Consider the following 57,671-nt stretch of genomic DNA (forward strand, 5'->3'; position numbering starts at 1 on the left):
CCAGCAGGGGTCGTAACCGCTTTCGGGTGTGAAGGTGTGCCCGGGGGGGATAAAGGCGTAGGTGTCGTAATAGATCGCGCTCCGGGGCCTCAGCTGCTGACGGGGTTCGCTGTCGTTGGTATAACCCAGGTTGGTATTTTCTCCTCCTTGGGTGGTTTCCCGGTCTTCCCGTACGGTTATGTCTGAAAACTGGGCTTGCAACTGGCTGTGGCTCATCGTAGTGGTCCATATGCCGGTCTGGCAGGGACGGTCTTTCCGGTCGTATTTGGTATAGCTCCATTCTTTTTTCTGACGCTGGTTACCGGTTTGGGCGAGTACCATACGTCCTAATCTGTCGTAGACGTAATAAACGGGGTCGCATCCGGGTGGCTGAAAGCTGATGCGCCGTTTATGGTCATCGTATTTATAGATATAGGTGTATTTTCCTATAACGGCATCGGTATAGGCTTTGTCTTGTACGCTGCATATCTGGCTGGCTTCGGGAGAGAGTATGTAGCGGAGGTTTCCGGTAGGGTCGTAGACGTAGTAGGTGTCGTGGGGTATGCTGTCTTTCATTTGCCGGTAAAGGATGGGGCGTCCGTTCTTGTCGGTAAACTGGTATTTTTTGTTACCGTTTTCATCGACAGAGCGGGTAACGAATAGTTTTCCTTCGGAATAATTGCCTTTATGGAGGAGATAGCGGTTGATGATATATTTGCGGACGGCTAGTTCTCCTTCGGCGGTATTGGTCAGGTAGGCGGTTTTCTGGCTGTGGTTATTGTTTTTTCCCACGTACCAGGCGCTTCCGGGACCTATGGTCTCGATTTTGCGGTTCAAGGGATTGTCTTCGTAAATAGTTTGGGAGAAGGGGCGGCTGTCGCCGTAATAGTTTAAGGCATTTTCCCTGACCCGGCTGAAAGGGAGATAATATCCCTGGTCGCCGTTGACGGGGGTCGGGAGCCATTCTTCTTCAGGCAACCCCCGGTCGTTGTACCGGACGTGGCTTACTACGTCGTAGACGCCGGGGCTGATGCCGCGCCAGACGGTTTGCTGCACACGGCCCAGGGCATCGCAATATTGTATGGTGACCCGGGCGTCGTATTCGTCTCCTGTGATATCGGTTCCGGGGAAAAGAGGTTCTGTGCTTTTTACATAATTCTGGTCCGCGCTTTGGGCGAATGCACTTGCTATGCCCAGCAATATGATATATATAGAACAAATATATTTCATGGTTTACTGCTGTTATCGTGTTTTATAATGATAGGTATGCTTGCGTATCAAATAGTTGTTATAGTCTTTTATCGTGCTCAGGCGTCCGTAACCGTCATAGTTATAATAGGTGGTTACTCCCCGGGCATCTGTTTCGGAGGCTATGCCTACCAGCCAATGATAGCTCATGCTCCGCATTTCTACATCGGGATGTAGGGTTCTTATGCGGTCCAGCTTCGTTTTGACTTCAGAGGACTCTTTCAGGAAGCTTCCCCGGTCGGTTCCTATTTCCCGCAGAAATGAATCTACTTCTTCCGAATTTCTTTTCTTGAATTCGGCCACCGGATGGCTGCCGTTATAGGCCCACAGGAATGAGGCTACGTGGTCTCCTTTGTAATAGATGTCCCGGAGGTTGTTTTGGCTGTCGTAAAGGTATTCATATTCTCTGATGTTTAAAAGTGTCATTAGCTCGGCAGGGGTTTTCAGGGATGTCCCCAAGGGGTATGAGGCGGCCGGGACTCCTGCCTGCGGCAAAAGTGCCGAATAGGTGGCTGTGATCCTGGCATAGTCGTCATACTGCATACGCACGGCATCGGTAATGTAACCGTTTTCTACCCGGACTTTGGTCTCTACCTTGTCGGTATTCCTGTAATAGGTATAATAGATAACAATTTTTTCTCCTTTTGAGTTTTCGAGTTCTTTCGATAATGGCAGGGTCGCTTGGATGCTTTTGTTATATCCGGTGAAGGGATAGGTGTAGCGAAGGGTTTCTTCTATGGCACCGGATGAGGTCGTGGTTATTTCACGCTGTTCTTTTAGCATCTTATTATACGGGATAATTCTGAACTTTGTCATACCATAGTCATTCTTAGCAAATTCTATAACATCATAACCCTCCGGAGTCAATGGAATCCCAGCCGCATTAAAAGCAGATATAGTATATAATCCTCCGGGGAAATAATGGTCCGACCGGTCTTCATGGATATAATAATCATAAGAGATTTCTTTAGAATCGTTGATTGTTCCCGGTCTTTTCCAATAAACTTTCCGCTTCAGATTTCCTCTCCAATGTGATTTGGAAGTACGCAGCCGGTTTACTGGAGGTTCATAATTGCCATAATTTGACTCGTTTAAATCGGCTGCATCCATGATATTATCACGAACCGTCGTATAATAATAATCGATACCTGGCACATTCCCTATCGTTTCGGGATTATCGGTAGAGATAAACGATTCTCTTACCCAGCCGTATTCTACGCGTGGTTTTCCGAATATGGTATTGTACAATCCTTCTGAAGTCATCACACGTACAAAATTCTGATATCTGGAAGGAAAATGGTCTTTGGGATCTTCGAATGCTACCTGATAACTCATCATCATGGAACCCGAATAATCCGGGAAATCGGTTAACACTCCACTGGAAAGGTCCGGATCTCCGTATGTATAAGTTTTTATGATTGTATCACCAACCCCAGCAAAAGAAGATATACTCCTGATTCTTAGTCCTCCAGCCTGACCTACCGTTTCCCGAATATGCAGGTTTGTCGGGATCTTTAACGTTATGGGAATATGTCCGTACCGGGCGCCCCGGTAATAGAGAGGATCGGTAAACATGGTGTTTATACTGAAGCCCTTCTGGTCCACCATCGTTTCTCGGGGATATCGAAGCTCTATCTGATAATAGCCATCTTCTTCAGGAGTCATCTCCAGTGTAGGATATAACTCCAAATCTTTATTTAAAAGCCTGAACCTGCTCATTTTTTTATTTTGTTCCGATTTATCTTTACCCAAATAATAGACGTAAATCGAAGGAAATTCGGGTTCAGGTTGCCCATGCCACGGATTATTGTCAGGATAATTGTAGTAATATTGCATCCATGTACCTAGGAACTCACCTAAGCCATTGTAATATTCGTTTAATTGTATATGTATTTTATTCGTGGTTGTCGCATAAATCTCTACTTTCAGGTTTTCTCCTTCTGGCAAGCCGCACAATGTATCCCCCACAGTATAATATTCCATTTCGTTTTTTTCTATTAAGAATTTCTCAGCTCCTACATACGAGTAAGCATTCGGTTCCCAGTTAAAATTGGTATATCCTCCCGTAGGATAGGTTATATGGGTCAAAACCCCATATTTTGCACCATCTTTAGTCGGTTTTCGGTCTCCTCTGGTAATTCCGTTAAATACCTGTTCGGAAAAAGGCGGGACTAAACCTCCAACGGTTCCATTATAATACCCCCAATGATCTTGTCCGTGATCCCTAGGTCTGTATCCATCGCCATAATAAGTGAACCTGTGCAGAGAGACGGAATCGGTATTCGATACAGAAAATTCGTCGATACCATCCAGTTTTAATGCATTCGCCTCAGAAGAGTTATATCTAACAGTATTGCAAAAATAAGAATAACGAAACCCCAGCTTTTTTATAAGTCCTCTTTTTTTATCCGATACCTTAATATAATCCAACTTCGTTCTATCCCCTTTTATATCTAACCGTGGGTTTTCATCACTTATAAAAGAAATGTCCACATCCCTGGAACTTATTTTATCCAGACGCTTGGGAAGAAACTGTACCGTATTATAGGTAGCAGTTCCTGCTGAAACAACCTCATTTTTAAAATCGGGGCTATATGTCGCCATGTTCTCTGCATAAATACCAGATTGTATCTTTACCAATGGCATTTGGGAATAATTTAAATAGACCGTATCTTTTCCCGGTGTAACGATCTTGCTCAGATACCATGCCGAAGTATATCGTAATGAATCGGCCGTAAGTAAAGAGGGAACATTGGGATTGGACATTGGATAATAAGGATACAAGGAAGTCTCTTTTTCTTCAAAATAATAACGGATATCTTTCTGATCCCGCATCACAAAATAATCGGGAAAACTCATCTCTACTATTTCTACCGGACTACCGGACTGAATGATAACGGAATCCTTACGTGGCTGGGACATCATAAAAGCTCCTGAATATCCCATGAAATTGAACGTGTACCTGTCCAATGCACTATCCATATAACCTCCTTCAAAATTAAAAAAAAGCCGAATCTGTTTGTATAGATTTAATTGCTGGAAGCTGCTATAATACTCACTCGGATCATAATTCAACACTTTTTGCATATTGTACTGGATTGATTCTTTATCCGGAGGAAGTAAGTGATAAAAACCCCGGAATATTGGAATATCGGACAACATATGCATTAAACCGCTATATGATCCTTCCCGCATTTCATCGGGCAGACCGCAAACTTGACGTGAGATAACTCCTCCGGCATTTAGTGTCCAGCCCAAACCTACCCGGCTGGCTACTTCATCTACTTTTATCCCTCCTCCATGGTAGCTGAGGGAGATCGGAAATGAAAATTCTTTTATATTGAGCTCATACAATGGCAGATCGATCTGTGGCAAGCCGTAAAAATAGCTGACCGGAAATTCGGCATATTTACTTAAAGACGCTGCTTCGGGGGATTTTGGGATGACCGACGTAAAAGGATTTAACGGCAATTTTATCTCAGAAGACGTTTGGCAACGTAATATTCCGGACAACAATAAAAAAAAGATTACAGAAAAAAAACGTGTTTCCATAAGTACGATATACCCTGATTTAGTTTATAAAAATCATATTCTCTTTTTACAAAGAAAAATAATTTTTTATTTATAAACAAATATTTAGCTAAATATTTGTTTATATACCTTTACTAAAGGTAATTTATTTGACTTGTAAACGACGGGTAGACCTGTTTATTCTTTTTAGGATGTTTACACGATGATTTGCGTATCCGTGTCTTGTTCTTCGAGGTCGAGCGGGTGGCTGAATACAAAACGTGCTCCGGAAGTGTAATCTTTATCTATCCAGATATCTCCTCCCATTTTGTTTATTGTGAGTTTACAAATGGCAAGGCCTAATCCTGTTCCCTGAATATATTCGTTCAATTTTTCAAATCGTTCGAATACTTTATGCTGAGATTCTACCGGTATGCCACAGCCGGTATCTGTTACCGAAAATAATATGCGGTTATTATCTTTATCAATAGAAATATCCAATGTGATCGTTCCTTGATTGGTGAACTTAGAAGCGTTGGTGATCAAATTAATAAGGATTTGTTGTAACCTTTGAATATCGGTTACCAATACGAACGTTTTGAAAGGGGGATTGAATACAAATTCCACTCCTTCTTTCTTGAGATGGGATGTTGTGGCTGAAATTGCCTGGCAAAGCGATATCAATTCACAAGGTTTATATGTGAAAGATAATTTACCCGTCTCCAATCTGGATATATCTAAGATGTCATTGATAAGACAAAGTAATAAATTGGAATTTTTCGTAATGATCTCACCGTATTCGTTTCTCTCTTCGGAGGAACAACTCTCATCAACAAGAAGGTTTGAAAATCCAACGATAGCATTTAACGGAGTTCTTATTTCATGGCTCATATTGGCAAGAAATGCTGTTTTTAAACGGTCCGATTCTTCTGCTTTCTCTTTCGCCTGCCATAATTCAATTTCCGCTTCTTTTTGTTTGGTAACGTCTTCGGAGCGGATTACCAAGCCTGATATTTTTTTTTCGTGATTTAAAACCGGATTTACGAGTACGTGTTTGTATTTGTGAGGCTCATACTCCATGTTGAATTCTGATATCTGATGGCTCTGTATGGATTGTGCCACGGTACATCCATTGCATGGTTCTGTAAAACCGTAAAGGACTTCATAACATTTTTTCCCTCTTTCGGGTTTGTTACCATGAGTCGATAAAGAATTATGCCATAAAATAGTATAGTCGGTAGTAATGTATTTTATATTTTCTTTTATATTGTCGAGAATAAGACGGTTGCTGCTTTCCGATTTTTCCAGCTCGTTTTTCAATCTTTTAGTTCTGTAAAACAGGGTCAGTGAAATAAAAAATCCTGCTAATAATACAATGAAAGCTGTAGAGATAAAATTTATCTGATACTTATATTTTTGATAGAATCCAATTTCTTTATTAATTATAGTCGCTTCTGGTGGAAGATTTTTTGAGTCGAGTCCCAGTTCTTTCAGCTTCTCATAATTGAATATGTATTCATTCGGGAATAAATATACATCCGATTCTATTTTTCCTTTATGCGTTGTAACGTATAATACATCTTCGGCTATGTTTTTTCCGCTGGATCCGTATTTGGGCAGATATCCTCCTATGGCCCAATAGTCGATGCCCAATGAGGTCAGGGAGAATGTCGGCAGTTTAGGATTTACCATTAAGGCATAAGTAGCATTACGCATGAAATACGATTCGTTGGCGTCTACTCTCCAGGTTCCTATCAATAAAGCCGTATGATCCGGCAGGTTAGTGATTTGTGTAATGATTGTATTCATGTCGTTCAATCTTCCATCCAGTAAGATCAAATTCAGTTCGGGATAATTTTTTAATTTTTTATTGACAAGAGCTTGTAATGAAACACCTCCATAGCTATTATCCGTAAGGAAAGCAATATGTTTCGTATCCGGATAAAAGTTTAAAATCAAATCTATATTTTTGTCTACATCGTAATCATAAAAACGGCCGTGTAGAGATGTTATTAGTGAAGCTTCTTCTATAGCATCGATACTTTCGGGTTTCCAATTTTTCATATCTACCGATTTATCCGGTAATAATACGGCATTACGACTCACCATTCCACAAACGAGGGGTATATCTTTTTCTATGCCGTCTGCTCCTTGTGATAAATAAGATGTCCAGGCTTCTTGACCCAGTAATACGATAGCAAGCGGCTTTTTAGGGCCTGTGTATTTTTTCAGGATTGCAGTCATTCTTTCTTTCCACTCTTGCATTTCCGAAAAACTCTTGCAGTTCATGTTTTCAATAACCACATTAAAATGCCCTCCCAGTTTTTTGTATTCATCTAAGAATTCGGATATGTTTTTAGCTGTCGTAGGTATTTCAGGATTATAAGAACTTATGAGCAGAATAGGGTGGCCTTCGGTCTCAGAAGCGGCGACACGCACACATAATATGAAGAATACGAGGATAATGTATATTATTTTAAAGAATGATTGTTTCATTGAAATATATTACACCTTAAATAAAATTAATACCACAAATATATTAAATTATGCCTAATGAAAAGAATTTTACCAGTAAAAACATAAACATATTTTGCAATATGAAAAAATATATATAATTATCATCTTTCTTTAATAGAATATATATATCTTAGCAATTATTTTTATATTAACTTTGTTTTATTCGGCTTATTAAAGGTGTATATTGATTTACAAAAATAAATTCATTTATAAATGAAAAAAATCCGTATTATTTTATTTCTATTATTAGGAATATTTGTTTTTGTGCCTGTTTTAAGAGCACAGATAACGACTTGTGCTATTTCCGGAAGGGTAACTGGAAATGATGGTGAGGCATTGCCCGGTGCGGTTATTTTAATTACACACCTACCTTCGGGTTCGGTTTCCCGAACCGTTACCAATACCAATGGCTGGTATCATGTTGAAGGTTTAAGGGCGGGAGGACCGTATACATTAAAAGCTTCTTATTTGGGATATCAACCGACTGTTTATACCCAAATAAATTTACAACTGGGAAACCGGGATGATGTCAACCTAGAAATGAAGGGGGCTGATATAGAACTGAAAGATCTTGTCGTAACGGGAAATAAGAGTTCAGCCCGAACAGGAACCTCCACTCAAATAACCTCCAGGCAATTAACGACGGTCCCGACGTTAAACCGGAGTATATCCGATTTTACTAAGCTTTCTCCGTATGCCGGAAGAAACAATACCTTTGCAGGACGTGACGGCCGGTATAACTATGTATCGATAGACGGTGCGCCGTTGAACGATAACTTCGGGTTGAGTTCTAATTATATGCCCGGTGGAAATGCTCAGCCGATATCTTTGGATGTGCTGGAAAATATACGGATTGACGTAGCTCCTTTCGATGTGAAATATTCTAATTTTACAGGTGCGGCTGTTAATGCTGTAACAAAAAGCGGAACCAATGATTTTTCGGGAACCGCTTACGGGTATTTCCGTCCGAAATCTTTTTCCGGTAAATCGATAGACGGTATAGATATTCCGAATGCTCAGACGAGACACTCCGAATTGTACGGCATAACTTTGGGAGGACCTATAATTAAGAACAAATTGTTTTTCTTTATAAACGGAGAAATAGAAAATGAATCATATCCCGGAGTGCAATGGAGACCTTCGGAAGACGGAGTAGGAGATGTTACGCAAAAGATATCCCGTACCAGTGTGGGAGATATGAAACGTATGAGTGACTTCTTGCAAAGTCAGTATGGATATAGTACCGGAAAATATAATAATTTCGATAATTTTTCAGGATTTAACTGGAAGATAATGGCACGTGTAGACTGGAATATTAATCTGAAAAATAAACTTACATTAAGATATAACGGAGTCCAGTCGAAAAACGATGATCTGGTAAACAGTTCTTCTTTTGGCGGATATAGGGATAGTCGTGTGGGAGATGCTTCCATGGCTTTTGAAAATTCCAATTTCAAATACAAGAATAAGGTAATGTCGGTTGTGGGAGAGTTGAACAGCCAGTTTACTCCGTTCATTTTTAATAAATTCCTGGCAACATATAGTTATGTGAACGATACCCGGGAAATATACGGCTCTCCGTTTCCTTTTGTGGACATAGATAAAAATGGCAAACAATATATGAGCTTCGGTTCCGAAATATTTACTCCCGGAAACGATGTAACTTCCAAGGTTCTCAGTTTTATTGATAATGTTACCTTTAGTTTGGACGACCATTATCTCACTGCCGGAATATCATTTGATAAATATGCTTTCCGGAATGCGTATATGCGTTATGCCTGGGGATACTACCGGTATGCCAGTATGGAAGATTTTATAAATAATGCGAAACCGACCGCATTTGCATTGACGTATGGATACAATGGCCGGGAAGTTCCTTATGCCGATTTGGACTTCGGAATGGGTGCTGTTTATGTACAAGACGAGTGGTCCATAGGTCCCTCGTTTAAATTAAATTATGGATTGCGGTTGGATTTACCTTTCTATATGAATGATTTACCCGATAATCAGGCGGTGTCGGAATTGAGATTTGCAGATAACCGTCAGATAGATGTTTCTAAATGGCCAAAATCAAAGTTGTTGTTTTCTCCCCGTGTTGCATTTACATACGATGTGTTGAAAGATCACTCTCTGATGCTGAAAGGTGGTACCGGTATTTTTACGGGAGTTTTACCATTCGTCTGGTTTACGAATCAACCCGCTAATTCCGGTTATTTGCAAAATAAAGTAGAATTAACGGCGAATCAGTTACCCGATAATTTCAGATTTAATACCGACTATCGTGAAGTCTTGAAACAATATCCCGATTTACTGGCTTCCACTCCGGCTACACAGGCTCCCGGCTCTGTCTGCTTTGTCGATCCTAAATTCAAGATGCCCCAGGTTTGGCGCAGCAGTTTGAGTATAGAATGGCAGCTTCCTTATGATTTTATGCTGTCTGCAAATGCCATGTACACCCGGGATATTTATAATGTCGTACAAAATAATGTGAACGAGAAACCGGCAACCGATAAATTTGCCGGTAATGACAACCGGGATTACTGGCCTGCAAAGGACAACAGGATAAATAAAAACATATCGGATGCCATGATGCTTACGAACGGAAATGAAAAAGGATATCAATATTCTTTTAATGTGGAATTGATTAAAAAATTTGCATCAGGATTCAGCGGATCGGTATCTTATACTTATTCCCAAGCCAAAGATCTTACCGCGAATCCCGGATCGGTAGCCAAGTCTTCCTGGCAATATAATGTGGCGGTAAATAGTCTGAATAATCCCGGATTGAGCTATTCTTCTTTTTCTATTCCGCATCGTATCATTGCGCAGGCTATGTATGAGATCAGTTACCTGAAACATTTCAAGACTACGGTAGCACTGCTTTATCAGGCTTCTCCTATCGGACGCATGTCTTATATTTATCCGGCGGATCTTAACGGAGATGGAGTAGGTTCCGATTTGATGTATGTTCCGTCTGCAAAAGACGAATTATTGTTTAAGGATATTACCGACAATAATAACAATGTCACTTTTTCGGCCGATGAGCAACGCGAGGTATTTTGGAATTATATTAATAATGACAGTTACCTGAAAAGCCGTAAAGGGAAATATACCGAACGTTTCGGGTGTGTTATGCCTTGGGTTCACCGCTTTGATTTCAAGATCATGCAAGATTTTAATCTTAATATAGGTTCCCGCCGTTATGGTTTGCAGGTTAGTTTGGATATATTGAATGTCGGTAATCTTTTCAATTCCGGTTGGGGGGTTGAAAAAGCGAACGGTTTGGCAAGTTTCGGAAATATCCGGTTATTGAAAACGGCCGGTGTTAACGCCGATAAGAAACCTGTATATCAGGTAAATGCTGCTAATAAAACTTTGTTCGAAAAGAATGCACGCTGGAGTTATGATATTTCCAGTGATAATACCTGGGGTATGATGCTGGGAGTTCGTTTATCATTTTAAAAAAAAGATACGGTCCTTGTTGGAAGAGAATGGTTGCAAATATCAATTTGCAGCCATTCTTTTTTGTTTTCTTGTATTGGAAAATTGTGTAAAGATGGCGGAAAAATCTCTTGAAACGGTTTATTCGGTTACTGAAGTATCTGAATATTTCTCCTGTGATAAATATATGTTCTGATTTTCTTATAATAAAAATCCCCGACCATACGATCAGGGATTTTTATAAAAATATTTTTCACCGATATCGGTTCTGTTGCAAAAAACTTCTGTTTAGTCTTCCAGTTTAGCACAAATGAACTCGCGGTTAAGACGGGCGATATTGGTTAGAGAAATACTTTTCGGGCATTCTGCTTCGCATGCCCCGGTATTGGTACAATTTCCAAAACCGAGTTCGTCCATTTTAGAGAGCATGGCCTTAGCGCGTGCTTTAGCCTCTATTTTTCCCTGAGGCAGTAATGCAAACTGGCTTACTTTTGCCGATACGAAAAGCATTGCCGATCCGTTTTTACAAGCAGCTACACAAGCGCCGCAACCTATGCATGAAGCAGAATCCATCGCTTCGTCTGCATCTATTTTAGAAATAGGCAGGGCGTTTGCATCTTGTGCTCCTCCCGCGTTGATAGAAATATAACCACCTGCTTGTTGTATTTTATCGAAAGCAGTACGGTCTACCATGAGGTCGCGAATAACGGGGAAACCGGCCGAACGCCAAGGCTCGATGGTTATCGTATCTCCGTCATTGAATTTGCGCATATGTAACTGACAGGTCGTTACGGCGGTGTCGGGCCCGTGAGGATGCCCGTTGATGTATAGAGAGCACATACCGCAAATACCTTCGCGGCAATCATGGTCGAATACTACGGGTTCCTGATTTTCACTGATCAGTTTTTCGTTAAGTACGTCCAGCATTTCGAGGAACGAACTGTCTGTCGAAACACCATCCAAAGAATATGTCTGAAAAGCACCTTTTTCTTTAGGTCCTCTTTGACGCCAAATTTTGAGCGTTATATTGATTGTTTTTTCCATAACTGTAAATATATTGGCCGTTACCGCTTCAGGTCGTAATCCCGAAAGGTGGGCGGCGCGTAAAAGAATTATTGTTTATAATTACGTGTTTGAACTTTAATAGCTTCGTATTTCAGTTCTTCTTTCAATAATTCGGGCTTTTTATCTTCACCTTCATATTTCCAGCAACTAACGTACATATATTCATCATCACGGCGTTTTGCTTCACCCTCTTCCGTTTGATATTCTTCACGGAAATGACCGCCGCATGATTCGTTACGGTTCAAGGCATCGAGTGCCATTAATTTTCCAATTTCAAAGAAGTCTTCTACACGCAGTGCTTTTTCGAGTTCAACATTGAGAGTATTGGCTTCGCCCGGTATTCGTACATTGGCATAGAATTCTTTTTTCAGTTTTTCTATTTCTTCTAAAGCATGATTCAATCCGGCTTCGTTCCGGGCCATACCTACGTATTCGGTCATGATATGTCCCAGTTCTTTGTGGAAAGAGTCTACAGATCGTTTTCCTTTTACTTTCATCAGTCGTTCGATACGTTTCTCTACATTTTTCTCTGCTTCCGAGAATTCGGGGAAATCGGTACTGAAGTGAGGTACTGTGATCTGATCTGAAAGATAGTTCTGAATTGTGTAAGGGAGCACGAAATAACCGTCTGCCAAACCTTGCATAAGAGCTGATGCGCCCAAACGGTTTGCGCCGTGGTCGGAGAAATTCGCTTCACCTATGGCGAACAGTCCTGGAACAGAAGTCATTAATTCGTAATCTACCCAGATACCTCCCATAGTATAGTGGGAAGCAGGATAAATCATCATCGGGGTTTTGTATGGATTGTCATCCGTGATCTTTTCATACATCTGGAACAAGTTTCCGTAACGGTCGCGTACGGCAGCTTCACCTAAACGTTCGATCGACTCTTTGAAATCCAAATATACGGCACGGCCTGTACCTACACCGAAACCGGCGTCGCAACGTTCTTTAGCAGCACGTGAAGCGACATCGCGGGGTACGAGGTTACCGAATGCCGGGTAACGGCGTTCCAGATAGTAATCGCGGTCTTCTTCTTTTATTTCGGTCGGTTTCAATTTACCGGCACGGATAGCTTCTGCATCTTCTTTTTTCTTTGGAACCCATATACGGCCGTCATTACGCAGAGATTCTGACATTAAAGTCAGTTTTGACTGGAATTCCCCGTGAACCGGAATACAGGTAGGATGTATCTGCGCATAAGCAGGATTTGCGAAATAAGCTCCTTTGTGGTAGCATTGTATGGCGGCAGAGCCATTAGATGCCATGGCATTGGTCGACAAGAAGAATACATTTCCGTATCCGCCTGTAGCGATAACCACGGCATGAGCGGCAAAACGTTCGATCTTACCTGTAATCAGATTACGTGCTATGATACCGCGGGCACGTCCGTCTATAATTACCAGATCTAGCATTTCATAACGGTTGAATTGCTTAACAGTACCTTTTTTTACCTGACGGTTTAAGGAAGAATAGGCACCTAACAATAACTGTTGTCCGGTCTGCCCTTTAGCATAGAAAGTACGTGAAACCTGTGCACCGCCGAATGAACGGTTTGCCAGCAAACCTCCGTATTCGCGTGCAAAAGGAACTCCTTGTGCGACGCACTGGTCTATGATATTGTTGGACACCTCGGCCAGACGATAAACATTTGCTTCGCGTGCCCGGTAGTCACCACCTTTGATGGTATCGTAGAAAAGACGATAAACAGAGTCGCCGTCGTTCTGATAGTTCTTGGCGGCATTTATACCTCCTTGTGCGGCAATAGAGTGTGCACGGCGGGGAGAATCCTGTATGCAGAAATTAAGTACATTGAATCCTAGTTCTCCTAACGTAGCGGCAGCAGAACCTCCGGCCAGACCGGTACCCACAACGATGACATCGAGACGGCGTTTGTTAGCCGGATTCACCAATTTCTGGTGAGCTTTATAATTTGTCCACTTTTCGGCCAAAGGACCTTCGGGGATTTTTGAATTTATTGTTGTCATAACGAATATTTTTCTTTGTAACTGATAATATTTTTAATCTCCTATATATAACAGGTTCAGCATCCCATTAAGCCGTAACGTACGTAGAAATAGATTACGACTACGGCGAAACCTATAAAAATAAGGGTTGCGAAAATGTTAGAGATCGTTTTCCAGCGTTCAAACCAAACCTTGTTGTTGATGCCGATAGTTTGCATGGCACTCCAGAAGCCGTGAGTAAGGTGGAACCAGATAGCAATGAACCAAACCAGATAAAGAACGGCAAAAAGAGGATTGCTGAAAGTTTCGCGGATAAGAGCAGCTCCGTCGTGAGGATTCACGTCAGGAAGGATTCCGGTAATTTCGTTGAATTGCATTTTGAACCAGAATTGGGCCAGATGTAATACAAAGAAAAGCAAAACGATGATACCCAAAACCAGCATGTTTTGTGATGCCCATTCTACATTTTTGGGCCGGGCATTAACTGCATAACGGTCATTACCGCGAGCCTTGCGATTTTGCAGTGTAAGCCAGAATGCATAAATGATGTGTACCACGAAACCGGCAGCAAGAACGAGAGTCCCTACCAATGCATACCAATTGGCTCCCAGAAATTTACATACCGCGTTGTAGGCATCTTCCGAGATCACAGCCACCAGGTTCATCGACATGTGAAATGTTAAAAATAGGATGAGAAAAAGTCCTGAAATGCTCATAACTACTTTCCGTCCTATAGACGAGTTACTTAACCACATAGGATTTAAAATTTAAGTTATTATTGTGTTTATGAAATTCACACGTAATTTACTACGCGCAAAATTAGGGTAATAAAGCGATATTAACAAGTGATTAAGGAATTTTTTCTTTAATTTCAATAGTAAATTGCATGTAAGACTTGGCTACTTTGGATTTCTCTTTTTACCGGATTTTTTTAATATCTTTTTAAATATTGATAAGTAAATATATTATGTTACTTTTGTAAAAATGATATACTATATGGACAATTCTTATAAACGAGCTGTTATTGCCGGAGCTGGTCCTGCAGGCCTTACGGCGGCCAGGGAGTTTTTACGCAAGACCGGGATAAAACCGGTGATATTCGAAGCTGACGATTGTGTGGGAGGTATTTCTCGTACAGTTAATTATAAAGGAAATAGGATTGATATCGGTGGTCATCGCTTTTTTTCGAAAAATACGCTGGTTATGGATATTTGGTCGTCAATGATGCCTTTGCAGTCTGCTCCGTCTCTTGATGAAATTTTGTTGGGAGAGAAACGTTCTACGGACAATGTTCCCGGAAATCCTGAGAATATGCAACAGGTGTGGCTGAACCGCCGGAGGGTATCTCGAATATTTTATTTACGTCATTTTTTTGATTATCCGATATCTCTAAGCTGGTCTACTTTTTCCAATATGGGGCTGTGGAGGACTGTGAATGCAGGAGCTGGGTATATTTGGTCCTGTATGTTTAAAAAGGAAGAAACGTCTTTGGAGAATTTTTATATAAACCGGTTCGGAAAACCGTTATATAAGATGTTCTTCGAGGATTATACGACTAAAGTATGGGGAGTGCATCCGTCTTTGCTGGGAGCTGATTGGGGTAGTCAAAGGGTCAAAGGGCTTTCTCTTTTAGCCGTATTGAAAGATGTTATTTCTAAATCGTTATGCTCTAAAAATAGTCGTCAGAAGAAAGACGTAGAAACCTCTTTGATAGAACAGTTCATATATCCTAAATTAGGGCCCGGACAATTATGGGAGCGTATGGCGGATGAAATTGTATCATTATCGGGAGAGTTATATAAAAAACAACGGGTGACCCGTGTTATCGTGCAGGATAAAAAAGTGATAGCGGTAGAGACGAAGGATGATAAGGGAGATATAAAAAGAACGGATTGCGATTATTTTTTGTCCTCGATGCCGTTGAATGAGCTGCTTCCTTCTTTGCAAGGAATCGATATCCCTGAAGATGTGATGCGTATCGCTACCGAGTTACCGTATCGTGATTTTATTACGGTAGGTCTGTTGGTAAAAGATTTAAAAATTAAAAATAAAACGAAGCTTAAAACTTATCGTAACCAAATTCCCGATACCTGGATATATATACAGGAGCGAGATGTGAAAATAGGTCGTTTGCAGATTTTCAATAACTGGTCTCCGTACATGGTGGAAGATTATGAGAACACAATGTGGATAGGGCTGGAATATTTTTGTGCCGAAGGAGATGAAATGTGGAATATGGATGATGAAGCATTTATTGAAATGGCAAAAGACGAATTGTATAAAATAGGTTTGTTGGCAAAAGAAGATGTTATCGATGCTGTCCGCATTAAAATGCCGAAAGCTTATCCTTCTTATTTTGGCAGTTATTATAGCCTGGATAAGGTAAAGGATTTTCTGGACTCCATTGAGAATCTTTATTGCATAGGTCGTAACGGACAGCACCGGTATAATAATATGGATCATTCCATGCTGACAGCAATCGAAGCGGTTAAAAATATAGAAGAAGGAGGATATGCTTCTAAATCTCACATTTGGAATGTGAACAGTGAAACAGAATATCATGAAGTTAAGAAATAACGTATGGGGAACTGTGAAGGCTTTTCTTCGAAGTGAGAATTATAAGTATAAATTGTTCCTTATCTATTCTTTATCGCTGCTTTTTAATGGTTGGTTTTTCGGGACTGTATTGATGGCTCCCGATAGTTATTCTTATATTTCGGCTATCGATACTTTATTGAATGGGGAGCCTGATGTGTTGCGTACACCAGTTTATCCTCTTTTATTGGGAATGATGAGAATGATCTTTCCTGTGTCATTTGTTAATATTGCCGTTATATTCCAATATGCCGTTTTTTTTCTTTCTATTTTTTATTTCCATAAAATTTGTGTCTTTTTTTTCAGGTCACCTGTTTTTTCGTTCTTTACTACTTTGTTGTATGCGTGTCATCCGTATGTTGCTTTATGGTCGAGCTATATACTTACCGAATCTTTGGCGTCTTCAGGATTGGTTTTCTGGCTGTGGTTCCTCATTGATTATTATCAAAAAAGAAAATACGGAGCATTGTCGGGTTCTTTGGTCGTGACATTCCTACTGATCTTTCATCGTCCTTCTTTTTTGTATCTGATTCCTTTCCTGTTAATCTTTTGGGGGTATCAAATGTATAAGGAAAAGTGTAGTGTAAGGTCGTGGACGGGTTTATTGGGTACGGTGTTGTGTGTCCTGTGCATGGCGGTCTATAGCAGTTGGTTTTCCGGTGTCTATGGTGTGCGCATGATGTCTGAAGTGAGTGTAATAAATGAATATAATATTTTACGGGAGAGAGATTTACTCGAGCTTGACGGGGTTTCCGATGCTTTTCGTAATGATATGGCGAATTTCGATGCCGTTGCTGAGAAAGATTATTTTAAGGAATATTTTTATTTATCGGCGACATATGGTCTTCCTGAGATGAAACGAGTTACTTCCCAATCACTGAAAATGAATTATCCTGAATATTTGACTAAAACCGAAAAACAGATTTCGGTTATTGCCAAAACTCCGCTTCTTATACATTGCCATGAAATTGATACGAATTATTTCCCATATCGTATCGTTAAAATATTGTCTTTTAAAGTAAAGTTCGGTTTCTTGTATGTGGTCTTGTGGCTTTCTTTGCTTGTCTACATCGTAAAGATGGTCACCACGAAGAAATTGCCTTGTGTGTCGCTTTTTGTATGGGGATTGGTTTGGGCTAATTATGTGGTAATTTTGTTGGGAGCACAGGCAGAATGGGCCAGATTAATGATGCCTTCTTATCCATTGATTTTTTTATTGACGGCACAACTGATAAGTTGTGTGAAAATAGATATTTCGAAGGTCATGTTTAGGTAAGGCCAGGTGCTTAAGGTATGGAATAATTTGGAATATGGAAACAAAAAAGACCTTTTCAAATAGAAAAGGTCTTTTTTGAGTTGTCTTACCAGGATTCGAACCTAGACAGGCAGAACCAAAAACTGCAGTGCTACCATTACACCATAAGACAATCCTGTTACTTTGAGTTTATCTCAAAAGCGTGGCAAAGATAGTTGGCTTTACTGAAAAAACCAAATTATTTTATCAAATTATTTTGCAATAATCAAGAAATAGTTCTTTTTCCCTTTCTGTACCAAAATGTATTTATTGTTAAGTAGGAAAGAAGAATCGATGATTGTATCAAAGTTTTCCAGTTTTTCTTTATTTAAAGAAACGCCCCCTCCCTGGGTTAATTTTCTCATTTCTCCTTTTGATGGGAATATCGCCGCATGTTCGGTCGTCAGGTCTACAGCCTTAATGCCGCCCGTAATAATTTCTTTGGATATCTCGAATTGGGGAACTCCTTCGAAAACGGCTAATAGCGTATCTTCATTCAACTTGCGAAGCTGCTCGGATGTTGAATTGCCGAATAAGATGCCGGAGGCTTCCACGGCAGCTTCGTAATCGGCAGCCGAATGTACCATCGTTGTAATTTCTTTTGCCAGTCGTTTTTGCAAAGGACGGAGGTGTGGAGCTTCTGCTTGTTCTGCGATTAATGAATCTATGGTATCTTTATCAAGATCGGTGAATATCTTGATATATTTTGCAGCATCTTCATCGCTTACGTTCAACCAGAACTGATAGAATTTATAAGGGGACGTGTAACGGGGATCCAGCCATACATTACCCGATTCCGTTTTTCCGAATTTACCCCCGTCTGCTTTAGTGATGAGAGGACAGGTAAGAGCATAAGCTTCGGCGCCTGTCGTGCGGCGTATCAGTTCGGTTCCGGTCGTGATATTTCCCCATTGGTCCGAACCGCCCATTTGTAACTTACAATTTTTAGTCCGATTAAGATAGGCAAAATCATATCCTTGAACGAGCTGGTATGAGAATTCCGTAAAAGAAAGCCCGTTGTTATTATCTCCGGCGAGTCGTTTCTTTACCGAATCTTTGGCCATCATATAATTTACCGTTATATATTTGCCCACATCCCGGATAAAATCCAGGAATGAGAAATTTTTCATCCAGTCGTAGTTATTCACTAATTCGGCAGCATTAGGCGCATCTGAATCAAAATCCAGGAATTTGGATAATTGTTTTTTTATGGCGTTTTGGTTGTGACGTAGCGTTTCTTCATCCAGCAATTTGCGTTCCTGCGATTTCATAGACGGGTCGCCTATCATACCGGTAGCACCTCCTACAAGAGCGATGGGTTTATGCCCGGCTCTTTGCAGATGCTTGAGCATCATTATACTTACCAGATGGCCTATGTGCAAGGAGTCGGCCGTAGGGTCAATGCCTACATAAGCCGTAGTCATTTCTTTTTGTAATTGTTCTTCGGTCCCGGGCATTATGTTATGTATCATCCCGCGCCATTGGAGTTCTTCTACAAAATTCATCGAATGATTTTATTTAAAATTTAAGTAGAAGCAAAAATACGACACTTTATTGTAAGAAACAACCTTTATACTTTAAAAAAGATATTTCTGGAGAATGTATAAACAGCTATAGTTTCATTAAAATTATGTATGTCTTATTTTATACGATTTTGTAAATAAAGTAATAAATGAATATATTGGCTATGAACTGTATCTTCCAAGCTATGTTTTGAATGTTTTAAGAATATTTTCTTGTACAGATTTGTGAAGCAGGCTTGCTTCGCATTTTCTGATAGCAGCAGCTTTCTTATATAATTCTCCGATAGGCGATATACTTTCGTCCGTTTCTATGAACAAATGGGAAAGGGGAGTAATTTTTAGAGATTCCTCTTGATATTTTTCTCCGAACGAAATATAGATTCCTGCTTTCAAGAGTTGTTCTGCAATTTGCGGTTTTCCTCTAAATCCATGTATGATCCATGGTTGTGTAAGTTTATTGCATTTACGGATATGGATAATGTCCTGGCAGGTACGTACCGAATGTATAATTAACGGTTTAGCCAGTTCTTCGGAAATGCGGATGTGTTTCTCGAAATGGACTATCTGTTCGTTTTTGCCCGGCCCCCGTAAATTGTCCAGCCCGCTTTCTCCTATAGCTAAAACTTGTACATGGCAGGCTGCGGATTCTAATAATTTCCATTGTTCCCGGCTGTATGAGTCGATATACCACGGATGGATTCCAACCGAATAATAAAATCCGGGATTGGGTTTGAACTCTGTCGGTAAAACATTGTGTATAGCCGACTTAAGAGTAGAAACATGAGTATGTATGTCGTTTATTTCTGATATCATGGTACCGGATCATAACCGCTACCTCCCCAGGGATGGCAGCGTGATAATCGTTTTAAAGTGAGCCATAGCCCTTTAAAGGGGCCGTGTTTTTGAATAGCTTCCAGAGCGTATTGAGAACAGGTAGGAGTAAAGCGGCAGGAGGGGGGAGTAAGAGGTGATATACACATCCTGTAAAACCGTATAGGCAATAATAATATGAAGGTCAATACCTTTTTCATGTATCCGGTTTTGAAAGCTTGGAAATAATATCTGTTAATTTTAGAAGAGACTCTTTCATTTTTTTTTCGATAAAGGAGTATTCTTCTATTTCTTTGGCAATATATAAGAACGCTATATGTAACGTAATGTTCTTTTTTTCTACAGTCTCGATAAGCCGGTTTTTATTTAACCGGTAAGCTTCTCTTGATTTTCGGCGTATCATATTCCGTTTAACGGCGCGTTTAAAATTCCTTTTGGGAACGCTGATGAACATGTCCACTTTGTTACCTGTAATTATTTCGGTATTATATACTACGCGAAAAGGATACATGACGAAAGAACTTCCGCCAGCAAACAATCGTTCTATAGTTGTTTTACTGCATAGTTTTTCGTTTTTTGTCAATCGGTAACCGGTCATATTCTTATTTTTTAAAAGCAAACCCCGTAAGTCGGACTATATGTATGATAGTGCTTACGGGGAAATATGTGAGACTACACTTCGTAAGAACGAAATGTTATTTCTTAGATACTTTATTCTGTTCCTTAAAAAACAGCTCGAGGGCGGCGGTCATTGACGGAGCTTCAGGTCTGGGGGCTTCTATGTCGAGGCGAAGTCCTGCCTCCCGTACGGCCTTTGCTGTCGTAGGTCCGAAACAGCCGATTTTGATATCATTCTGTTCGAATTCGGGAAAATTCTTTAGTAGGGAATTTATTCCGGAAGGACTGAAAAATACCAACATATCGTAATCGAATTTTTCATCGGGACCGAAGTCGTTACTTACTGTGCGATACATAACGGCTTTGGTATAGTTGATGTTATTTTTTTCCAGTAAGGATGTCTGTTCCTTGTGTACGTCCGATACCGGTAAAAGAAATTTCTCTCCCGAATGTTTTATTAGAGAAGGAAGAAGATCATCCAATTTACCTGAATTTCCAAAAAATATTTTACGTTTACGATACACTATGTATTTTTGCAGATAAAGGGCTACGGATTCTGTTACACAAAAATATTTCATTGTATCGGGAATGCTTACACGCAATTCTTCACAAAGACGAAAAAAGTGATCGATTGCTGTTCTTGCTGTGAAAATAATAGCAGTAAATTCCGGAATAGAGATTTTTTGTTGCCTGAATTCCTTGGATGTTAAACCTTCTACTTTAATGAACGGGCGAAATTCGATATTGACACCATATTTCTCGGCTATATCGTAATAGGGAGATTTCTCGGATGTCGGTTTCGGTTGCGAAACTAATACCTTCTTAACTTTCAAGATTATAATAGTTTAAAATTCAACAAATTTCGATAGTAAAATCGCTCCTTTATAGAAGAGAAGCAAGGGTACTATTTCAACGGCACAAAGGTACAAAATAATGTAGACTAAACCATATATATCGCTCAAAAAAATCTTAATCCCTTTATAAATAAAGATAATACGTGATAAAATGTAACAAATGCCTGTAATCAAGAGCATTGTACTTGTACATGCAGGAATATATATCATACATAAGACGACCGGGAATAATACGAGACCGAGCAGTGAATTGACCGATGAGAAACTTTCCACGCATTGCCGGGTGCGTGCCGGATCGCTGAATACGAATCCTAGTAAATGATATATAAACATTTGTATCCAATAGAATACGGCAGCTGATAAACAGCAGAATATGATGGCCAGTGATATGGAATTTTCGGATTGTATTTCCCAAAAATTATTTATCAGGAAAAATAAAGCAATCCCCTCTGTTATGAAAGTTTGGAATAACAATGCAAACCTGAGCTGTGTTTCGTTGACTGTAATATTGGTGAAAATGCTATGCCGGTCTTTTACTTCTGTTATATTACTGAATGCCTGTATCAGGTATTTTATGCCTCTGTGATAAAATATTGCTATGAGAAGGAAGCCTGTAATAAGCAAAAGGGCGATACTGCTGTTATGTACCGGAGTGTGAGGACGTGGTGTTGCTTCGAATCCTATAGGTATTGTAATGGATGTTTCTTTAAAATCAGTCAGAGGATCGGTTACAGGACGGTGGCATTGTGTTTCAAAGCCGTTGATATATTTAGGACTCCATTTCTTTTGAATAATTCGGGGTGAATAATTTGTTCCGGTGTATAACGAATCTTTTTCGGTTCTTGTCGAATCGGAAAGAAAGACTTGATCTCCTGATGAAGAAGTGATAGTGTTTATGCTGTCGTTTTCCTGCATGGGCTAAATAGCTGCGATTTTGCGTAATTTACCATCCCATTCCGGGGCGTTGTAGAGCGCTTCTATAGCCTCTTGTGGAGTATAAGCGACACACCACATCCGGGAGTGTTCGGGGCGCATGAAGTTTTCGTTGATTGCTTGTTCTAATAATTGGATAAGCGGATTATAAAATCCATTTATATTGAGAATAACTATCGGGTGAAGATAAAGTCCCAATTGCTTCCAGGTAATGATTTCGAGAAGTTCTTCCATTGTGCCGCAACCGCCTGGAAGAGCGATAATGCCATCCGATTCTTCTGCCATCCGGTTTTTTCGTTCATGCATATTTTCGGTAACTATAATGTTTTTTAGTTCTTTATGACACCATCCTTCTGTTTGCATAAAGCGTGGAATAACACCTAATACATTTCCACCGGCACTTAACGTTTCGTCAGCGAGAGTTCCCATAAGTCCTTGGTTCCCGGCTCCATATACGCATCTTATATTATTTTTTGCAAGTAATCTGCCCAGTTCTCTAGCGGCTTTAAAATATGAATCATTTATCTTTGAGCTGGATGCACAATATACGCATACCGAATTTATCTTTTTCATTTTCACAGGTTTGTTTGTGCAAAATTAGTGTCTTTTTTTGTAAAAACGGCATAATTGCATCTTATTAATAGGGGGGATGCATAGCGGTTTTAGGGTGGTATCGGAAATATAAAGAAAAAAATATCATAAACAAGAGAATAACCTTGAATTAAGATTACTCTTGTCAATTCCGGTATTAAGTTTAAAGGCTAAATTCTAAGTAAAAATAAAGTCATTATTTACATAGGCGTTTTTTTTAATTGCCTCTGTATGTTACGGATTTTGTTTTGAATTATATAAACAGGAATTTGCAATTCTTCTGAAATTTCCTGATATGAATAGTTTTTCAGATATAATGAAAATATCGTGTATTCTTCCGGTGGGAGGTTGCATAAAGAATCAATAACCAGATTAATGTCATAAATTTCATCCGGCCGTTTTACATAATAAAGTATTTTTGATTGTTTGTCCCAAGAAGTTGTGCTCACTTTCATGATTCTTTTATATTCGTTAATAAATGCATCGCGCATAATAGTAAATATCCAACTTTTGAGGTTATTTTCCGCTGTTGTTTTTTCTTTATACTGCAATGATTCTGAAATATTCGGCTGAATAATTTCTTTTTCTATTGTCTGGTTTTTGGTTGATATAACAACACGTAACCTGAGAGATTGCAATAGCCTTCTCAATTCCTTTTCGAAATCAGAATTTTTCATTGTTAAAAAGATTAAACAAAATAAAATCACCCACTTTTGTATAAATGTTGACAAATAAATAAAACGTATTACAGTCACGAAAAATTAAAATTCTTATTCTTCTATGTGCAATACGTGTTGTGTATTTGTATCCTCAAAATTTATACAGCACTAATATATGAGTTTTATTTGAATTTTCATGAAAATTCGGACTTTTTTTAATCTCGGTCTGTAATTTTATGATTTTCTTTTAATTTTTTCTCGTTTTCAATCTGGCCTGAATAATTACAAATAACTTAATTACGATACTTTAAATAAAGAAAAAAGTTTTATCAGTATCGTTTTATGATAATGTTAAGTCTACCGTAAGAATTGCCCCTGATTATAAAGTGGGGTATAGATATGAAAACAATCATTTTTTGAAAGTAAACTTTTCGGATATGAAAAAGGTGCTTTTAATGATGCCCGAAAATCTAAAATGGAAAGAAAGGAGAGTGTTTCGGGCGGGACTTTATTTCTTGATGAGATAGGAAATTTATCTTTACCGGTACATTTCTAAAAAAGAAACGGAAGAAATACTTAATCTGGAGCCGTTTGACAGTTTGACAATAGAAAAAGCGATGCGCCGTATCTATGTTAATATTAGTCAGGCGGCTGAATATTTGGGAATAAGCCGTTATGTTTTATATCGTAAAATAGAGAAAAGGAGATTATGAAAATTACGGGTTCCGTTAGATTAATTTTATTGTTGTTATCGTTAATAATGGGTTCGGTAGTTGGATATTTATATCTGGCTCATAAATTATATTTTTCTTCTGTTTTCAATAGGACTGTTTATTGTGATAGTTATTTTATATATTGTTCGTTTACATAACGATTCGTATCGGATGGTAAGGCGGATGATAGAAAGAATACGTTTTTGCGGTTGTCCATTTTCTTATTTTCCTGAAAAAGGAGAGCGGCAAATATAGAATGATGAATGAATCAATGACGATGTTCAGAGAAAAGGTTTGTGAAACCGATGTGAAATGTCAATATTACGAGACCCTTCTCTGTATGACTGATAGCGGGATATGGGTATCTGATACCGAAAGGAATATAGGATGGATGAATCAGGCCGCTTTTTTCTATATAAATAAAAGTTCGTTACGGCATATTGACGAATTAGGTTCGCTGAATCCTGAATTTCCGGAAATTCTGAATTCACTTAAAAACGGAGAGATAAAAGTTTTACACATCCTATCGGAAGATATGGCAGCATTTTGGGCAGTAACAGTGATATGTTATATTTCAAAGAGAAAAGAACTGCGCTTGATCAACTTGAAGAATATCCGCTCTGTTTTGGAATAAAATGAAATAGAAGTATGTAAAACTTGTTCAGGCGGATGTGTGAGCATTATTACCGGAAAAAAGCTCCCAATGGTTATTATATTTCTGTAGGTGACAACGGAGCCGGTATATTGCCGGATGTGCTGAATAAAATATTCATTCCGTTTTTTACGACCGAAATTTCCCGGCCGGGCATAGGTTTAAATTTATGTGAACAAATTATGAATTTACATGGCGGGGATATTTTCGTATCGTCAGTGACCGGAAAGGAAAGTTGTTTCTCTCTGAGGTTCGTAAATATTAAAGAGTGATTTTATAGCCACCCGGCTTGTTTATACCATTCTACACTTTTTTTTACCCCCTGTTCCAAAGAATATTGGGGCCTGAAGTCCAAATCTTTTTGTGCCTCCGAAATGTCGCATATCCAGTTGCGTTGTTTCATGATGCGGAATTTATCGCGGTTTAAAGTACTGGTTTTTCCTATCAGGATAGCTCCTTTTTCAGCAAGGAAACAAATTGTTTTCAATAAGAACAAAGGTACTTTTACGGGTATGACTATTTTTTTGCCCAGAGATGAAGCGACATATTTCCGGAATTGTGTAGATGAGTATGCGACTCCTTCGGAAAGAAAATAACCTTTCCTGGTTATTCCTTTATCTATTGCAGAGAAAATGGCTTTTACCAGATCTTTTACATAAATGAATGTGATGAGCTGCGGTTTATATCCGGCTATAAAATCGAATCCGTATTGGATGGTTTTCATCATCAGGTAATAATCTTTTTCCCGGGGACCATATACACCGGTGGGACGCATAATGACATAGGGGAAATCCGGTAAAGATTGTAGATGTCTTTCCGCTTTTAGTTTACTCATTCCATACCGGGTATTAGGATGAGGCATATCAGTCGGCTTTAGCGGGGTAAAGCCGGTTTCGTCACCTACTCCCCAGGCTCCCAGGCTGCTCATCATGATAAATTTTTCGGGAACCATATCGGTTTCTATGAGAGCGTCTGTGAAGTTTCGCACGAAACCATAATTGATGCGCTCGAAATCTTCCGGATTTTTACATTTGGTAACGCCTAAATTATGTATGATATAATCCCACTTACCTATAGAACCTCTTATTTGGAGGAGTTGCCGGCATAGTTGTTCTTTATTTCCGAATGCAAGGTCAATGAACTGAATACGAGAATCTTGCAAATATTCTTTATTCGTGGTTTTTCTTACTCCTGCCCAGGTCTTATATCCTCTGCTGAGAGCTTCCTCCACAATAAAGCTTCCAATAAAACCTCCGGCTCCGGTAATCAAGATATTTTTACTCATTATGTGTGCGTTTAGGAGCATAAAATTAGTAATAATCGATGAATGTGGAGATATGTAAGTCTATATTTTGTGAAATATGATTGCCTAATTATTATAAAACGTTTATAATGGGGAAGTTTTCTACAATCTTTTTTTATCTTTGCCAATTGTTAAATGACTTTCTGTGTAAAGAAAAATATTTGAAACTAAACACATATATGAAACAGTACAAATTACTGAACAATGTATTAGGATGGATAGTTTTTGTCATATCGGCGATTACGTATATCCTTACACTGGAACCCACAGCCAGTTTCTGGGATTGTGGCGAGTTTATATCTTCGGCTTATAAACTGGAAGTAGGTCATCCGCCGGGCAACCCAATATTCATGCTTACGGCTCGTTTCTTCGCTAATTTCGCCTCAGACCCTTCGGGGGTTGCCTATATGGTCAATCTCATGTCGGGATTATTGAGTGCGGCTACGATATTGCTCTTGTTTTGGACGATTACCCGTCTGGCCCAGAAAATTGTATTGAAAGAAGGTGAAAGCATGTCTGTAGCACAGATGATTACGATCTTGGGATGTGGTTTGGTTGGATCTTTGGCTTATGCATGGTCCGATACATTCTGGTTTTCTGCTGTAGAGGGTGAAGTATATGCCTATTCATCTTTTTGTACTGCACTTGTATTCTGGCTTATTCTGAAATGGGAGAGTGTTGCCGACGAACCTCATGCCGATCGTTATCTTATCTTGATTGCTTACCTGATCGGTGTTTCTATTGCGGTTCATTTATTGAACCTGTTGTGTATACCCGCTATTGTCTTGGTTTTTTATTATCGGAAATATTCGAAAATAACGGCGAAAGGTTCTATTATGGCTTTGCTGGTTTCGTTCGCTATCATCGTATTGCTATTATATGGTTTAGTACCGGGATTCGTGAAAGTTGCCGGATGGGTGGAACTCTTCTGTGTGAATATATTGGGAATGCCTTATAATTCAGGCGTATTGTGTTATTTCTTCCTGGTATTGGCTTCTATTGTGTGGGCCATATATGAGACAGTAAAGCAGCATAGCGACCTGCGAATAAAAATATCGTTTATACTGAGTATCGTTTTGGTAGGAATACCGTTTATCGGGGATGGATTGTTTTTGGGAATTTTGCTAACTATCGCTTTGGTAGCCTATTTATTTACACGTAAGAAACTCGCGGTTCGGGTTATGAATACGATTATGACATCTATTCTTGTCATATTTATCGGTTATTCTTCATATGCTTTGATCGTTATCCGCTCCATGGCCAATACTCCTATGGACCAGAATTCCCCGGAAGATATATTTACTTTATCCAGTTATTTGAACCGGGAACAATACGGTGAACGTCCTTTATTATACGGACAGGCTTTCAATGCCGATGTTCAGCGTGATAAAAACGGATCCGCTGTAATGGATAAAGGACATGCTATATGGCGTAGGGTCGTAAAAAATAATCCGGAGGAAAAAGACAAATATGTTGTTTCCGGTTATGTAGAGCGTCTTCGATATCAGCCTGAGATGTGTATGCTGTTTCCACGAATGTATAGTCCTACACCGGCTCATGTTTCCGCTTATAAAGAGTGGACTAATTTTAGCGGACGTCCGGTGGTGGTAGGCGGACAAACCGTTTACAAGCCTACATTTGGTGAGAACTTGCGCTTTTTTCTCGATTTCCAGTTGAATTACATGTACTGGAGATATTTTATGTGGAATTTCTCAGGGCGCCAGAATGATATTCAGGGAAACGGAGAGGTACATAAAGGAAATTGGATTACCGGTTTTAACTTTATCGACAAATATATTGCGGGAGACCAAACTAATCTTCCGCCGGATTTGGCAAATAACAAAGGACATAATGTTTTCTATATGTTACCTTTGCTGTTAGGCCTTCTCGGTCTTTTCTTCCAGGCATATTCCGGTAAAAAAGGTATTGAAGGTTTCTGGGTGACGTTCTTCTTGTTCTTTATGACGGGAATAGCTATCGTAATTTATTTGAACCAGACACCGTATCAGCCACGTGAAAGAGATTATGCTTATGCCGGTTCTTTTTATGCCTTTACGATCTGGATAGGTTTAGGAGTGGCTGCGGTAGCCAAAGGACTACAACGATTGAAATTATCTCCTGTTGTTTCGTCCTCGTTAGCAGCCGTGATATGTCTTTTAGTTCCGCTTCAGATGGTTAGCCAGACCTGGGACGACCATGACCGTTCCGGACGTTATATTTGCCGGGATATGGGTATGAACTATTTGTCGAGTGTAGACGAGAATGCTATTTTATTCACGAATGGAGATAACGATACGTTCCCTCTTTGGTATGTACAGGAAACAGAGGGTTTTCGTACGGATGTAAGAGTTTGTAATCTGAGTTATCTGCAAACAGACTGGTATATCGACCAGATGAAGCGTCCGGCATATAAATCGGCTTCGTTACCCATTTCGGCGAATGAAAAAGTTTATACATACGATAAACGCTCGTTTAACTATATATTGCCGCGCATTCAGGATTCTATTACAACGAGAGAAGCGCTTGACTTTTTATATGATGACAGCAATTGGTCGAAAGAAGTACCGGGATATGGCCGTTTGAATCATTTGCCAACTAATAAATTGTATATTCCGGTAAATAAAGAAGCCGCAATTGTGTCGGGAACGGTGAGCGAAACGATGAAAGATAGTATTGCAGACCGTATTATACCCAATTTTTCAGACTCAAAAGGACTTTATATGAGCCAGGTAGCTGTACTGGATATGCTTACTACTAATGCGGAAGAAGGCTTTAAACGTCCTATTTATTTTTCAGTTACCGTAGGAAACGACTTATATATGGGACTGAGAGATTATTTTTCACGCACAGGTTTGGCATACCAGATAATTCCGGTTAAAAGTCAGGGTGGTGCAATTAATACCGACAAGATGTATGACAATATGATGAATAAATTTGTTTTTGGGGGGATTGATAAAGCTACCCCTGAAAAACCGTTATATCTGGATGAAAATGTTCGTCGTATGTGTACTACTTTACGTGTGATGTATTCTGATCTGGCTGAACAATTGATTCTGGAGGGGAAAAATGATAAAGCATTGAAAGTTCTGGATAAAATCAATACAGCTATACCTGGCTGGCAGGTAACTCATGAATATGCTTCGATGCGTATGGTAGAATCTTATTATATGATCGGTGAAAAAGAGAAAGGTGATAAACTATTGGAAGAGATTATGGATAATTCCATTGCTTACTTATATTGGTTCAGGTCTCTTACTCCTAGCCAGCTTCGTTCCGTCGGAGATGATTACAGGATACATGGATACGTAGTGCGCAGCGGTATCAATTACCTCTACGATTCGAAAAATGAGGCGTTAGCTGAAAAATATATGAAAGAGATCGAGCAAAAAGGGATTCGTTTTGCCGAATAATGATTAAATAAGAATGAGGATTGACAGAATAATTCGGATATTCTGCCAATCCTTTTTTATTTTGTATATAATATGCTTATAGAACAACCTCCTTTCCTTTACCGGATGCTTTTCCCAGAAACAGTGTGGCGCATTCCCGGGAAAGAAAAAACTGTATATTTGACTTTTGACGATGGCCCTATCCCTGAAGTAACTCCCTGGGTGATGGATTTATTGGACAAATATCACATTAAAGCCACGTTTTTTTGTGTGGGAGATAATGTGGTTCGTAATCCGGAATTATTTCGTGAATTAAAGGAACGCGGGCATCAGGTAGGCAATCATACCATGAATCATGTTCAAGGAATGAAGTTGTCTAAATTCAATTATCTGAGGAATGTCAAACGTGCCGATGATGTTATCTGTAGTGGTCTTTTTCGTCCTCCTCACGGACATATGGGACCTGGGCAAGCAAAGGCGTTGAAAAAAGAGTTTACGCTGATTATGTGGGATGTCGTTACGAGGGATTATAGCAAAAAGCTTACGGGAGAGCAGGTTTTTGCTAATGTAAAACGTTATGTGCGTAATGGCTCCATAATTGTTTTTCATGATTCTCTGAAAGCGGAAAAGAATCTGCGTTATGCTCTTCCTAAATCTATAGAATGGTTGATGGAAAATGAATATCGTTTCGATACACTCTGACATGGCGGAAGCTATTCGCAGGGAAGCTTTACGTATAGGTTTTCATGCTTGTGGGTTTGCTTCTGCCGAACATGTTGAAGATAATGTCTGTCATGGTTTCAAGGCGTGGTTAGAGAGTGGCTATCATTCCCGAATGGGGTACATGGGCAATTATTATGATATACGCTGTGATCCTTCTTTATTACATAAGCCTGTGCGTACTATTATATCTGTTGCCCTGAATTATTTTCCTTCAGAACGCCAGGCTTTGAATGTGCCTCAATTTGCCGTTTATACTTACGGCAGAGATTATCATGAAGTTGTTAAGTCGAAATTAAATGATTTAAGTCGGTATATCGAAGCTGAATGGAGCGGGGATAATCGTATTTGTTGTGATACAGCTCCTATTTTGGAAAGATATTGGGCTATGAAGGCCGGTATAGGTTTTATAGGTAAAAATACACAGTTGATTATTCCCGGAGCCGGCTCTTTTTTCTTTTTAGGAGAGATTCTTACGTCGCTCGTTTTAAAACCGTCTCCGCCTCTTTCCGGCGGATGCGGACACTGTACACGTTGTATGGACAGTTGTCCTGCTAAAGCCCTTGTAAAGCCTGGTGTCCTTGATGCTAACCGATGTATTTCATATCAGACTATAGAAAACAGGGGTGAGATTCCCGACGAGATAACGAAATGTTTGGAGAACCGTATTTATGGTTGTGATACATGCCAGGACGTTTGTCCTCACAATCGGTTTGCCAAGCCTACTGAGGTGGATGAATTCCGGCCTTGTAAAGATTTTTTACAATTAGATGCCGGGCGATTAGATACACTTACTCAGGAAGAGTATAACCGGATATTCAGGCACTCTGCTGTGAAACGTGCAAAATATCAAGGTTTACTTCGTAATTACAAAGCCTGGAAAAAACATAACAAATAGAACGGATATACTAAAATAAATATTCCCGTCCTATTTGTCCAGATGAATTGCATTAAAAGTTATACCGGAATCCTATAGATAAGTCTGCTGTAGTCAAAGCTAACCCGAAGCCTTTTTCGGCGTCAATGAAGTATTCTCGATATCCTAGAAAACCGTATTTGGCTTCTAGGCTAAAGCGATGATTAAGTTTTATTTCTAATCCTGGCCGCATGCCTATTTCCCATCCTACAGCATCTCCGTCTGTACAAATACCGACATTAAATTCTCCGAAAAGGCCTACTATCCCTTTTTTATAATAGTTATATCGCAAATAAGGTGATAATGCGAACATATGATATGAGTATGATGAATAATATTCATGGTGCTCTTTTTGGTAACTATAAAATAACGACATTCCTATTGTAAACTGTTTGGTTATATTACAGCCTATAGTTGGAGCAATGATAATTGAAGGAAAATCGTCGTCAGATTCTTCATATTTATTGTTCCATAAAGAAATGGAACCACCAGTAAACCAATTATAATCTTGTGCATAAGAGGCGGTAATTGAAAATAGTAATACTAAAATAAATGTAATTCTTTTCATGTTTTGATAATATTGATTGTTTAAGAATATTGTAAAATTAGAAAAAAGATGAAATATATCATAATATTTATATAATAAAAAAACGGTTGTCTTGGATTTTATTCCCAAGACAACCGTTTTTTTTTATAAAATGTTATTGTATTTAAATGATAAGCATCGCGTCTCCGTATGCTCCGAAATGATATTTTTCTTTAAGTGCAATATCGTATGCTTTCATGACAGCGTCATATCCTCCGAAAGCTGCGGCCATCATCAGCATGGTCGAGTAAGGCATATGAAAGTTGGTTATTAAGCTTGTAGCTACCGTAAAATCATAAGGCGGAAATATAAATTTGTTGGTCCAGCCGTTATATGCTTTCATATGCCCGTCTGTACTTACTGTGCTTTCGATGGCTCTCATAACCGACGTACCTACAGCACATACCTGATGGTTGGTATCTTTTGCATGATTAACGAATTCTACCAATGTAGGAGTCACTATCATTTGTTCGGAGTCCATTTTATGCTTAGTCAGATCTTCTACATCTATTTCCCGGAAATTTCCTAAACCCGAATGTAGGGTAAGAAATCCGTATTCGATGCCTTTTATTTCCATTCTTTTAAGTAATTCGCGGCTAAAGTGAAGACCTGCAGCTGGAGTTACGACCGCTCCTTCGTTTTTAGCGTATATGTTCTGATAGCGTTCAGCATCTTCTTCGTCCACCGGGCGGTTGATATATCCGGGCAGGGGAGTTTCCCCTAATTTATAAAGGGCCTCTTTGAATTCGTCATGCGTCCCGTCAAATAAGAATCTAAGGGTACGTCCACGTGAAGTAGTATTGTCGATAACTTCGGCGACCATTGAATCGTCTTCGCCAAAATACAGTTTGTTCCCGATACGTATTTTTCGTGCCGGTTCTACCAGTACATCCCATAGCCTGTTTTCTTCGTTCAGCTCACGTAATAAAAATACTTCTATTTTAGCACCGGTCTTTTCTTTATTTCCGTATAGACGCGCCGGAAATACCTTTGTATCGTTAAAAACGAAAATATCTTTATCATCAAAATAATTGATAACCTCTTTAAAGATGCGATGTTCTATTTCTCCGGTCTTTCGGTGTAATACCATAAGCCGTGATTCATCACGATTCTTTGCCGGATATTTAGCAATTAAATCTTCCGGTAATTTAAATTTGAATTGCGATAATTTCATAACGTACTATTTTAATTTTTCTTTTTTTCATTTAAAGCCTCTTCATCCGTAATTTCGGCATGATCGATCAATTCGTTGATTGCATCTACTCCGATGCAGTCTTCTAGTTTTATACTTCCTACCCGGGTGCGAACCAATCCTGTCAGGTGGGCTCCGCTTTCCAGCGCATTGCCAATATCACGGGCAAGCGCTCTGATGTAGGTCCCCTTACTGCAAACTACCCGTATCTTTATAAGAGGTAGCTCATAATCAATAAGTTCAATTTCATCTATAACAAGCTCCTTTGGCTTTAGTTCTACCTCTTGCCCTTTGCGTGCGAGATCATAAGCCCGTTTACCGTCTATTTTACAGGCGGAATAAGCGGGCGGAATTTGCTGGATAGAACCGATGAATTGTTTCAGAACATTTTCTACTTCTTCCCGGGTAACATGTTTATACGGATAAGTCGCGTCGATTTCGGTTTCCAAATCATATGACGGAGTAGTTGCTCCCAGTTGTATCGTAGCGATATATTCCTTCGTTTGGTATTGGAAACTTTCTATGAGCTTTGTGGCTTTTCCCGTGCAAATGATCATGACCCCTGTGGCTAATGGGTCTAAAGTTCCCGCATGTCCTACCTTTAGTTTTTTACGGGATAACCTTTTCAGTATTCGTACACGTATTCGCTTTACAACATCAAATGAGGTCCAGTGTAAAGGTTTATTCAGATATAATATCTCTCCTTCTGTAAAATTCATCAGTTAATTTCTAAATTATACCCCATGAGCATCATTATGATGATAATTCCTCCCACAATAATACGGTAGTACCCGAATGCCTTGAACCCGTATTTTGTTACAAAGCTGATGAAAAACTTAATGGCTAATAAAGCTACGATAAAAGCGACAATATTACCTATGATCAGCGTCCACATATTGTCCAGTAATATTTGAGAGCCGTCTGGTTCCAGAAATAGTTTCAGGAGTTTATAAGCGGTAGCCGCGAACATAGTAGGTACTGCCAGGAAAAAAGAAAACTCGGCCGCTGTTTTTCTGGATAACCGTTGTGTCATTCCTCCTACAATGGTTGCCATGGAGCGAGATACTCCAGGGATCATGGCTATACATTGAAATAATCCTATTCTGAATGCTTTTTTTTCGCTGATATTCTGGTCCGGATCAACTTTATTGAACCATTTGTCAACAAAAAGCATGACAATACCGCCTAATACCAGCATGACTGCTACGACAGTTACACTTTCCAGCATTTCATCTATTTTATCGCTGAATATGAGTCCGAAGAATGCGGCAGGAATAAAAGCAACCAGTAATTTCCAGTAGAAATCATATTTATACAGAAAACGGCGTCCGTAGGTTGACAGTTTGGCAGCCGTGTTTTTTCCCTCTACTTCTTTTTTGTCCAGAATTTTAATGGGATTTAACTTGAAGAATCGTTTCCAGTAAAGAACAACTACTGAAAGTATGGCTCCGAATTGGATTATAACGGTGAATGCTTTTACGAAAGGAGTGGATTCTACCCCTAACAGCTCTTGTGCGATAATCATATGTCCCGTTGATGATACGGGTAAAAATTCGGTAAGCCCTTCGACGATGGCAATGATGATTGTTTGTAAAATATCCATATTCGGGCAATATTATTTAGCTTTGTGCATAATGGCATAAATCATGAATACAAATCCCGCAAAAGCGATAGCCGGAGCTATTACGATACGACGGAAACTGAAAATATCCGGATTGAATTCTGTTTCTGTAGAGCCCGGGCCTATCATTAAGGCAAAACCTATGATCACGGCAATGAAAGAGATGGCAATGAGAATATAATTCTGCTTTCCTAAAGCAAATCCATTAACTTTTTCTTTTTCGGAAGCGGTATTTACCGACATGTTTTTTTTTGTTTTTTGAGTATTCATTATAGTAAATAGTTTCTGTTATACATAATATAAATCGTCCCGGTCCATGTGAATATAACGGTTAACCGAAAAATAGGCGGAAACTGCTGTGAGTACGATTCCCAATAGTAATACGATAATATACACCGTAGCCAGTAATTCAACATTTACGAGGGTATAGAAATTATCTATTTCGTTCGTTAAATAATATATACATCCCGAAAGCAGCAGGATAGCGATGAATGCCGCTATAACACCGTTGGCTATATTCGAAACGATAAACGGTTTACGGATAAAGCCGGGAGTAGCCCCCACCAGCTTCATGGTGTGTATGATAAATCGTTTGGAATACGCACTTAATCTTATTGTATTACTGATCAGTGCGAAAGAAATAACCATAAGCACGAGAGCCAGAACAGAAAGGATAAGTCCTATTTTTTTTATATTATCATTGACCGATTGAATAAGATCTTTTTGGTAAGTGATGTCGCTGACGGCCTGATTGCTCCTCAGTCCTTTCTCTATCCAGCTTATACTGTCATTTCTGGCATATTCGGCTTTTAACCGTACCTCAATCGAGGATTGGAGTGGATTTGCTCCCAGTACGTCTTCGGGATTTTCTCCTAATTCTATCATTACTTCTTTTAGGGCATCTTCTTTAGATATGAATTGAGAAGCTTTAACGTAAGGAGCTTTATTGAGTATCTTTTGTAATTGTTGTATTTGAGAGTCTTTTGCTGATTCTTTTAAAATGATAGAAAACCCTATATTTTCTTTTACGTGAGTCGAAAGATTCGAGGCCAGCAATCCCATTAGGACCATGATCCCTAAAATAAAAAGCACGAGAGATACGCTTAAAGTGGAAGTCATGCGTGCGTTGAAAAAAGTAAAATGTCTCTTAGCCGTCATATTACTCACTGTTTTTTCTTTTTTAAAACGTATATTACAGAACTGCTCCGGTCATATTTATCTTTAGCCGAAAGCCATGCCAGGGTTCCTCTCAAGAAGCCTTTAAAAAAGGCCGGTTTTTTGCCTTTGTATTTCTCGCTTAACATAGATACGTAGAAGCCGTCGAAAGGCATACCGGTAGCCGATTCTATTTCGAACCCTTGTTTATCGGCCCATATGGCAAATGTATGCGGTGAAAAATGCCATAAGTGTCTGGGAACATCCCAGGCAGCCCAGAATTCTTTATAATAGCAGGCATCGTATGATTCACAATTAGGAATCGCAATAATCAGGGTACCGTCCTCTTTTAATGCCCGGTTCATTTGAAGTCCTGTCTCATTAAGAGCTTGAAGATGTTCCAGTACATGCCATAAAGTTATAACGTCATATTTGTTTTCGGGCAAAGTGAAGGGTTGGGTAGGGGCGTCTATCTTTAATCCGAAATGATTTTTAGCAAAGGATGCTGCTCCTGAATTTTTTTCTATGCCTTCGACGTTCCATCCTTTTTGGGCCATGACATGCAGGAAATATCCTGTTCCAGAACCTATATCGAGTATTTTACCGTGAGTTATTCCCGATTTCTTCTCTACCAATTCCGCTTTTCGCTGGAGCATAAAATTACGGACTGCATGGTATATGGTGTTGATAATACCTTTCTTTGTATCGGAATGAGAAATATAATCGGTTGTATCGTAATAACGCCCTATCTCTTTCTCATCCGGAAAATGTTGGGTAAAACAAAAGTGGCAATCGTCGCATGTATGTATTTCAAATATCTCGTTTGTCGCATAATGATCGGCACAATCTGATAATTTGTGTAAATGCCGGCTTCCGCAAACGGGACATATTGTAATATCTATTGTGAACATTCTTTTGAAAACCCGTTTCTGTTGTTGAACAATCCGTTATCTAATTATTATGAGTTAAATGTGTCCTGTTTTTTATATATTTCTTTACTGTCTATAGAATAAAGGAACATTTATCCCAAATTTTATGCAAAATAACAACTAATATGGGAGAATCAGACTTTTTGTTGTATTAATTTAACAAATTGATTTTCTGTAAAAAAGAACTTGTTTTAAAATGTAAGGTTTGATCATATGTTTGTATATATATCCTGAGGATTTCCTCAGGATATATATCTTATTCGCTGACGTTCCCTAATAAAGTTGCAGAAGATGCATCTGTAACGGTTACATTTACAAATTCTCCTATATGGTATTTTCCTTTAGGAAAAACGACTACTTTATTTTGTTGCGTTCTTCCGAACAGTTGTTCTCTTGATCTTTTCGAAAAACCTTCTATCAAAACTTCGAATGTTTTTCCTATGTCTTTGCGATTACTTTCGAGAGACAAAGTATTCTGTATATCTATCATTTTCTGTAACCGGCTAATTTTGATTTCTTCGGAAATATCGTCAGGTAGGTACTTGGATGCATATGTGCCGGGACGTTCGGAGTACTTAAACATGAACGATGCATCGAAGCCGACCTCTTTCATTAGGCGTAGTGTTTCTTCAAAATCTTCTTCTGTTTCGGAGTGGAAACCGCTGAATAGGTCGGTCGTGATGCCACAACCGGGAATAATTCTCCGGATAGCGGCGATTCTTTCAAGATACCATTCACGTGTATATTTGCGGTTCATTAATTTTAGGATGCGGTTGCTTCCCGATTGCACCGGCAGATGGATGTGGTTACACAGATTATGACGAGAGGCGATAATCTCAAGTGTTGCATCGCTCATATCTTTCGGATGGGAAGTAGTAAAACGTACTCGCATACCATCTCCTGCCGCGTCCGATACTTTGGTTAAGAGCGAGGGAAAATCTGTTATGCTTCCATCCGTATTTTCGAACCGGAACGAGTTAACGTTTTGTCCCAAAAGAGATACTTCTTTAAATCCCCTTGATTTAAGATCTTCTAGCTCTTTTATGATGCTTTCAGGATCCCTGCTGCGTTCCCGCCCTCGGGTATATGGAACGATGCAATATGAACAAAAATTGTTACATCCCCGCATAATTGAAATGAATCCTGATATCCGGTTACCGCCGATACGGGCAGGAATAACTTCTTTATAGGTTTCTGTAGTTGATAATGTTATGTTGATGGATTTTTCACCTTTTTCGGCGGCACCGATGAGGTTCGGCAGGTCCAGATACGAGTCGGGACCTGCCACGACATCCACATGATGTTCCTGTATCAAGTGTTCTTTTACTCTTTCTGCCATACATCCCAGAACACCTACAATCAGATGTTTTTTCTTTTTTCGCAAAGAATGGAAGTAGGTAAGCCGTGAGTATATTTTTTGTTCGGCATTATCGCGAATAGAACAGGTGTTGACGAAAATAGCGTCGGCATCCTCTATGTTATCGCATAACGAATACCCGTCCATTTGCATAATGGAAGCAACTACTTCGCTGTCGGCTACGTTCATCTGACATCCGTATGTCTCGATAAATAATTTTTTTTCTGTTGTCTCTGTTACGGATTTTGAGTCCGTGTCTGAGAATTGTTTCATTTCTTTAATTTTAGAGGTTTATATCCTATTCTGTAATTTTTTTCAATGAAAAAGTAATATTTTTCAACATTAATGTTTGATATTACGAAAAAATGTTTTTTCTTTGTAATCAAATCATATGAAATTTTTTCATAGTTAAGGTTTAGGTTAAATCTATTAAGGGGGGTTGTGAAGCCACCCTTAGTTTTTTATATGTAATCTTTCTTGTTATTCTCTGAATATTTCTTTAAATTTGAGGGCAAAATTACAAAAAAGAGATGGATAATTTTGAGATAATCATTTATATAATCATAATTATCGCTTCTTTCGTAGGCTCGTTTGTTAAAAAGAAGCGACAGGAAGAACACCGTCGTGCACAAATGAGCCGGTCTGCTTCAAATGAAGAACTGTTTGACGAAATATCTGACGATGAAAGTGATGAGGATAAGGTAGGTACTTGGGCAGATGTCGTGGTACAATGGAAAGAAAAGACGGATAAACCGAAACCTGAACCAGATACGAAAAGAAATGTAGAAACAAAAATGCAAGAGTGTCCGGAAGTTTTAGACACAGTTCCTCCGATCGGTAATATAAGCAGTAATAATATTTATGATCAGGATCCGGGTGAAAAATATTTTTCCGATGCCGAAGACTTGAAACGAGCAATAATCAATGCAGAAATCCTAAACCGAAAATATTGACTGAATTTAGTTTATCTACCTCTGAATGATTAAGAAAAGGTGTGAAATTTAGAATTTAGGACGATTTTGTCCCGAATTTTTTATACTTTCGTCACGTTTTTATTTTACAAGAAAAGATCGCATCAGAATATCTGAGAAACAAACAAAAAAGAGCAGATTATGGCATTTAATTACATTACCGCAGAAGAAGCGGCCGAATTTATCCATCATAACGATAATGTAGGTTTTAGCGGATTTACGGCTGCAGGTACACCTAAAGTAGTAACTGTGGCGTTAGCAAAACGGGCGGAGGCAGAACATGCCGCAGGCCGTCCTTTTAAAATAGGAGTTTATACAGGGGCCTCTACTAACGATTATATCGACGGTGCATTAGCTCGTGCAAACGCTATAAAGTGCAGAACGCCGTATCAGTCTAATAAAGATTGCCGTAACTCGGCAAATAGCGGAGAAACATCTTATTTCGATATGCACCTTTCGCATTTGGCACAAAACCTTCGTTATGGTTTTTTAGGAAAAGTGAATGTTGCGGTTATAGAGGCTACTGAAATCAGTGATGACGGTGAAATTTTATTGGGTCCCGGAGTAGGAGTTGCACCTACCGTATGCCAATTGGCAGATAAAATTATAATTGAACTTAACCGGCATGATTCGAAAGAATTACGGGGTATGCATGATATTTATCAGCCGTTGGATCCTCCTTACCGCCGGGAAATACCTATTTATAAACCGAGTGACCGTATAGGTTCTCCGGTTGTAAAAATCGACCCCCGTAAAGTTGTTGGTATCGTTGAGACAGATATTCATGATGGAGTAAAAGAATTTGCTCCCGCCGACGAGGTTACTATGAAAATCGGTCATAATGTATGTGAATTTCTAGTATCTCAATTGAAAGCCGGTTTAATACCTGCTTCTTTTCTCCCTTTACAATCTGGTGTAGGTAATATTGCTAATGCTGTACTGGGTTGTCTGGGTTCCAGCCCTGATATTCCTGCTTTTCAAATGTATACAGAGGTAGTTCAGGATGCTGTGATAGAATTGATGAAGGGAGGAAAATGTACATTTGCCAGCAGCTGTTCACTGACGGTGAGTGATGCAAAACTGGAGGAAGTCTTCAATAATATTAAATTCTTCCATGACAAAATATTGTTGCGTCCGGGAGAGATAACCAATAACCCGGAAGTGGTACGCCGTTTAGGTCTTATTACGATTAATACCGCTTTGGAAGCCGATATATTCGGTAATGTGAATTCTACGCATGTCGTAGGTACGAAGATGATGAATGGTATAGGAGGGTCCGGGGACTTTACCCGGAATGCTTATCTCTCTATATTTACGTGTCCGTCTGTTGCAAAAGGAGGGAAGATCAGTGCTATTGTTCCGATGGTTTCTCATGTGGATCATAGTGAACATTCCGTTTCGGTTCTGGTAACGGAATATGGCGTTGCGGATTTACGGGCCAAATCGCCCAGACAGCGTGCTCAGGCGATTATTGAGAATTGTGCTCATCCTATGTATAGACAATTGTTATGGGATTACCTGAAATTAGGTAAAGGTCATACGCCGCACAATCTGCACGCTGCTTTCGGTTTCCATAATGAATTTAACAAATCGGGCGATATGGCTCTTACTAATTGGGCCGATTACGAATAATCAATGATGTTATCATAATTGAAGAAAACCGCTTATCATCTTTGTGATAAGCGGTTTTTTTTATTTGCACAGGATATTGGTTTTAATAAAAAAGCATGCCATATTATAGCATGCTTTTTTAAATTATCATTATAAGGTTTTTTATCCTCTGATAGGATGATATTCTACGAAGGCTTCTATTGCTTCATACGAAGCCAGACCTAAGCGTGAATATAATTCTGCTGTTGCTCTGTTACGGTCTTCGGAACGTTGCCAGAAAAGCCTTTCGTCGTCACCGAGGAATGGTGCGTTCTCCATTTGAGACTGGTGTTTCAAAATAGAGTTGCGTTTCTGGCGTAATTCTTCAGGGCTTAAAGGAACCGCCATTTCAATGTGGTCGATTTCCCACTCTGCCCATGCACCTCGGTACATCCATATGCGGCAGTCTTGCATCCATTTTTCATCTTTGATCTCGTCTATGGCTGCCAAAACCGCATCCAGACACACTTTATGTGTTCCGTGCGGGTCTGCAAGGTCACCAGCAACGAATATCTGATGAGGTTTTACTTCTTCGATAAGAGCTTTCACGATATCAACATCGGCACGTCCCAAATCTCCTTTTTTAATAGTTCCGGTTTCGTAGAACGGAAGATTGAGGAAGTGTACGTTTTCGGGTTTTACATTGATATAGTTACAAGCCGTACGAGCTTCTCCTTGCCGTATAATGGTTTTCAGGTAACGTACGTCTGCGCTATCCATTTCACCGTCTTTTTTCTGGGAAATGAATTTATTGATTTCTGCATGTTTTGCCAGGAATTCGGGGGTGTTGAACTTAAATTCTTTAGCAATAGCACCCATCAGCATAACATAACGCATCATGTCTTCATCTCCTACAGCAATATTACCAGATGTTTCGTATGCTACATGTACGTCGTGTTTCTGGTCTACCAGACGTTTTAACGTACCTCCCATAGAGATAACATCGTCATCGGGATGAGGGCTGAATACGATAACACGTTTAGGGAATGGTTTGGCACGTTCGGGACGGAATGTATCGTCTGAATTCGGTTTACCTCCCGGCCAGCCGGTAATGGTGTGTTGTATATCATTAAAGATCATTATATTGACATTATAAGCAGAACCGTATAATGCAAGAAGTTCGCTTAATCCGTTATCGTTGTAGTCTTTGTTGGTCAGCTTCAAAATAGGCTTTCCTGTTTTCATACATAGCCATACGATAGCCCGGCGTATCAGTTTATCATTCCATTCGCAGGATGTTACCAACCAAGGCTGACTGATGCGCGTAAGTTGTTCTGCTGCGGGAAGATCGAGTACTATTTTTGCTCTTTTATGGTTCTGTAAGAATGATGCCGGAATCGTGTCGGTGGGAAGTCCTTCAAGGGCTTTCTTTACAATGCTTGCCTTATTCTCTCCCCACGCCATGCAGATGATTTGTTTTGCGGCCATTAAATTGGAAATACCTAAAGTAATGGCACTATGAGGCGCGTTTTCTGCTGAGTTAAACATGGATGCTGCGATATGCCGGGAATCGTTCCCCAGTAACATCAGCCGGCAGGAAGAGCTTAATTGAGAGCCTGGTTCGTTGAATGCCAGATTACCGGTAGCACCGATTTCACATAATACCAGATCAAGACCGCCGAATTCTTCGATTTTGTCTTCGTATTCTTTGCAATATTTGTAAATATCTTCTTTCGGAACGGCTTTGCCCGGAGTGAATATATTCATCGGGTCTATATCTACTTTATCAAGCAGGAGCTCTTTTAGCAGATGCATAGTTCCGGGAGCATTATTTTCCAGGGGATAGTATTCGCTGATATTAAAAACGACAACATTGGCGAAGCTGATTAAGCCTTCTTTATACATCCGTACGAGTTCGGTATAGACACCGTGGGTTCCTACGCCCGAACCTAATGCGAGAACACAGGGACGACGTTCTGCTTTACATTTCCGGATAAGTTCCGCAACATCATGAGCAATGTGTAAAGAACCTTCTTCGGGGCTTTCGAAAATACGGGTGTAAACCTTTTCGTTGCGTGTGAGCGCAGCTCTCTCCAGTTCGCTATCTGGATTGTAATACCGTTTCGGTATTCTGTCAAGTTTAATTTGTGAGCTTAGATTTGTTTTCATTGCGCGTTATTATAAGAGTATTTGATTTTTTTGGCTTTTTACAAATGTAAGAAAAAATTAATTAGCATATTGTTGTTTAACTAATATTATGTATTTGTGCCAGAAATTTTGATTATTCGTGAAGATAATCTTTTTAAACTTCTCAATATAAAAAAAAATAACTATATTTGAACTCATACTTTTTAATATAAAAAAATACGACTATGAGACTAATCATTGAACCAGATTATGAAAAAGTTTCTCTTTGGGCTGCAAATTATGTAGCTTCACGTATACGTGAATTTAATCCCACCGCAGAGAAACCTTTCATCCTGGGGCTCCCTACCGGTTCATCTCCTCTCGGGATGTATAAAGCCCTGATAGAATTAAATAAAAAAGGAGTTGTTTCTTTCCGTAATGTAGTGACATTTAATATGGATGAGTACTGTGGTTTACCGAAAGAACATGAACAAAGCTATCATTCTTTTATGTGGAATAATTTCTTTAACCATATCGATATAAACCCCGAGAACGTAAATATACTGAACGGTAATGCAGAAGATCCTGTTGCCGAATGTGCCCGCTATGAAGAAAAAATCAAGTCATACGGAGGAATAGACCTTTTTCTCGGCGGTATAGGTCCTGACGGTCATATTGCTTTCAATGAACCGGGTTCTGCTCTGACTTCCCGTACCCGTATGAAAACACTTACACAAGATACTATTATCGCAAATTCCCGTTTCTTTGATAACGATGTGAACAAAGTTCCCAAAACAGCGCTTACTGTCGGAGTAGGAACGATAATGGATGCTAAAAGCGTACTCATAATTGTAAATGGCCATAATAAGGCCAGAGCTTTACACCATGGGGTAGAGGGCGGTATCAGCCAAATGTGGACTATCAGTGCCTTGCAGTTGCACCCCAAAAGTATTATCGTGTGTGACGATGCTGCTACAGCTGAATTGAAAGTAGGAACGTATAAATACTTTCTGGATATTGAACACGATAATCTGGCTCCTGAATCATTATTGAAATAATAAGAGTCTGTTTCAAAACAAGGAATGGCATGTATCTGCGATTGTTTACATGCCATTTTTTTTGTGCAGATTTATGATCTTTTGGTTGCTACTCCCTCTGAATGCAAGATTTGGATCATAAAGATTTTTATCGAATCGTCCGTCTACCAAAGTGTCGATAAACTGGAGACAGGAAGAAAGCCTTTCGTCTTTAGTTATTTCTTCCAGTGTATATCCGGTGTAACACCAGATGTTTTGTTTGGTTTCGCTCTTTAGGCGTTTCAACAGACCGAAGAGTGCCTCAGGATTAAAGAATGGATCTCCTCCTGAAAGAGTAATACCATCTAATAGAGGATTATTGTTGATGTCACGGATGATTTGGCTCAATATTTCTTCAGTCAAGGGACTTCCTGTATGCTGGCTCCAGCTTTCAGGATTATGGCAGCCCGGACAATGATGATGGCAGCCGGACAGATAAATGGAATAACGTATCCCGAAACCGTCTGCAATGGTTTCGGGATATACATTTATGAGGTATAGGTTTTCCATTATTTGTTATGCTTCACTCGATCACGTTCTTCTGCTTGTTTTGCCGAGTTCCATGTTTCAAGGCTTCCTGTCAGGTAACCGGTTATCCGGCGCATCCGGGTAATATCTTCGCTTTTACATACAGGACATTTGGAATATATAACTCCTTTATATCCGCATTTTCTGCATGTATCTACAGGATGATTGATAGAGCCGTAACCTATGCCTTCGTCATGCATGGTTTTCACGATCTTCAAAATAGCCACGACATTCTTTTTTGCTTCCCCGTCAAGTTCTACATAAGTGATATGACCGCCTTTGGTGATACTGTGGAAAGGAGCTTCCTTTCTTATTTTTTCGGCGATGCTTACCGGTTCTTTTACATCAATATGGAATGAATTGACATAATAATCTCTGTCTGTTACTTCCGGGATAGAACCGTAACGTTTACGATCCATATAGGTGAAACGTCCGGATAATCCTTCTGCCGGGGTCGCTAAAACGGAGTAGTTAAGGTTGTAACGTGTTTTGTATTCTTCTGCTACGGTATTCATTACTTTTACCGCATCATAAAGCGTATTCCAGGCTTCTTCGTTATGGGCGTGCCCTTCTCCGTAAATAGCGCACATGGCGTTATGGCCGCCGATGAATCCGATACCCAGTGTTCCGCTGTTTATTACGTCTCCTACTTCATCGTTAGGTTGTAAAGAACTCCCTCCTTTCCATACATTATTGCTCATCATGAAAGGGAATTGGCGGGCAAGTGCCGTACGTTGGTATTGGTAACGTTCATAAAGTTGTTCTGCAATAAGGGCCGACAGGGTTCGTACTTTTTCGAGGAAAAGTATGCGTGCTTCTTTACGGATAGCGTGCTTATTTCCGTCAGGATACATATCTTCTGCTTCTCTGCGTGCTTCGATAGCTATGCGGGGCATATTCATAGAGGTGAAAGAAAGATTTCCCCGGCCCCAGGAGCTTTTTTCTCCGTGGATGTTCTCAAATACGCGCGTCCGGCATCCCATTGTGGCAATTTCGTAGCGGAACCTTTCCGGATCGTCGGCTTTCCATTTTTCATGTTTGTTGTACTCTGTATCCAGAAACACGAAATTGGGAAATAAGGATGTTGAGGTCGTTTTACATGCTTCCAGTAATAGGTCAAAATTGGGGGCCTTGAATTTTATTTTTCCGTTAATGGCGTCATCATAATGAGCAAGAGTCATTTTGTAATCTTCTTCATCATAAGAAATGCCATCTTTTACCTTGAATATTTGGATAGGAAAAACGGGAACTTCACCGTTGCCCAGGCCTTCTACGGTTGCGGCTAATAGTTCCCGCATAACCATACGTCCTTCTGCCGAAGTATCGGTCCCGTAATTAATAGAACTGAATACTACCTGGTTTCCTCCCCGCGAGTGCATGGTATTTAAGTTATGAATAAAGGCTTCCATAGCCTGATGTGTATCTTTGCGTGTTGCCGAATAACTTTGCTCCCAGGCTGTTCTCAATTCATCCTCGGTTATGGGAGCTCCTGATTCATGAATGACCTCGAAGAGGTTTTTTATCTGTTTATCGTGCAGGTCTATGGAAGTAACGATTGTATGAAGCTGTTCTTTTAAATTGATTTCATGAGAATCGTGTTTGAGATTTAATATGAAGCTGATACTGGATTCCAGGTGCTTGCGGAAACTCTTAATAACCCCTTTCGACATAAAATGGTCAAAGGCTGGAATTGCTTGCCCTCCGTGTTGTTCATTTTGATTGGTTTGGAAAATGATAGTGGCCAGGGTGGCATAACTTTGTATGGACTGAGGGGTTCTTACCGTTCCGTTTTTGGTGTGAAAACCTCTTTCCAATATATCGTCCAAATCATATTGGATGCAGGTCGTGGTTTTTGTCGGATAGTAGTCCAGGTCATGGATATGGATATCTCCGTTTTTATGAGCCCGGGCATAACGTACTCCCAGCAAATATTTATAGGCGTAATCTTTAGTGACTTCCGATGCAAAAGTCATCATTTGCCCTGCCGGTGTATGCGAGGACATATTTGCGTTACTCAGGTTTATATCGTTTTTTTCTATGGCGACGATCCCGTCCATGATTTGTTTCATGGATGTTTTTTTATCTCTTTCGACGGTACGCCACTCTCTGTAAATAATGTATTTTTTTGCGATATACGGATTTCGGATCATAAGTTCCTTTTCGACTATATCTTGAATTTCTTCTACCGATATTTCTGTTCCTGAAATGGAAGATGCCGCTTGTATTGCGATTTGTTCGATAGTGTTATCTTCATTCAATATACCTCCGGCACGATATGCTTTTGTAATTGCACGTTTAATTTTCTCGATAGAAAATTTCTCCTTTGCACCATCTCGTTTGATGATGATCACTTTTTCACAATCCATAATTATTTAGTTTATCGGTTACAACTAAAGACCTTTTCCCGAGGTCCGTTTATAGTCTCATGTATGGCAGGTCTTCTGACTTACCTCTGCTTCCGATGCCTTCCCATTCATTATAGAACAGTGGCTTGTAGATCGTTAGCATGCGTTGAGGCTCACAGCAGCGGGACTGTTCCCGATTTTCACGGGATTCCCTTTTATCTCTGTCCGAAGGGTTTTTCGGACAAGAACCATAACGAAGGTAAAGGTAGTATTTTTTGGATATATGATAATGTGTTGTGGAGAATTAAATTTATTTTTTTGGAAACTTTTTATGAAAAAAGATTCTGAAAGTTTTCCAAAAAGAATAATTTTGTACTTATTATTCATAATAAATGAGCATATTATATATAGGGTTAGGTTCAAATCTGGGAAATCGTAAAGAGCATCTGGATAAGGCGGTTTTAGAAATAAAGAATTCGGTGGGTAAAATAATTGCCGTATCGGATTATTGTATATCGGAACCTTGGGGATTTGAATCGAAAAATGATTTTTTGAATGCAGTGCTGGCGGTGGATACGACTATGCATCTGCCAGACATTTTACATAAAACCCAAGAAATAGAGAAAAAAATGGGGAGTGCGGTACATCGCAAGAGAGACGGAGGATATGCCGACAGGATTATAGACATAGATTTACTGGCCAGTGGCGGAGAGATTATATGTAACTCTGAGCTTACATTACCGCATCCGCGTATGCACGAGCGGCTTTTTGTAATGGTTCCTTTTGTTTCAGTGGCGCCGGGATGGATACATCCTGTTTTTCACAAAACAGCAAAGGACTTATTGTCTGAACTGAAGCGTTCGGTTTTGTCAGATAAAAAAAAGTAAAAAGAAAACACGGTTATTTAATAAAGTATTATATTTGCAACCAAAATCAGATGTGGAAGGATTTGGCTGCTTGCAACCACGATAAAAAATGCTAAAAATTGCGTTCTTATCTCTTTCCTGTCAGCCTTGTTATTCTGATTCTGAATAAATAGCAAATTATTTTTCGGGTGGTCTCGTTCTGCCCGGATTAGGACAATAACAATAACAACTTTTTAATTATGAATTATTTATTCACCTCAGAATCGGTGTCCGAAGGACACCCCGATAAAGTAGCCGATCAAATATCGGATGCTTTGCTTGACGAGTTTCTGGCTCATGATGCCAACTCGAAAGTAGCTTGCGAAACATTGGTGACTACCGGACAGGTAGTTCTTGCCGGAGAGGTTAAATCGAATGCTTATGTTGATCTTATGGATGTTGCCCGCCGGGTAATCAACCGTATAGGTTATAATAAGAGTTCTTATAAATTTGACGGAGATTCATGCGGAGTATTTTCTGCTATTCATGAGCAATCGGCCGATATAAACAGAGGAGTAGAAAGAGAAGATCCGATGAATCAGGGTGCCGGGGATCAGGGGATGATGTTCGGTTATGCTTGTAATGAAACCGATAATTATATGCCGCTTTCATTAGATCTCTCCCATCTCTTGCTTACAGAGCTGGCGGCTATTCGTCGGGAAGAAAAAGAAATGACCTACCTTCGTAAAGGGAAAGTAACTTCATATTTACGTCCTGATTCTAAATCTCAGGTAACGATCGAATACAATGAAGATAATATTCCTGTAAGGGTTCATACGATTGTGGTTTCTACCCAACATGATGATTTCATCGTGCCGGAGGACAGTACTCCTGAAGCTCAGGCTGCTGCCGATGCCGCTATGTTGGAACGTATTTATAACGATGTAAAAAATATCCTTATACCCCGTGTAGTAGAGAAGTTGCCCGCGCGCGTAAAAGCTTTATTCGATAGCAATATCATTCTACATGTAAATCCTACCGGAAAATTCGTAATTGGCGGTCCTCATGGTGATACGGGACTTACTGGCCGTAAAATTATCGTCGATACTTATGGCGGTAAGGGAGGTCATGGCGGAGGCGCTTTTTCCGGAAAAGATCCTTCTAAAGTCGATCGTTCCGCTGCTTATGCAGCTCGTCACATTGCAAAGAATCTTGTAGCTGCCGGAGTTTCAGATGAACTGTTGGTACAGGTGTCTTATGCGATAGGAGTGGCACAACCGGTAAGTGTTTATGTAAACACTTATGGGAAATCGAATGTATCATTGAGCGATGCTGAGATTGCCGCTAAAATTACCGAAATATTTGATTTACGGCCGAAGGCCATAGAAGAACGGCTTAAACTCCGTAATCCGATTTATGAAGAAACAGCTGCGTATGGTCATATGGGACGTAAACCCGAAATAGTGAAAAAAACATTTACTTCTAAATATATGCCTGAACCCCTGGAGAAAGAGGTAGAACTCTTTACCTGGGAGAAACTGGATTATGTAGATAAAGTTAAAAAATCATTCGGTTTGGTTTAAATCGTGATAAATGAAATAAAACGAGCCGGATGTATCCGGCTCGTTTTATTTTAATAGTTACTGAAATTTCTCGGTTTTATGACGAACCCGATGCGTAGCCGGCTGCGAAATTTATTATAATCCAGTAAACATTCTCCGTATCCGTTATAATATTGTACGAAAAAATACTGGTTTTCTTTCGGGAATAACCGGAAATTAAATTCGAGAATTGTATTGAAATTCAGATTCCAACCGCTTCTTTTGGTAAGAATTGTGGTAAATCCCCATCGTTGATTCTCACTGATATAGCTGGTTGCCAGTTGTGCGATACCGCAATATTTGAGAATGTCTTTGTTATTCTCTCCGTCAATAATGGGAATCCAGGTTTTAAATTGTATTTCCAGGTTTTTTTCTATAAGTAAAGCTCCGGAGAAAGTAATCCGGTTCCAGCTGCGGGAATAGATACTGTCTTTTCCGTTCGATTCATGTTCTATTAATATTCCCGCTTTACCGATGTACCGGTTCTGATGGATGATAAGGTGCCCTAAGCCGATGCCCGGATTGAAATTCAGGTCTACCATGGGTAGGGATTTTTCGAACACATTCCAAAAAGCTTTTTGTGTATATTCGATAAACAGAAAGGAGTTGAAAGGTAATTTACTTTTAGTAAGCCTTTGGCTTATGCTTATCTGGAATTTGACGTCTGAGTTCTGTTTGGTCGGCTTGTGCCCGATAGAAGTTCCCCCAATGAAATAATTGTCTTTGAAAAGAGTAAAATAAGGGCCTTTATCCAGTTCATCTCGAATACTGTCGGCATTATAATGCGGAGTATTCGGTTTATCAATAATCTGGGCGTGCATGCCATAACAGTATAGCCATGCGACAAGGAGCATACATATATTTCTCATGAGTATATATTAATCTTTTAGACAACAAATATTAAATCAAAATTGTTTTCATAAAAGGTCATAATTTCTTTAAATTTAGTCATTATGATGGATAATTTTAAAGTTTTCGCGAATAAAATAAAAATTGCCTTCGTTTTTTCATTATAGCATTATTTGTGGCTGTCGATAAAAAAGGTAAATTTGCGTTGATATCAAAAATAAAAGTATGAATAAGATTATTTCGTACGTGTCTTTCGTATGGCTTCTTGTATTTGTTTCTTGCGGGAATGAAAAGACGGGTTTCTCTATAGAAGGAACGTTGGATAACCTGGAAGGAAAACCGCTTTTTGCCATATATGAAAATCAGGAAAAATTATATATCGATACTTTATTTCCTCAGAATGGTTTTATTTCTCTTAAAGGAGAGGCGAAGGCACTTACTCCTGTACAATTTTACAGAGCCGATAAGAGTAAATATCTCCGTTTATATGTGAAAAACGGGGATCGTATAGAGTTGAAAGGAGATTCCCGGGAACCCTATGAGCTGAATATTAAGGGAAGCGATCTTGACAAAGAGTTGCTGCAATTTTGCCGTGATAACAAATCTTTATTAAACGCTTTAGATTCGGAACGACAAGAGGTCTTGAAAGCGGGTGTCATCTCGGAACGTCTGGCCGCTCTTAATAAAGAGCTGAGTGAAAAAGTAACCAAATATGTTACCGGACATAAAAACTCGGTGTTAAGTTCTATCCTGCTATATGATTTTATGCCTGTAAATAGCGATTTCTCTCCATGTGATTCTTTATTCAGGGTCATATCACCTTCGGCAATACCTCCTTATATTGTGGGAAAATGGGAATATTTGAGAGATAAAGACAGAAAGTTAAGCACCGATTCTGTTTTCGGGGGGGGGAGCTTTATTGACAAAAAAGATTCTTTGAGGGTTTATGAGGCTCCTTATGAACAAATGATGTTGTTTTATTTCTGGAAAACAGGAAATAAGCGGTCTCAACAGGATTTTAATATTTTGCGTGATTTGTACAAAGAATACGGAAAGAATGGTTTGGATATAGTAACAATATCATTAGAACCAGATTCTTCGGCCTGGCGCAGAACATTGGGGACGGATAGTGTTCCCGGAACATCATTATGGGCAAACGGAGGTTTTGCGAATAAAACGATCATGAATTCAGGAGTTCCTTGTATACCTTTTTATGTCGTAACCGATACGCTGGGAATGATAATTGCCAAAGGCATGGAGAGTGATACTTTGAAAGAATTTATTGAAAAGAAGATGAACGGAGCGAAAGAGAGAAAAGTTTCGGATAATTAAAATACGAATGGCCTATGTTGGTAAAAGTATTCGGGGCAGCCGTACAAGGAATAGATGCAATAGTAGTTACGATTGAGGTAAACTGCACGCAGGGTATCCGTTTTTTTATGGTCGGGCTGCCCGATACGGCAGTGAAAGAGAGTCATGAACGTATTGTTTCGGCCGTTCAGCATAACGGTTACAAATTTCCGCGAATGCAGATCGTTATCAATATGGCTCCGGCTGATATCAGGAAGGAAGGCTCTGCTTATGACCTGCCTTTAGCGATAGGAATCCTTGCTTCGGACGGTCATTCGATATCGTCTGAAAAACTTTCTTCTTATATGATGATGGGCGAATTATCGCTTGATGGCAACATTTTACCGGTTAAAGGAGCTTTGCCTATTGCAATTAAAGCAAGAGAGGAAGGGTTTAAAGGGCTTATAATTCCGAAAGCGAATGTAAGGGAGGCTGCTGTTGTTAATAATCTTGATGTATACGGGGTTGAAAATATTAAAGAAGTTATCGAATTTTTCAATGGAGAGCGTGAGCTCGAACCTACTGTAATAGATACCAGAGCCGAATTTTTTGCCGGAACGTCCGAATTCGATCTGGATTTTTCCGATGTAAAAGGACAGGAAAGCGTAAAACGGGCTTTTGAAGTAGCTGCTTCAGGCGGACATAATATTATACTCGTCGGCCCTCCGGGCGCCGGAAAATCGATGATGGCGAAACGTTTGCCTTCTATTTTACCTCCATTGACTTTACAAGAGGCTTTAGAAACGACAAAGATACATTCGGTCGCAGGAAAAATGGATAGTGATAGTTCCCTCCTTTCCCGGCGTCCGTTCCGTGCACCGCACCATACGATATCCAGTGTCGCGTTGGTGGGTGGAGGGGTATTCCCCCAGCCGGGGGAAATATCGCTGGCTCATCACGGTGTTTTGTTTTTGGATGAGCTTCCTGAGTTTTCAAGGCAAGTTCTTGAAGTAATGCGGCAGCCGCTTGAAGACCGTAAGATTACGGTCTCCCGGGCAAAATATTCGATAGAATATCCGGCTAGTGTCATGCTGGTTGCTTCGATGAATCCTTGTCCCTGTGGTTTCTATAATCATCCCGATAAGGAATGTATTTGTTCTCCGGGCGCTGTCCAGCGTTACCTTAACCGTATTTCGGGACCTTTACTGGACCGTATTGACATTCAGGTGGAAATTGTACCGGTTCCTTTTGAAAAGATTTCCGATATCAGGCCTTCTGAGCCGAGTTCTGTTATTCGGGAACGGGTAGTACGTGCACGTGAAATACAGGCGGAACGATTTTCGGGAATTTCCGGAGTATATTGCAATGCTCAGATGAATACACGTTTGCTCAACCGCTATGCGGTTCCGGATGATGCCGGTCTGAAAAGACTGAAAGATGCAATGACCCGTTTTAGTTTATCGGCCCGGGCCTACGACCGTGTTCTCAAGGTAGCGCGTACGATTGCCGATCTGGAGGGGAGTGAGAATATTTTATCCTCGCATATATCCGAGGCGATCACATACCGGAATTTGGACAGGGAGAACTGGGCCGGATGATCGTATGATATGAGTGTCGTATCGTTTCGGGAAATTTATTTTTTGATAATAATTAAAAACAAGATAAAGTGGCAAAAGAAGTAGTTGAGACTCCGCTCATGAAACAATATTTTGAAATGAAAGGCAAACATCCCGATGCTGTTTTGCTTTTCAGGGTAGGAGACTTTTATGAAACGTATTCCGAAGATGCCGTTATTTCGGCGGAAATTCTTGGAATAACACTTACACGGAGGGCGAATGGCGTAGCTCAGCATGTCGAAATGGCGGGTTTTCCGCATCATGCACTCGATACGTATCTTCCCAAACTTGTCAGGGCCGGCAAGCGTGTTGCTATATGCGAACAGCTGGAAGACCCTAAAATGACGAAAAAGTTGGTAAAGAGAGGGATTACCGAATTAGTTACCCCGGGAGTTTCCATCAATGATAATATACTGAATCACCGGGAAAATAATTTTCTGGCAGGTGTGCATTTTGGTAAAAATAATTGTGGTATTGCTTTTTTGGATATTTCTACAGGTGAATTTCTCACGGCTGAAGGAGATTTCGATTATGTTGATAAGTTGTTGGGCAATTTTTCCCCGAAAGAAGTCCTATTTGAAAAAACCAAAAGAAAATTGTTCGAAGAACATTTCGGCACCCGTTTCTTTACTTTCGAACTGGATGACTGGGTATATACCAGCGAAGCGGCGACCGACCGTTTGTTAAAACATTTCGAGACGAAGAATCTGAAAGGGTTTGGTATTCATCAGATGCCTAATGCAATTATAGCAGCAGGCTCTTTGTTGCATTATCTCGATATAACGCAGCATACGCAAATATCCCATATTACTGCATTATCCAGAATAGAAGAAGAGCGTTATGTGCGCCTTGACAAGTTTACTGTTCGTAGTTTGGAATTACTGTCGTCCATGAACGAAGGAGGCAAGAGCCTTTTGGATGTGATTGACCGCACGACCAGTCCTATGGGGGCCCGTATGCTCAAACGCTGGATGGTTTTTCCCTTGAAAGATGTAAAACCCATCGATGACCGGCTGAACGTTGTAGAGTATTTTTTCAGGCATCCCGGTATGGAGGAGGCTCTCGAACCTCAGCTCGAACTGATAGGAGATGTGGAACGTATCATTTCCAAAGTGGCCGTAGGCCGTATATCACCCCGTGAAGTCGTGCAGCTCAAAGTTGCTTTGGGAGCGATGGAACCAATCAAGCAATTATGTGCAGCTTCGGAGGAACCTGTGTTACAACAGATTGGAGAGCAACTGAATCCTTGTACTATCATTCGCGACCGGATAGAGCGTGAAATAAATCCGGATGCTCCTACCTTGGTGAACCGGGGCGGTATTATTCGTAAAGGAGTTAACGGAGAATTGGACGATCTGAGAGATATTTCATATTCGGGTAAAGATTATCTGATGCACATCCAGCAGCGGGAATGTGAGCGTACGGGGATTTCCAGCCTTAAAATCAGTTATAACAATGTATTCGGTTATTATATAGAAGTCCGTAATACTCATAAAGATAAGGTTCCCGAAGAGTGGATAAGAAAGCAGACACTGGTGAGTGCTGAGCGTTATATCACGCAGGAATTGAAAGAGTATGAAGAAAAGATATTGGGGGCTGAAGAGAAAATACTTTCGCTCGAAACCCGTTTATTCAATGAACTGGTTCTGGCATTAAGCGAATATATCCCGGCTATCCAGCATAATTCATCTTTGATCGCCCGTCTCGATTGTCTTCTTTCTTTTGTCAAGGTCGCCCGGGAGAATAAATACATACGCCCTCAGATAGATGAGTCACTTGAGATAGATATTCATGAAGGGCGGCATCCGGTTATTGAAAAGCAAATGGCTCCCGGAGAAGCTTATATCGCGAATAGTGTATTGTTGAATAACGATACGCAACAGATTATTATGATTACCGGACCTAATATGGCTGGTAAATCGGCTTTATTGCGTCAGACGGCGCTCATTGTATTGCTGGCTCAGATAGGCTGCTTTGTCCCTGCAGAGTCGGCGAAAATAGGAGTAGTCGATAAAATATTTACCCGGGTGGGAGCATCGGATAACATCTCTTTAGGCGAGTCTACTTTTATGGTGGAGATGAACGAAGCTGCCGATATTCTTAACAATATGTCGGAAAGAAGTCTTATTCTTTTTGACGAACTGGGGCGCGGAACCAGTACCTACGACGGGATTTCCATAGCTTGGGCTATTGTGGAGCATATACACGAACATCCAAAGGCACGTGCTAAAACTTTATTTGCAACTCATTACCATGAGTTGAACGAGATGGAACGCACCTATAAGCGTATAGCTAACTATAATGTCTCGGTGAAAGAAGTGGATAATAAAGTGATTTTCCTGCGTAAACTAGTTCGCGGCGGTAGTGAACATAGTTTCGGTATTCACGTGGCTAAACTGGCCGGTATGCCTCAAAGTATAGTGAGCCGGGCGAACCAGATATTGAAACAGCTGGAAACCGAAAACCGTCAGAGCGGCATTTCGAAACCGACGATGGAGATCGCTACCAGCCGGAGCGGTATGCAGCTTAGTTTTTTTCAGCTGGACGATCCTGTTCTCTCTCAAATACGTGACGAAATAATCAAGGTGGATATCAATAATCTTACACCGATGGAAGCTTTGAATAAGTTGAATGAAATACGAAAAATAATTACCGGAAAATAATGCTTTAGAGTTTTTCGCTGGAGGTTGATAAGGCAATACGAAAAGATATGAAAAGAACCGATTTTGAAATTATGGCCCCTGTGGGCAGTTATGAGTCCTTAACGGCAGCGATACAAGGCGGTGCTAATTCCATCTATTTCGGAATAGAAGGTTTAAATATGCGTGCACGTTCGTCAAATAATTTTACGGTGAACGATTTGCACGAAATTGTACGTATATGTAATGAACATCATATAAAAAGTTATCTTACGGTTAATACCGTTATATATGACGAAGATCTGAAACTGATGCGCCGGATTATAGATGCGGCGCGTGAAGCCGGATTATCGGCTATAATTGCCAGTGATGTCGCTGCCATGTCTTATGCCAGCAGTATAGGTGTAGAGGTACATCTTTCCACTCAACTGAATATATCCAATGCCGAGGCTCTTAAATTCTATGCCCGTTATGCCGATGTAGTCGTACTGGCTCGTGAACTTAGTCTGGAACAAGTCGCCGGAATATATAAAACGATATGTGATGAAAATATAAAGGGTCCCGGAGGGGAGTTGATTCGCATCGAAATGTTCTGTCACGGAGCTCTTTGTATGGCCGTTTCCGGGAAATGTTATTTGAGCTTGCATGAGATGAACGCTTCGGCCAACCGGGGAGCTTGTATGCAGGTATGCCGGCGGGCCTATACGGTAAAAGATAAGGAGAGCGATCTGGAACTGGAAGTGGATAATCAATATATTATGTCTCCGAAAGATTTGAAGACGATACATTTTATGAACAAAATGATCGATTCGGGGGTACGGGTATTTAAGATTGAGGGACGTGCGAGAGGCGCGGAATATGTGCGGACCGTGGTATCCTGTTATCGCGAAGCGGTCGAGGCATATCTGGATAATAGTTTTACGGATGAAAAGATAGAGGACTGGAATGAGCGGCTGGCTACGGTGTTTAACCGGGGATTCTGGAACGGTTATTATCTGGGGCAACGATTGGGAGAGTGGACTTCGAGGTATGGCTCTTCAGCTACTAAGACGAAGGTTCTGATAGGTAAAGGCATCAAATATTTTTCTAAACTGGGAGTAGCCGAATTTCAAATAGAAAGCCGTTCTTTGAAGGTAGGAGATGAGATTTTGATTACTGGACCTACTACCGGAGCGGTAACTACTATCGTAGATGAAATACGGGTCGATCTGAAACCTGTGGATGAAGCAGTGAAAGGAGAACGTTTTTCTATTAAACTAAAAGAAAAGATAAGACCTTCGGACAAATTATTCAAATGGGTGAATACCGAAGATTTAAAGAAAGAGTTATGATTTCTGTACAGATACAACGAACGGCCGATGGCTCTTCTACTTTATATTTGCCTGATCTGGACGAACACTACCATTCGGTGAAAGGAGCGAAAGAAGAGGCGTCTCATGTTTATGTTCATACGGCATTCGACGCTTGTGTAGAAGAATCTGTCAATGTTTTGGAGATGGGGTTCGGTACCGGATTAAATGCTTTTCTCACGCTGCTCGCCTCCCAAAGCAGAAACGGAAAAGTATATTATACGGCATTAGAGGCATATCCTCTTCCGCTTGATATTATTGAACGGTTACGGTATCCGGAAACGATAGAGCCTGCAGCTTCCGGTTTGTTTCTGAAATTACATGAAGCCGGGTGGAATGTCCGGGAACAGATAACGCCTTCGTTTCACTTGTTGAAAATACAAGCCGATTTATTGAAATATGATTTTCATGATAATAAGTATGATGTGGTCTATTATGATGCGTTTGCTCCGGAAAAACAGCCTGAATTATGGGACGAATCCGTATTTTCCCGTATTTATGATGTTCTTTTTCCGGGCGGTATTTTGAGTACGTATTGTGCTAAAGGTGAAGTCCGCCGGAGATTGCAACGATGTGGGTTTTTGGTGGAAAGACTACAAGGCCCTCCGGGAGGCAAGCGGGAAATAATAAGGGCGGTAAAGCCGTTTGTATAAGAAATAGATTAAAATAATCTGTTATTATGTGTAA

General features: G+C 40.0%; 45 protein-coding genes, 2 pseudogenes and 1 riboswitch. Of the genes and pseudogenes, 20 read left to right on the forward strand and 27 right to left on the reverse strand.

From position 1 onward, the window contains the following. The 3 genes from OCV73_RS10930 to OCV73_RS10940 all read right to left on the reverse strand — a co-directional run. Positions 1-1,209 (reverse strand): DUF6443 domain-containing protein (locus OCV73_RS10930; protein ID WP_262512952.1); only part of this gene is annotated, 1,209 nt, incomplete at its 3' end. 12 nt (positions 1,210-1,221) lie between these two features. Further along, a complete protein-coding gene (locus OCV73_RS10935; RefSeq protein WP_147552142.1) occupies positions 1,222-4,779 on the reverse strand; it encodes a hypothetical protein in 3,558 nt (1,185 codons plus the stop codon). A gap of 174 nt (positions 4,780-4,953) precedes the next feature. Then, positions 4,954-7,233 carry a sensor histidine kinase gene (locus tag OCV73_RS10940; protein WP_262512953.1) on the reverse strand — a complete coding sequence of 760 codons (2,280 nt, stop codon included), beginning with the start codon at positions 7,231-7,233 and terminating at the stop codon, positions 4,954-4,956. Between the two features lie 234 nt (positions 7,234-7,467). Here OCV73_RS10940 and OCV73_RS10945 point away from each other — a divergent pair, with 234 nt between their 5' ends. Continuing rightward, complete coding sequence (locus tag OCV73_RS10945; RefSeq protein WP_147552144.1) at positions 7,468-10,716, forward strand: TonB-dependent receptor; 3,249 nt, start codon at positions 7,468-7,470, stop codon at positions 10,714-10,716. Between the two features lie 267 nt (positions 10,717-10,983). Here OCV73_RS10945 and OCV73_RS10950 read toward each other — a convergent pair whose 3' ends face one another. From OCV73_RS10950 to OCV73_RS10960, 3 genes are all read right to left on the reverse strand, one after another. Continuing rightward, positions 10,984-11,739 carry a succinate dehydrogenase/fumarate reductase iron-sulfur subunit gene (locus OCV73_RS10950; protein ID WP_147552145.1) on the reverse strand — a complete coding sequence of 252 codons (756 nt, stop codon included), beginning with the start codon at positions 11,737-11,739 and terminating at the stop codon, positions 10,984-10,986. A gap of 68 nt (positions 11,740-11,807) precedes the next feature. Continuing rightward, the gene (locus OCV73_RS10955; RefSeq protein WP_147552147.1) at positions 11,808-13,748 is read right to left on the reverse strand and encodes a fumarate reductase/succinate dehydrogenase flavoprotein subunit; all 1,941 of its coding nucleotides are present in this window, start codon (positions 13,746-13,748) and stop codon (positions 11,808-11,810) included. 56 nt (positions 13,749-13,804) lie between these two features. After that, positions 13,805-14,482: a succinate dehydrogenase cytochrome b subunit gene (locus OCV73_RS10960; RefSeq protein WP_147552149.1), complete on the reverse strand. Its 678-nt coding sequence runs from the start codon at positions 14,480-14,482 to the stop codon at positions 13,805-13,807. A 241-nt stretch (positions 14,483-14,723) separates the two neighbouring features. On the opposite strand from OCV73_RS10960, the gene OCV73_RS10965 reads away from it, so the two are divergent. Next, positions 14,724-16,304 (forward strand): NAD(P)/FAD-dependent oxidoreductase, encoded by a 1,581-nt coding sequence (locus tag OCV73_RS10965; protein WP_147552151.1) that lies wholly within the window; start codon positions 14,724-14,726, stop codon positions 16,302-16,304. Continuing rightward, a complete protein-coding gene (locus tag OCV73_RS10970) occupies positions 16,288-17,598 on the forward strand; it encodes a glycosyltransferase family 39 protein (protein ID WP_147552153.1) in 1,311 nt (436 codons plus the stop codon). Before OCV73_RS10965 ends, OCV73_RS10970 begins: the two co-directional genes overlap by 17 nt. Positions 17,599-17,828: 230 nt before the next feature. Here the strand turns inward: OCV73_RS10970 and tyrS are convergent, their stop codons facing one another. The 8 genes from tyrS to OCV73_RS11010 form a co-directional block, all read right to left on the reverse strand. Further along, the gene (gene tyrS / locus OCV73_RS10975) at positions 17,829-19,121 is read right to left on the reverse strand and encodes a tyrosine--tRNA ligase (protein WP_147552155.1); all 1,293 of its coding nucleotides are present in this window, start codon (positions 19,119-19,121) and stop codon (positions 17,829-17,831) included. Positions 19,122-19,322: 201 nt separating this feature from the next. After that, positions 19,323-19,952, reverse strand: a complete 630-nt coding sequence (locus OCV73_RS10980; protein ID WP_147552156.1) for a TatD family hydrolase — start codon at positions 19,950-19,952, stop codon at positions 19,323-19,325. Then, positions 19,949-20,170, reverse strand: a complete 222-nt coding sequence (gene yidD / locus OCV73_RS10985; protein ID WP_147552158.1) for a membrane protein insertion efficiency factor YidD — start codon at positions 20,168-20,170, stop codon at positions 19,949-19,951. Before yidD ends, OCV73_RS10980 begins: the two co-directional genes overlap by 4 nt. After that, positions 20,167-20,568 carry a ribonuclease P protein component gene (locus OCV73_RS10990; RefSeq protein ID WP_147552160.1) on the reverse strand — a complete coding sequence of 134 codons (402 nt, stop codon included), beginning with the start codon at positions 20,566-20,568 and terminating at the stop codon, positions 20,167-20,169. Before OCV73_RS10990 ends, yidD begins: the two co-directional genes overlap by 4 nt. Before the next feature lie 97 nt (positions 20,569-20,665). Beyond that, positions 20,666-21,421 (reverse strand): uroporphyrinogen-III synthase, encoded by a 756-nt coding sequence (locus tag OCV73_RS10995; protein ID WP_147552162.1) that lies wholly within the window; start codon positions 21,419-21,421, stop codon positions 20,666-20,668. 12 nt (positions 21,422-21,433) lie between these two features. Further along, the gene (locus tag OCV73_RS11000) at positions 21,434-22,357 is read right to left on the reverse strand and encodes a DUF4271 domain-containing protein (protein ID WP_147552163.1); all 924 of its coding nucleotides are present in this window, start codon (positions 22,355-22,357) and stop codon (positions 21,434-21,436) included. A gap of 3 nt (positions 22,358-22,360) precedes the next feature. Further along, entirely contained in the window at positions 22,361-22,948 is a 588-nt protein-coding gene (locus OCV73_RS11005) for an LOG family protein (protein WP_147552165.1), read from the reverse strand. Between the two features lie 218 nt (positions 22,949-23,166). Next, positions 23,167-23,697, reverse strand: coding sequence for a sigma-70 family RNA polymerase sigma factor (locus OCV73_RS11010; protein WP_147552167.1), 531 nt, complete (start codon positions 23,695-23,697; stop codon positions 23,167-23,169). Positions 23,698-24,031: 334 nt separating this feature from the next. Between OCV73_RS11010 and OCV73_RS14585 the strand changes: the two are divergent. From OCV73_RS14585 to OCV73_RS11025, 4 genes and pseudogenes are all read left to right on the forward strand, one after another. Further along, positions 24,032-24,172: pseudogene (locus OCV73_RS14585) on the forward strand (sigma 54-interacting transcriptional regulator); the annotation flags it as partial. A 34-nt stretch (positions 24,173-24,206) separates the two neighbouring features. Continuing rightward, complete coding sequence (locus tag OCV73_RS14590) at positions 24,207-24,338, forward strand: helix-turn-helix domain-containing protein (RefSeq protein WP_394802962.1); 132 nt, start codon at positions 24,207-24,209, stop codon at positions 24,336-24,338. A 256-nt stretch (positions 24,339-24,594) separates the two neighbouring features. Continuing rightward, positions 24,595-24,972 carry a hypothetical protein gene (locus OCV73_RS11020; RefSeq protein WP_147552169.1) on the forward strand — a complete coding sequence of 126 codons (378 nt, stop codon included), beginning with the start codon at positions 24,595-24,597 and terminating at the stop codon, positions 24,970-24,972. Between the two features lie 74 nt (positions 24,973-25,046). Next, a pseudogene (locus tag OCV73_RS11025) lies at positions 25,047-25,262 on the forward strand (ATP-binding protein); the annotation flags it as partial. A 2-nt stretch (positions 25,263-25,264) separates the two neighbouring features. Here the strand turns inward: OCV73_RS11025 and OCV73_RS11030 are convergent. Then, positions 25,265-26,275: an NAD-dependent epimerase/dehydratase family protein gene (locus tag OCV73_RS11030; protein WP_147552173.1), complete on the reverse strand. Its 1,011-nt coding sequence runs from the start codon at positions 26,273-26,275 to the stop codon at positions 25,265-25,267. 197 nt (positions 26,276-26,472) lie between these two features. Here OCV73_RS11030 and OCV73_RS11035 point away from each other — a divergent pair, with 197 nt between their 5' ends. From OCV73_RS11035 to queG, 3 genes are all read left to right on the forward strand, one after another. After that, entirely contained in the window at positions 26,473-29,703 is a 3,231-nt protein-coding gene (locus OCV73_RS11035; protein ID WP_147552174.1) for a glycosyltransferase family 117 protein, read from the forward strand. Positions 29,704-29,775: 72 nt separating this feature from the next. Next, positions 29,776-30,384: a polysaccharide deacetylase family protein gene (locus OCV73_RS11040; protein ID WP_147552176.1), complete on the forward strand. Its 609-nt coding sequence runs from the start codon at positions 29,776-29,778 to the stop codon at positions 30,382-30,384. 1 nt (position 30,385) lies between these two features. Then, entirely contained in the window at positions 30,386-31,300 is a 915-nt protein-coding gene (queG, locus tag OCV73_RS11045) for a tRNA epoxyqueuosine(34) reductase QueG (RefSeq protein WP_262512954.1), read from the forward strand. A 52-nt stretch (positions 31,301-31,352) separates the two neighbouring features. Here the strand turns inward: queG and OCV73_RS11050 are convergent, their stop codons facing one another. The 8 genes from OCV73_RS11050 to miaB form a co-directional block, all read right to left on the reverse strand. Beyond that, positions 31,353-31,886, reverse strand: coding sequence for an outer membrane beta-barrel protein (locus OCV73_RS11050; RefSeq protein WP_147552180.1), 534 nt, complete (start codon positions 31,884-31,886; stop codon positions 31,353-31,355). Between the two features lie 142 nt (positions 31,887-32,028). Next, positions 32,029-33,078, reverse strand: coding sequence for a tRNA preQ1(34) S-adenosylmethionine ribosyltransferase-isomerase QueA (gene queA, locus OCV73_RS11055; RefSeq protein WP_147552182.1), 1,050 nt, complete (start codon positions 33,076-33,078; stop codon positions 32,029-32,031). An 11-nt stretch (positions 33,079-33,089) separates the two neighbouring features. Beyond that, a complete protein-coding gene (truB, locus tag OCV73_RS11060; RefSeq protein WP_147552184.1) occupies positions 33,090-33,815 on the reverse strand; it encodes a tRNA pseudouridine(55) synthase TruB in 726 nt (241 codons plus the stop codon). After that, complete coding sequence (locus tag OCV73_RS11065) at positions 33,815-34,699, reverse strand: undecaprenyl-diphosphate phosphatase (RefSeq protein ID WP_147552186.1); 885 nt, start codon at positions 34,697-34,699, stop codon at positions 33,815-33,817. Before OCV73_RS11065 ends, truB begins: the two co-directional genes overlap by 1 nt. A gap of 12 nt (positions 34,700-34,711) precedes the next feature. Beyond that, the gene (locus tag OCV73_RS11070; protein ID WP_147552188.1) at positions 34,712-34,960 is read right to left on the reverse strand and encodes a DUF3098 domain-containing protein; all 249 of its coding nucleotides are present in this window, start codon (positions 34,958-34,960) and stop codon (positions 34,712-34,714) included. A 45-nt stretch (positions 34,961-35,005) separates the two neighbouring features. Then, complete coding sequence (locus tag OCV73_RS11075; RefSeq protein WP_147552189.1) at positions 35,006-35,875, reverse strand: cell division protein FtsX; 870 nt, start codon at positions 35,873-35,875, stop codon at positions 35,006-35,008. Between the two features lie 5 nt (positions 35,876-35,880). Beyond that, positions 35,881-36,783, reverse strand: coding sequence for a class I SAM-dependent methyltransferase (locus OCV73_RS11080; protein WP_147552191.1), 903 nt, complete (start codon positions 36,781-36,783; stop codon positions 35,881-35,883). 274 nt (positions 36,784-37,057) lie between these two features. After that, entirely contained in the window at positions 37,058-38,431 is a 1,374-nt protein-coding gene (gene miaB, locus OCV73_RS11085; RefSeq protein WP_147552192.1) for a tRNA (N6-isopentenyl adenosine(37)-C2)-methylthiotransferase MiaB, read from the reverse strand. A gap of 257 nt (positions 38,432-38,688) precedes the next feature. Here miaB and OCV73_RS11090 point away from each other — a divergent pair, with 257 nt between their 5' ends. Beyond that, complete coding sequence (locus OCV73_RS11090; RefSeq protein ID WP_147552193.1) at positions 38,689-39,111, forward strand: hypothetical protein; 423 nt, start codon at positions 38,689-38,691, stop codon at positions 39,109-39,111. Positions 39,112-39,270: 159 nt separating this feature from the next. Then, complete coding sequence (locus tag OCV73_RS11095) at positions 39,271-40,761, forward strand: acetyl-CoA hydrolase/transferase family protein (RefSeq protein ID WP_147552195.1); 1,491 nt, start codon at positions 39,271-39,273, stop codon at positions 40,759-40,761. A 141-nt stretch (positions 40,762-40,902) separates the two neighbouring features. Here OCV73_RS11095 and OCV73_RS11100 read toward each other — a convergent pair whose 3' ends face one another. After that, positions 40,903-42,888, reverse strand: a complete 1,986-nt coding sequence (locus tag OCV73_RS11100) for a glucosamine-6-phosphate deaminase (RefSeq protein ID WP_147552197.1) — start codon at positions 42,886-42,888, stop codon at positions 40,903-40,905. Between the two features lie 203 nt (positions 42,889-43,091). Here OCV73_RS11100 and nagB point away from each other — a divergent pair, with 203 nt between their 5' ends. Further along, positions 43,092-43,904, forward strand: coding sequence for a glucosamine-6-phosphate deaminase (nagB, locus tag OCV73_RS11105; protein WP_147552198.1), 813 nt, complete (start codon positions 43,092-43,094; stop codon positions 43,902-43,904). 45 nt (positions 43,905-43,949) lie between these two features. Here nagB and nrdG read toward each other — a convergent pair whose 3' ends face one another. Both nrdG and OCV73_RS11115 read right to left on the reverse strand, forming a co-directional pair. Continuing rightward, positions 43,950-44,432, reverse strand: a complete 483-nt coding sequence (gene nrdG / locus OCV73_RS11110; RefSeq protein ID WP_147552200.1) for an anaerobic ribonucleoside-triphosphate reductase activating protein — start codon at positions 44,430-44,432, stop codon at positions 43,950-43,952. Beyond that, entirely contained in the window at positions 44,432-46,816 is a 2,385-nt protein-coding gene (locus tag OCV73_RS11115; protein WP_147552202.1) for an anaerobic ribonucleoside triphosphate reductase, read from the reverse strand. The genes nrdG and OCV73_RS11115 overlap by 1 nt, the downstream gene beginning before the upstream one ends. 48 nt (positions 46,817-46,864) lie before the next feature. Next, positions 46,865-47,063: riboswitch (cobalamin riboswitch) on the reverse strand. 124 nt (positions 47,064-47,187) lie between these two features. On the opposite strand from OCV73_RS11115, the gene folK reads away from it, so the two are divergent. Both folK and metK read left to right on the forward strand, forming a co-directional pair. Continuing rightward, positions 47,188-47,682, forward strand: coding sequence for a 2-amino-4-hydroxy-6-hydroxymethyldihydropteridine diphosphokinase (gene folK / locus OCV73_RS11120; RefSeq protein WP_147552204.1), 495 nt, complete (start codon positions 47,188-47,190; stop codon positions 47,680-47,682). 218 nt (positions 47,683-47,900) lie between these two features. Further along, positions 47,901-49,223, forward strand: a complete 1,323-nt coding sequence (gene metK / locus OCV73_RS11125; protein ID WP_147552206.1) for a methionine adenosyltransferase — start codon at positions 47,901-47,903, stop codon at positions 49,221-49,223. A gap of 50 nt (positions 49,224-49,273) precedes the next feature. Here metK and OCV73_RS11130 read toward each other — a convergent pair whose 3' ends face one another. Beyond that, on the reverse strand, positions 49,274-50,110 hold the full coding sequence (locus tag OCV73_RS11130) for a phospholipase A (protein WP_147552208.1): 837 nt from the start codon (positions 50,108-50,110) through the stop codon (positions 49,274-49,276). Between the two features lie 205 nt (positions 50,111-50,315). Between OCV73_RS11130 and OCV73_RS11135 the strand changes: the two genes are divergently transcribed. The 5 genes from OCV73_RS11135 (at position 50,316) to mnmD (ending at position 57,637) form a co-directional block, all read left to right on the forward strand. Beyond that, positions 50,316-51,422 carry a DUF4369 domain-containing protein gene (locus tag OCV73_RS11135; protein ID WP_147552209.1) on the forward strand — a complete coding sequence of 369 codons (1,107 nt, stop codon included), beginning with the start codon at positions 50,316-50,318 and terminating at the stop codon, positions 51,420-51,422. 14 nt (positions 51,423-51,436) lie between these two features. After that, entirely contained in the window at positions 51,437-52,978 is a 1,542-nt protein-coding gene (locus OCV73_RS11140; RefSeq protein WP_147552211.1) for a YifB family Mg chelatase-like AAA ATPase, read from the forward strand. Between the two features lie 98 nt (positions 52,979-53,076). After that, complete coding sequence (mutS, locus tag OCV73_RS11145; RefSeq protein ID WP_147552406.1) at positions 53,077-55,659, forward strand: DNA mismatch repair protein MutS; 2,583 nt, start codon at positions 53,077-53,079, stop codon at positions 55,657-55,659. A 47-nt stretch (positions 55,660-55,706) separates the two neighbouring features. Further along, positions 55,707-56,966, forward strand: a complete 1,260-nt coding sequence (locus OCV73_RS11150) for a peptidase U32 family protein (RefSeq protein ID WP_147552217.1) — start codon at positions 55,707-55,709, stop codon at positions 56,964-56,966. After that, positions 56,963-57,637, forward strand: coding sequence for a tRNA (5-methylaminomethyl-2-thiouridine)(34)-methyltransferase MnmD (mnmD, locus tag OCV73_RS11155; RefSeq protein ID WP_147552219.1), 675 nt, complete (start codon positions 56,963-56,965; stop codon positions 57,635-57,637). Before OCV73_RS11150 ends, mnmD begins: the two co-directional genes overlap by 4 nt. Positions 57,638-57,671: the final 34 nt, after the last annotated feature.

The sequence above is a fragment of the Barnesiella propionica genome, assembly GCF_025567045.1.
Classification (GTDB): Bacteria; Bacteroidota; Bacteroidia; order Bacteroidales; family Barnesiellaceae; genus Barnesiella_B; species Barnesiella_B propionica.

Bases quoted from the DNA above. Each gene is read 5' to 3' on its own strand.
- tyrS (WP_147552155.1), bottom strand. From the start codon at position 19,121: ATGAATTTTGTAGAAGAACTCCAATGGCGCGGGATGATACATAACATA.
- OCV73_RS10990 (WP_147552160.1), bottom strand. From the start codon at position 20,568: ATGACCGGTTACCGATTGACAAAAAACGAAAAACTATGCAGTAAAACA.
- OCV73_RS11075 (WP_147552189.1), bottom strand. From the start codon at position 35,875: ATGACGGCTAAGAGACATTTTACTTTTTTCAACGCACGCATGACTTCC.
- miaB (WP_147552192.1), bottom strand. From the start codon at position 38,431: ATGAAACAATTCTCAGACACGGACTCAAAATCCGTAACAGAGACAACA.
- OCV73_RS10955 (WP_147552147.1), bottom strand. From the start codon at position 13,748: ATGACAACAATAAATTCAAAAATCCCCGAAGGTCCTTTGGCCGAAAAG.
- OCV73_RS11030 (WP_147552173.1), bottom strand. From the start codon at position 26,275: ATGAGTAAAAATATCTTGATTACCGGAGCCGGAGGTTTTATTGGAAGC.
- OCV73_RS11065 (WP_147552186.1), bottom strand. From the start codon at position 34,699: ATGGATATTTTACAAACAATCATCATTGCCATCGTCGAAGGGCTTACC.
- OCV73_RS10940 (WP_262512953.1), bottom strand. From the start codon at position 7,233: ATGAAACAATCATTCTTTAAAATAATATACATTATCCTCGTATTCTTC.
- OCV73_RS11040 (WP_147552176.1), top strand. From the start codon at position 29,776: ATGCTTATAGAACAACCTCCTTTCCTTTACCGGATGCTTTTCCCAGAA.
- OCV73_RS10935 (WP_147552142.1), bottom strand. From the start codon at position 4,779: ATGGAAACACGTTTTTTTTCTGTAATCTTTTTTTTATTGTTGTCCGGA.
- nagB (WP_147552198.1), top strand. From the start codon at position 43,092: ATGAGACTAATCATTGAACCAGATTATGAAAAAGTTTCTCTTTGGGCT.
- truB (WP_147552184.1), bottom strand. From the start codon at position 33,815: ATGAATTTTACAGAAGGAGAGATATTATATCTGAATAAACCTTTACAC.
- yidD (WP_147552158.1), bottom strand. From the start codon at position 20,170: ATGAAAAAGGTATTGACCTTCATATTATTATTGCCTATACGGTTTTAC.
- metK (WP_147552206.1), top strand. From the start codon at position 47,901: ATGAATTATTTATTCACCTCAGAATCGGTGTCCGAAGGACACCCCGAT.
- OCV73_RS11070 (WP_147552188.1), bottom strand. From the start codon at position 34,960: ATGTCGGTAAATACCGCTTCCGAAAAAGAAAAAGTTAATGGATTTGCT.
- mnmD (WP_147552219.1), top strand. From the start codon at position 56,963: ATGATTTCTGTACAGATACAACGAACGGCCGATGGCTCTTCTACTTTA.
- OCV73_RS11095 (WP_147552195.1), top strand. From the start codon at position 39,271: ATGGCATTTAATTACATTACCGCAGAAGAAGCGGCCGAATTTATCCAT.
- OCV73_RS11050 (WP_147552180.1), bottom strand. From the start codon at position 31,886: ATGAAAAGAATTACATTTATTTTAGTATTACTATTTTCAATTACCGCC.
- OCV73_RS11130 (WP_147552208.1), bottom strand. From the start codon at position 50,110: ATGAGAAATATATGTATGCTCCTTGTCGCATGGCTATACTGTTATGGC.
- mutS (WP_147552406.1), top strand. From the start codon at position 53,077: ATGAAACAATATTTTGAAATGAAAGGCAAACATCCCGATGCTGTTTTG.
- OCV73_RS11090 (WP_147552193.1), top strand. From the start codon at position 38,689: ATGGATAATTTTGAGATAATCATTTATATAATCATAATTATCGCTTCT.
- queA (WP_147552182.1), bottom strand. From the start codon at position 33,078: ATGAAATTATCGCAATTCAAATTTAAATTACCGGAAGATTTAATTGCT.
- folK (WP_147552204.1), top strand. From the start codon at position 47,188: ATGAGCATATTATATATAGGGTTAGGTTCAAATCTGGGAAATCGTAAA.
- OCV73_RS10970 (WP_147552153.1), top strand. From the start codon at position 16,288: ATGAAGTTAAGAAATAACGTATGGGGAACTGTGAAGGCTTTTCTTCGA.
- OCV73_RS10960 (WP_147552149.1), bottom strand. From the start codon at position 14,482: ATGTGGTTAAGTAACTCGTCTATAGGACGGAAAGTAGTTATGAGCATT.
- OCV73_RS10965 (WP_147552151.1), top strand. From the start codon at position 14,724: ATGGACAATTCTTATAAACGAGCTGTTATTGCCGGAGCTGGTCCTGCA.
- nrdG (WP_147552200.1), bottom strand. From the start codon at position 44,432: ATGGAAAACCTATACCTCATAAATGTATATCCCGAAACCATTGCAGAC.
- OCV73_RS11150 (WP_147552217.1), top strand. From the start codon at position 55,707: ATGAAAAGAACCGATTTTGAAATTATGGCCCCTGTGGGCAGTTATGAG.
- OCV73_RS11080 (WP_147552191.1), bottom strand. From the start codon at position 36,783: ATGTTCACAATAGATATTACAATATGTCCCGTTTGCGGAAGCCGGCAT.
- OCV73_RS10980 (WP_147552156.1), bottom strand. From the start codon at position 19,952: ATGATATCAGAAATAAACGACATACATACTCATGTTTCTACTCTTAAG.
- OCV73_RS11115 (WP_147552202.1), bottom strand. From the start codon at position 46,816: ATGGATTGTGAAAAAGTGATCATCATCAAACGAGATGGTGCAAAGGAG.
- OCV73_RS11005 (WP_147552165.1), bottom strand. From the start codon at position 22,948: ATGAAAAAGATAAATTCGGTATGCGTATATTGTGCATCCAGCTCAAAG.
- OCV73_RS10945 (WP_147552144.1), top strand. From the start codon at position 7,468: ATGAAAAAAATCCGTATTATTTTATTTCTATTATTAGGAATATTTGTT.
- OCV73_RS11035 (WP_147552174.1), top strand. From the start codon at position 26,473: ATGAAACAGTACAAATTACTGAACAATGTATTAGGATGGATAGTTTTT.
- OCV73_RS11100 (WP_147552197.1), bottom strand. From the start codon at position 42,888: ATGAAAACAAATCTAAGCTCACAAATTAAACTTGACAGAATACCGAAA.
- OCV73_RS11000 (WP_147552163.1), bottom strand. From the start codon at position 22,357: ATGCAGGAAAACGACAGCATAAACACTATCACTTCTTCATCAGGAGAT.
- OCV73_RS11135 (WP_147552209.1), top strand. From the start codon at position 50,316: ATGAATAAGATTATTTCGTACGTGTCTTTCGTATGGCTTCTTGTATTT.
- OCV73_RS11020 (WP_147552169.1), top strand. From the start codon at position 24,595: ATGATGAATGAATCAATGACGATGTTCAGAGAAAAGGTTTGTGAAACC.
- queG (WP_262512954.1), top strand. From the start codon at position 30,386: ATGGCGGAAGCTATTCGCAGGGAAGCTTTACGTATAGGTTTTCATGCT.
- OCV73_RS11140 (WP_147552211.1), top strand. From the start codon at position 51,437: ATGTTGGTAAAAGTATTCGGGGCAGCCGTACAAGGAATAGATGCAATA.
- OCV73_RS10950 (WP_147552145.1), bottom strand. From the start codon at position 11,739: ATGGAAAAAACAATCAATATAACGCTCAAAATTTGGCGTCAAAGAGGA.